Origin of the sequence: Rahnella bonaserana, assembly GCF_019049675.1 — a bacterium.
Taxonomy (GTDB): Bacteria; Pseudomonadota; Gammaproteobacteria; order Enterobacterales; family Enterobacteriaceae; genus Rahnella; species Rahnella bonaserana.
In genome coordinates this window covers 287,698-340,023 of the sequence record NZ_JAFMOW010000063.1, presented here as the reverse complement: position 1 = coordinate 340,023, position 52,326 = coordinate 287,698, and the positions used below count along the sequence as shown (strand labels likewise).

The following is a 52,326-nucleotide window of genomic DNA, read 5'->3' as shown; positions in this document are numbered from 1 at the left end:
GTACGAAAGTACGGGGCTTTTGTCTTTTCTGCATTCAAAGATTCTGCAGATAAGACTGAATATCTAAACAAAAGGCCATCCTTCAGGATGGCCTTTTGCGTTTCTGAAACCAGAACAATCAGTGATTAGAACTTTGGGAGATCCCGATCCCCGTTTGTGAGCGTACAAACTGAGGATAGAAACGTTCTCTTTCTTTCTGGCCTTCCAGCGAGTTATCTGTAATTGAGAAGAACCAGGTCCCCACGAAGGCAACAATCATTGAGAATAACGCCGGGTATTCATACGGATAAATAGGTTTGGCATGCCCTAAAATCTGCACCCAGATAGTTGGCCCGAGGATCATCAATATGACTGCCGTAAGCAATCCCAGCCAACCCCCAATCATTGCTCCGCGCGTAGTCAGCTTCGACCAGTACATTGAGAGCAAAATAATAGGGAAATTGCAGCTCGCAGCGATGGAGAAAGCCAGACCGACCATGAACGCAATATTCTGTTTTTCAAACAAAATACCCAGGGCAATCGCCACGATCCCTAGCAAGATGACTGTTATCTTCGAAACGCGTAGCTCATCCCGTTCAGTGGCATTCCCATCCTTGATAACACTGGCGTAAAGGTCATGCGATACCGCTGAAGCGCCCGCCAGAGTCAGACCTGCAACAACGGCAAGAATAGTGGCGAAGGCGACGGCAGAGATAAAGCCAAGGAAGAAGCTTCCTCCTACCGCGTCAGCCAGATGGACTGCTGCCATATTATTTCCGCCAAGCAATACACCGCTGGCATCTTTAAAGGCAGGATTTGCACTGACCAGAACGATGGCACCGAAACCGATAATGAAAGTCAGAATATAGAAGTAACCAATAAAACCGGTGGCATAAAACACGCTTTTGCGCGCTTCTTTAGCATCGTTCACCGTGAAGAATCGCATCAGGATATGCGGTAAACCGGCGGTACCGAACATCAGCGCAAGCCCCAGAGACAGAGCCGATATCGGGTCTGAAACCAGTCCGCCCGGACTCATGATTGCAATCCCCTTAGAATGCGCGGCAACGGCCTGGGTAAAGAGCGTGTTAAAGTTAAAGCCGACAGATCTCATGACCATCACGGCCATGAATGTCGCACCGGCCAGTAGCAGAATTGCTTTGATGATTTGCACCCACGTTGTCGCCAGCATCCCGCCAAACAACACATAAAGCACCATCAGGATCCCGACCAGGATCACCGCAACATGGTAGTTAAGACCAAACAGCAGCTGAATTAACTTACCGGCACCGACCATCTGTGCAATCAGATACAATGCGACGACTACCAGCGATCCACAGGCTGAAAGCAGCCGGATGGGTTTCTGCTTCAGACGGTAAGACGCCACGTCGGCAAAGGTATATTTACCCAGGTTTCGCAGACGTTCGGCAATGAGAAACAGGATAATCGGCCAGCCAATCAGGAAACCGATGGAGTAAATCAGTCCATCGTACCCGGACGTGTAAACCAGCGCAGAGATGCCCAGAAAAGACGCAGCTGACATAAAGTCACCGGCAATCGCCATCCCGTTTTGCAGGCCTGTAATGCGTCCGCCCGCAGTGTAGTAATCCTGACGGGATCGCGTGCGTTTTGCTGCCCAATAGGTGATATATAACGTCGCACCAACAAACAGTACGAACATCACAATGGCTTCTATATTAAGAGGCTGACGTTTCACTTCACCTGCAATCCCTTCGGCGGCAAACAAGCTGAAGGGGAAGGCTGAAGCCAACGCCAGTAAAAGGAGAGAGCCGCGACGCGCCTTCATGGCTGTACCTCGCGGATAATATCTGCAGTTAACCGATCAAATTCACCATTCGCACGGATGACATAAATTCCTGTCAGAACGAAAGAGATAACGATCAGTCCCACGCCGACAGGAATACCCCGGGTAATCGTCGCTCCTTCATAAAGTGGGGTTCCCAGCCACTGCGGATCAAAGGCAATGAGCAGGATAAAGGCAACGTACAGGACCAGCGTAATCCCTGAAAGTAACCAGGCAAAACGACTGCGTTTTTGCACCAGTTCCCTGAAGCGCGGATTATTTACAACTCTCTGATAAATGAGATCATTCATCTCAGTGACTCCTGTGAGGCATTGATAGAGTTCACCGCGCCAGGGCGGTGAAAATTACGACGGCACTTTCATTGATTGTTTTTCTTCCAACAATTTGTCGACTACGCCCGGATCCGCCAGCGTAGAGGTATCTCCCAGATTACTGGTGTCGCCGGCAGCAATTTTGCGCAGGATACGGCGCATGATTTTGCCGGAACGGGTTTTAGGTAATGAATCCGTCCAGTGGAGAATGTCTGGTGTAGCGATGGACCCTATCTCTTTACGCACCCAGTTGCGCACTTCGGTATAGAGTTCCGGAGACGGTTCTTCGCCGTGATTGAGAGTGATATAGGCGTAAATAGCCTGCCCTTTGATGTTATGCGGAATACCGACAACAGCGGCTTCGGCAATTTTAGGGTGTGAAACCAGCGCGGATTCAATTTCAGCTGTTCCCAGACGATGGCCGGAAATATTCAGCACGTCATCTACGCGGCCGGTGATCCAGTAATAACCGTCTTCGTCACGACGGGCACCGTCTCCGCTGAAATACATGTTTTTGAACGTTGAGAAATAGGTTTGCTCGAACCGTTCATGATCACCAAACAGAGTACGCGCCTGACCGGGCCATGAATCGGTGATCACCAGATTGCCTTCACACGCACCTTCCTGTGGAACACCTTCGTTATCCAACAGCGCAGGCTGAACGCCAAAGAACGGTCGTGTTGCCGAACCGGCTTTCAACTCAGTGGCCCCCGGCAATGGGGTTATCATGAAGCCGCCGGTTTCGGTTTGCCACCAGGTATCGACAATCGGGCAATGGCTGTTGCCTATTGTTTTGTAGTACCACTCCCAGGCTTCCGGATTAATGGGTTCACCCACCGAGCCCATGATCCGCAGCGATTCACGGCTGGTGCCTTCAATCGCTTTATCGCCTTCAGCCATCAGTGCGCGGATAGCTGTAGGAGCCGTATAGAGGATATTCACTTTATGCTTATCAATGACCTGAGCCATACGAGCAGGCGTCGGATAATTTGGCACACCTTCAAACATCAGGCTGATCGCGCCGCATGCCAGCGGGCCGTAGAGCAGATAACTGTGACCCGTTACCCAGCCGACATCGGCAGTACACCAGTAGATGTCTCCGTCGTGATAATCAAAGGTGTATTTGAATGTCAGAGCGGCATAAACCAGATAGCCGCCGGTGGTGTGCAGCACACCTTTTGGCTTACCCGTCGAGCCGGAGGTATAGAGGATAAACAGCGGATCTTCCGCTTTCATTTCTTCGGCCGGACAATCGGCTGAAACGCCGTCAATGGCATCATGCCACCAGATATCACGGCCTTCTTTCCATTCGCCCTGTTTGCCGGTGCGTTTGAAAATAATGGAATGTGTCACGCTGGTGACGGAAGGATTTTTTAGCGCATCGTCCACATTCTGCTTCAGCGGAATAGTTCGTCCCGCGCGCAGCCCTTCATCCGCGGTGATAACGACTTTGGCGCTGGAGTCGACAATACGGCCAGCGACGGCCTCAGGTGAGAAACCGGCAAAAATAACGGAATGCACGGCACCAATACGCGCGCAGGCCAGCATGGCAACTGCAGCTTCCGGTACCATCGGCATATAAATAGCAACCACGTCGCCTTTTTTAACGCCTAATCCTTTCAGTACATTCGCAAACTGACAGACATCATGGTGAAGCTGCTTATAAGTGACGTGTTTGTTTTCAGCTTTAGGGTCATCGCCTTCCCATATCAACGCTGTCTGGTCGCCTTTTTCCGCTAAATGACGATCCAGACAGTTCGCAGCCAGATTGAGTGTGCCATCTTCAAACCAGCGGATATCGATATTTCCCGGTGCGAATGACGTGTTCTTCACTTTTGTGAAAGGTTTGATCCAGTCCAACACTTTCGCCTGCTCTGCCCAAAATGAATCCGGATCTTCGACAGACTGTTGATAAAACTGCTGATATTTCTCAGGTGTGATCAGGGTACGTTCTGCCACAGAGGCAGGAATAGGATGCTTGTAAACATGGCTCATAGTTTTTCTCCTTTGATTTGTTAATGATATGTCAATCAAAGGTTAAGTGTAGTTTGCGGTTTGGCTTTGTTTGGTTTTTGGGGGTCAGATCACGCAAGCAGCGTAAAAACAGCAGGATATGCGCATGTTCATTGCGGAGCACGCCACACAAATAAAATGTCATGCGGAAGGAAGAAAAAGGGGCAGTTGGTAAAAATTCATGACTGAAAATGTAATAAATTGGTTAAATAAAGCTTAACTCACCTTATCTAATGCGAAAGTTATTATTCATTGCAGAACATTTAATATCATTTATTTTAACCTATAAGTTAATTTTCTTTCATAATGGCAAAGTTTATAGATTAATCCGAGCGTAAAACTCTTAATATTTGCATTGTGCGAATTATTATAACGTTAAATTAAAAATATCAGTATATTGATCTGGCAAGAGAGGGGTGCTCTCTTCGGTACAGCGAATAATATCGCTTAATAGCTGCTTTATGCTTAATAGCTACCGTTACAATCTCAAGGACTTACTATGTTTAACGCCAAGAACAAGACACTGGTTATTGCTTTATCTGCCCTTATTTCTGCTTCAGCTTTCGCAGACGATGTTACAACACCGCCAACAGGAACCGATCAGGGCTCTGGTCGCATTCATTTCACCGGAACCGTTATTAATGCACCTTGCTCCATTGCTCCAGGAGATGAGGACATTAATGTGAACATGGGTCAGGTAGCGAATAAAGTGCTGGAGAGCGGTAATAAATATTCCCAGAACGTTAACTACACCATTCACTTGCAAGGCTGCGACCTGACTGCACAAACTGCGGGTACCGTCGAATATCCGGCGATGTCTAAAGTGGCCGTTTCTTTCGCTGGCACACCTGACAGCAGCGCGACTGAATTGCTGGCAAACACCGGCAGTGCAAAGGGCGCAGGCATTCGTCTGATTGATGCGAACGGCGACCTGCTGAAAGTCGGTGATACCTCAAAAGATATTAACCTTGTCACTGGTAATAATGAGCTGGTGTTTGCTGCGCGCGTTGAAGCCAACTCACAGCCAGTTTCGACCGGTACTATCGTTTCTCAGGCAACGTACGCCCTGAATTATAAATAAGCATTGTTATTATTTAGGGGAGTTATCTCCCCTTTATTTTCCAGGTGCACCTGCGCCAGGGGTTTATGTTTGATCTATAAAAGCAAAAAGTGATTTTATTATGTTGTTTGCGATGGATGGAACATCGACAAGGAAGGGGACTGGCTTTTGGCTTATTTTTCTTTTGTCGGGATGCTTAATTTCAATCAGAAGCCTGGCGGTGGAATTTAATGTTAATTTTATTGATTCTGCCGATCGCAATAACGTCGATCTGTCGCGTTTTCAGGTCGCCAATTACATCGCACCTGGCGAGTACCTGCTGGATGTGATGCTTAATGGTCGTACCTTAGGTGACCAGAGTGTCATTCAATATATTCCGGTAGATGACAATAAAAATAGCCGGTTATGTCTGCCGCCTTCACTGGTGGATAAATTCGATCTGACCAAAGCAGCACGGGAAAAAATAACCCTGTGGCATCACGGCAAATGTACGTCTCTGGATAAATTGCCGGAAGTGACCGCACGTTACGATCAGGAAAGGCAAACGCTTAATATCAGCATTCCGCAAGCCTGGCTGACGTTCCACGACCAGAACTGGGTACCACCTTCTCAATGGGATGAAGGTGTAAACGGCGTTTTGCTCGACTATAACCTGCTGGGTAGCCGTTACATGCCTCAACAAGGGGATACGTCGACCAGTTTCAGCAGCTACGGCACCACCGGGTTTAACCTCGGAGCATGGCGCGCCCGTGCGGATTATCAGTATTCCTCTTCGCGTACCTCAGGTTCACCAGCCAGTGATAATTTCACCTGGACGCAGAAATACTTGTATCGCGCTATACCCTCTATCGGCGCACGCCTGACCGGGGGACAAACGTATCTGAGTTCTGACATTTTCGATTCATTCCGCTTTCTCGGTGCGTCGCTGAACAGCGACCAGCGCATGTTGCCGCCGTCATTGCGCGGCTATGCGCCGCAGGTGACCGGGATTGCCAAAACCAACGCCAAAGTGAGCATCAGCCAGAACGGACGGGTCATCTATCAGACCAACGTCTCGCCGGGGCCGTTCGTCGTTCAGGATCTGACCGAAGCGGTACAGGGCGCGCTGGACGTCAAAATCGAAGAAGAAAATGGCAGCGTCACCACCTATCAGGTGACGACGGCCACCATTCCCTTCCTGACCCGAAAAGGCCAGGTGCGGTTTAAAACGGCCATGGGGAAGCCGACCACCGGCAGCAGCAACCACGTTTTACAGCCGGGTTTTTACAGCGGGGAAATGTCCTGGGGGGCGCTGAATGATTTCTCGCTTTATGGCGGGCTGATTTCGACGACCGGCAATTATCAGGCGCAGGCGCTGGGTATCGGGCAAAACCTGCAAAAACTCGGCGCGGTGTCTTTTGACGTAACGCGCTCTTCAGCGACCGTGCCATATGCGGGTAAACAAACCGGTTTCAGCTATCGCGCCAACTATTCCAAACGGTTCGATTCGACCGGCAGTCAGATCACGTTCGCCGGTTATCGCTTCTCACAAAAGACGTTTATGTCTTTTAACCAGTATCTCGACAAGGTGAACGGCGACGGCTATTCCCGTGATGACAAACAGACCTACACCGTGACGGCTAACCAGTATCTGCCGTGGCCGGCGATCACCTTATATCTGTCGGCGACACATAAGGTCTACTGGAACGAAGATCCGAGTAACAACTACAGCGTCTCAGTGAGCAAGATTTTCGATATCGGCCGCTTTACCGGTGTGTCTGCCACCTTTTCTGCCAGCAAGCTGAATTACCGCAGCACCGATGAAAACCAGATGTTCCTGTCGCTCAGCCTTCCGCTGTCTTCAGGACAACAAATCAGCTACGACGCACAGCAGGATTCACAAAGCGGCTTCTCGCAAACTGCGTCGTATTACAACAGTCAGGATCCAAACAATACCTGGCGCGTTGGCGCGGGGGGAAGTAGTCCTGATGTGCAAAAAGGTAACGGCGTGTTCCGCGCCAACTATCAGCATATGTCGCCGTACGGTCAGTTTGGCGCCAACGGCAGTGTGAAAAATAACGACTACCGTTCGGTGAATGCGAACTGGTACGGCTCATTTACCGCCACCGCAGCGGGTGCGGCCTTGCATCAGAGCAGCGCGGGCAGCGAGCCCCGCATGATGGTGTCCACCGGCGTGAAAGGCATTCCGATAAGCGACGGGGCATCCGTGACTAATGATTACGGCATTGCGGTGGTGAATGGCGTATCCAGCTATCAGACCTCTGATATTCGCGTGGATGTGAACCATTTACCGGATGACGTCGAAGTCTACAGCTCGGTGGTCAGTAAAACGCTGACAGAAGGCGCCATAGGTTTTCGCAAAATCCGTGCAATCAAAGGTGAGCGTCTGATGGCGGTGATCCGCCTGAAAGATGGCAGTCATCCACCGCTGGGAGCGTCAGTCACCGACAACAGCTCTGGTTTTGAAGCCGGATTAATCGGTGACGGCGGTCTGGCCTATCTTGCCGGGGTGTCAGGGGAGAAATCCCTGACTGTCCGCTGGGGAGACGACCAGCAATGCCAGGTTCAGGTGCCGCCGCAGCCTGAAACCCGTTCAGGGCAGGTATTGCTGCCATGCAGATAACGATGAAAAGCGGTCTGAAAGGACCGCACAAGCAAGGGAATAACCTGATGAAAAAAATGATTTTACGCTGTGTAGCCGTACTGATGTTAGCCGGAGCATGTTATCCGGCAATCGCCGCGGTGAACCTTGACCGGACGCGCATCATCTATAACGCCAGCGATAAATCCGTCAGCGTCATGCTCGAGAACCAGAGCAAGGAACTGCCTTATCTGGCGCAGGTTTGGCTGGAGAATGCACAAGGCGAAAAAATTACCTCGCCGCTGGTGGCGTTGCCGCCGATGCAGCGAATTGATGCCGGGCAGAAAAGCCAGATCCGTATCCTGCAACTGCCGGAAACCGCCGGTTTACCGAAAGACCGTGAGTCGCTGTTCTACTTCAACGTGCGCGAGGTGCCGCCAAAAAGTGACATGTCGAACGTGATGCAGGTGGCGATCCAAAGTCGCGTTAAATTGTTCTTCCGCCCCGCAGAACTGAGAAAACAGTTAAAAGCAAACTGGCAGGAACAGCTCCAGGTTTCACGGCTCAGTAACGGGCTGAAACTGACGAATCCGACACCTTTTTACATCACTGTCGGGTATCTGGGTAAAGACAACAAAGGTAATGCATCGGGTTTTGACAGCGTCATGCTGGCGCCGTTTGCAACGGAATCTCTGACCGGCAATCAGTACGTCAGCGACCGTTACAGTCTCGGGTATATGGATGATTACGGCGGTCTTCAGGTCAATCAATACCATTGCCCGTCCGTGCAATGTCAGCTTATCAGTAGGGATGATAAGCGATAACCACCACGTGAGAAGCCGTGACTGACGGATTTACCTTAAAGAAAAAGGATTGTTATGCCTGATATTTGCAGATTATCCATTGGCCGGATGGCAATCATCATCCTGCTATTCTTATTTTCCCGCAGCGCCCTGGCGCTCGATTGTGTGGAGAAAGGCACCGGCATCGTGGATAAGCCGGCGATACCGGTAGGGCAACTGGCTATTCCGGCGAATGTTCCTGTCGGCACCAAGGTCTGGGAATCGAATGACATCAACGTCACGGCTTATTGCGACAATGTATTAGGCTCGATTATCGACGTTGTGCATTTCTACTTTAACCCTAAATCCCAGTCGATTGGTGAAGGGTTATTGCTGGGCGTCAGCTACAACGGGCAGGATCTGGAACAGAACGAGCAGAGACTGAGTACCAACAGCACGCCTATTAGAAAAGGCCAGAACGTGACGGTCAACGTGACGTTTCGTCTTTATATCAAAGTCAGTGGAAATGCGCCTTCCAGCGGGCATTATCAGGGCGCGGACCAGTTCACCGTCTTTCAGCTTGATGGCAGCAGAGGCATTAACAAAACACCCGGCGCTAAAAACCTTAAATACAATCTTTCTGGCTTGCAGGGGATCCGTTTTTTGGCCTGCGGTTCAGACCTGAAAGTGTATCCGGAATCTCAGATTGTCGATTTTGGCGCCATTCAAAGCACGACCCTTTCACGCTCTTCGGGTATTTCACTGCCGTTTGCCATCAAGGCTGTAAAACAAGGATGTCTGGATAATTTCTCACTACAGGCAGAATTTTCAACGGCCAGTCCGCTGCTGGATAACACCGCAATTGACCTTTCAAACGGTGCCAAGCTAATGCTCTATAACGACCAGCAGCAGGCCATTACTTTCAACCGGTACGATAACTTTGCAGAGCTGAACAATGTGAATGAGGTCACCAAAAACTTCACTGCAAAGCTGAGTGCCATCCCGGGAAAAACACTTTCTCTCGGGCAGTTTGATGCGTCGGTGATCGTCAAGATTAACTATTACTGACCGCTAAGATAAGGGAGAACGATATGCTAAGAACGGCAAAACTGCGGGCTCAGGCGCTGGAGGAACCGATCTACTCCGCCCAGGCACCGGAACTCATCGCTGAAAGTCACATTCACGCTCTGCTGCAAACCCTGCGCGAAGATGCCGGATTGAGTAAAACTGAACTGGCCAGACGCCTTGGGATCACGCCACCGGCAATCACCCGTCTTGAGAAGCGGCCAGCTCAGGCAAGCTTTAGCACTTTGTCTCGTTATGCCCAGGCTTGCGGTTATCATTTATATCTCTACTATAAATAAGCAGGCTTCATCCATTTTGCTGTTTTTAAAAAGAATTTTTGAAAACACATAACGCAAACGCAGACTGATTACTTTCTATCAGCATGGTGTTGTCGTCATATTTCTTCAACACCATCGTATCGGTATGCCCGGTGAGAAAAAAACTGTTTATCAGCAGAAGCGAAGAAATACCCCAGTCCATATTATCTATGCTATCTATGTTTATCTGTCTGCTGGTCATTGAATAAGTATCGGTCACTTTGCTCTCCTGAACGTAGTCATAATAAATATTTCTCAGCAAAGTTTTCCTGTTAACCAGTTTTCCTTCCTGATTGTATAAATATGCAGTTCCACTGAGTGAAACTAAAATTTTATGCTTATCAAGAAAGCTAAAGTACAGGGAGGTCACCATTTTCGCTCTCTGATGGTCATATTGTGCTTCCACCATCATACTTCCTCTGCAAGGAATATTAACCGGGAACACATGCTTATCCTTTCTCAGAGACATTCCATATAACACTAACAGTAATGCAGCGACAGGAAGTAATGTAAAAATAATGGCTTTCTTACCCGGAGGAATAAAATTTCTATCACTGATCATGCGTGGTCCTGTCATTTGTATAATAGCTTATGCAAATGCTAGCTTTATGATTTTCATCGGTGCTGCATTGCGCGAGAAACTCCCGCACTGAACCGGTATTTATTGGCGAAGAGAAAATCTCACTTTGAAATATAAGAATATGTCCTGGTTTGCACGAGATATTGTTCTTATGAAGAAAATTTTCTGCCAGTTGGATAAAATCACTCTTACGTGACTGGGAAACCGGGGCCGTCGCGTACAGGCTACAGGATCCGATTTTGGCAATCTCCAGTTCAGCTTTAGGATCGCGCATCTCATTGTAAAAAATGAAAAATGCCCAGACTGTCAGTGCAGTGGTCACTAAAATGCTCATCATAAAATAATGATGATGTTTTCCCTTAGGCGAATCAGGTTCACTGGCATTTTGCCGGAGAACCACAGAATGATTTATAATTTCGTCATCCGGTCGCGCTTCGTTCAGAACAATATCTGGTTCATTATCCACTTCATCGCTATTTTCTACTAATACCTCAGTCTCAATCTTATTGGCACAGGTCTCAATAATGATTTCCTTCGTGATGATAAAGCCTACTTTAGGCACAGTGACGATAAATTGATTCTGGTATCCCAGCGTCGAGACAACCTTACGTAATTTGCTGATACAGTGGTTGAGGTTATTATTGCTAGCGTTCAGACCGTAGTCATCCCATACTTTTTTAAAGAATGTTTCACGCTGGACGACAACGCCTTGTTGCTCGATTAACAATAATAATATTCTCCGTGCAGGATTTGAGACGGCGATCTTACTTTCATCATCATTCAGTAATGAAAGCGAGTTTTCCTCCGGATTGAACACTATTTGATTTTCAATCAGATAAACCATGGGCATTCCACTCCTCCCTGTTTAGAATATTCGGTCATTTCCGCTGCATCAGTTAATTAGTACAGTACTGCTTTACGGAGGTTTTTTCTTTATATACTGCTTCACAGAGGGCAGTTAGTATAAACCCTTCTATTTTAAAAACAGATTTCTGTAGTAAATGTTTACAGAGCAGTTGATTGAAATGTAAATGGCCGGGATATGAAGCAGGAAAAGTATAATAAATCACGTACGGAATTTTAGTAGTACGTGATTTACGGAGTATCAGCGCAGGTACTGGCCGGAGATGTCGATATGCTGGCGATCAAAGTCGACAATAATGTCAGTGCCCAGAGGGAGCGTTAACATCGGATGCGTATGGCAACAGTCGAAACCATCGACAAGGGGAATGTTCTGGCCATTCAGAACTTCCAGCAGAACATCCGCCGGCTGTCTGCCCGTGCCGGCATTATCGAACAGCTCATGTTTTCCGAGCAGAATGGCGCTCACCCGGTCGAAAACCCCGCTTAATTTCAGCATCGAGAAAGAGCGTTCAACGGTGGCAATATCTTTCAGGCTGTCTTCAATAAACAAAATGTCGCCCCGACGAATTTCCGGCATATAAAGGCTACCCCAGATGCCTGACAGGGTATTCAGATTCCCGCCAATTACCCGTCCTTCGATACGTCCATTCCCCAGAAAGCGGCAGTTATTCGCATACAATTTTTTGGCTCTGACTGGCGTGACGTCATTCCAGTTGAGCTTTTCGTCAGTCCAGCGATCTGGAAGAGGATAACGGTAAGGCACGTTGTGTCGGGTCATCAGGATGTCGGCAAAAGAAGCCCAGGTTTCCTCAACCAGCGGAGGGAACTCGCCGAAAGAGGCCACCAGCGCCGGGCCGTAAAATGTGATGAGGCCAGTCTGGGCATAAATTCCGGCCAGAAGTGCTGTGGTATCGGAATACCCGATAATGATTTTCGGGTCGGCGCGCAGCGCATCGTAGTCCAGATAAGGCAGCAGGGAATTGCTGTTATTGCCTCCAATCGTCGACATCACACAACGCACCTGCGGGTCGCGGATCAGTTGATTGAATTCTGCGGCTCTGGCGGCAACTGAACCTGAACGGTAATAGTCAGAATGCCCCGTCAGTGAGCCTTCTTTTAGCACAAACCCTTTTTCCTCGAGGAATTTCTTTCCACGAGAAAAACGCTCAGGTGCCGTTGCAGTAACAGGTGACGATGCAGAAAAAAAACCAATGGTGTCACCGGTTTTCAACGCAGAAGCGATTAGCGGAGTTGTGGACGAAGGCATTTTATATCCTATAAATTTGCTCAATGTTCAATCTGCAATGTATCAGCTCAAGTGCAGGTTTAATATGAGTTTATAGGAGGTACTAATGGAGGATTTCACAGAAGAACAGGAGAGTATGGAGGATGGCGTATCTCCAAAAGCAAAAAACCCGCCATAGGCGGGTTTCTTTAAATAGGGTGCCCGGACTCGGACTAACGCCGCAGGCGTTTGAACAACGGCTGTGCCGTTGGCCCGCAGGGCGAGCCTGTTAAGGCGAGTCATCGAACGAAGTTCGATGGAGAGTCCGTATCTCCAAAAGCAAAAAACCCGCCATAGGCGGGTTTCTTTAAATATGGTGCCCGGACTCGGAATCGAACCAAGGACACAGGGATTTTCAATCCCTTGCTCTACCGACTGAGCTATCCGGGCAACGGGGCGCATTAAACCGTATTGGGCCTGCGCCGTCAACGGCTTTGTCATCTAAAACACATAAAACGCGTTCGTTTGCTGTCTTTTCATTCAAAAAAGCGAATTCCCGTGGCTGAAGACCGGAGAAGTCAGGAAAGCGCGCCATGTTCGCGGCAACGGGCCACGTTCAGCACATCTTCTGCCAGACGGCGGGCGACTTCTACGTCGTTCAGCTGGCGTTTCACCAGCAATTTACTCAGACACCCTTCCAGGATGAGTTCCATCTGCTGAGCGACCATTTCGGCATCATCCGACCCCATTTCCTGTAAAAGCGCCAGCGTGTAGTCGTAGGATGCCCGTTTCTGTTGCTGAGCGAGCTGATGGATCGGTGTGTCGCTGTCAGGGAAAAACGTACAGGCGGCAATAAACAGGCAACCCGGATACCGTTGCTGGCGCACCTGCTCATCCAGCACTTTGTAACGAGCCAGTAATTTCTGCGGGGCAGAAAGGGATTCATCAAGCATCAGCTGACGGCGCCAGATATCAATCTGTTCACCGTGATAACGCAGGCTGTCATAAAGCAGAGCGTCGGCATCCGGCCAGAAATGGCGTAATTCATTGAGCGGAACATCCACCAGTTCGGCGACAGTTTCCAGTGACAATGTTGCAAGGCCACGTTGTTCCAAAAGATTAAGGGTTTTATCGAGAACTTGTTCACGTAGCACGTTTGCCTCCTCACAATTCGCGTACTTCAAAAGGTAGTGTCGTTTAAGGGCGGGTTTTCTGCAAATGCGCCCTGAACTCTGCGGCATTCATAAACCCTGTTACCCTCGACTGTGGCAACTCATGTCCATCAGGCCCGAAAAACAAAATCGTCGGCAGACCCAGAACCTTCAAACGCTCTAATAACGCTTTCTGCTCCACGGAGTTTTGAGTGACATCAGCCTGCAGCAATAAGGTATTCGTCAGTTCATTCTGCACTTCTGGCGCTGAGAAGGTATATTTTTCGAACTCTTTACACGCCACGCACCAGTCGGCGTACAAATCCAGCATGACGCGTTTGCCCTGCGCGCCCTGAAGGGCGGCGTTTAGCTCACCGACATTATGAATTTTCTGGAAATTCAGCGCGTGCTGCGGCGCAGCCGTGTCACCGGCTGGCGTAAATGCCCAGTCCTGTAACGGACGGCTGACAATCAGTGCTGCCGCAAGAAAGACTAACTGCAGCACCCGAACCACGCCTCGCTGGCTTTTCAGGCTCAAGGCCAGCGCCCAGCCGAAGAAGGCCACGCCGAGCAGACTCCACAAACGCAGTCCCCAGGTATCGCCAATCACACGTTCAAGCAGGAAAACCGGTAGCGCCAGTATCACAAAGCCAAAACCTTCTTTGACGTATTGCATCCAGGGTCCGCTGCGTGGCAGTAGTTTGTTGCCAAACATCGTGACGATGATCAGCGGAATGCCCATCCCCAGCGCATACAAATACAGCGTGCCAGCGCCCGCCAGCAGATTCCCGCTCTGCGCGATATACAACAAAATCGCGCTAAGCGGTGCGGTAGTGCAGGGCGAGCAAATCAGTCCCGCCAGAGCACCCATAACAAAGACGCCGGGCAGCGAACCGCCTTTTTGTTCATTACTCCACAAGGCGAGCCGGGTTTGAACAGAAGAAGGAAGTTGCAGGCTGAATGTGCCGAACATCGACAGTGCCAGTGCAATGAACATCACCGAAAGCACAATCAGTACCCACGGACTTTGCAGCGCCGCCTGAAACTGCAAACCGGCTGCGGCCACTACCATGCCGAGCAGCGTATATGTCAGCGCCATGCCCTGTACGTAAACCAGTGCCAGCAGGAAAATACGCTTCATGCTGTGAGGGCGCTGGCGCCCGAGAATGATGCCTGAAATCAACGGATACATCGGCAGTACGCAAGGCGTAAAGGCAATGCCGATGCCGATCAGCAAGGCCCATAGCGGGGAGAACGGCAGTGGTGTTGATTGTGTTTCAGGCGTCGCGATAACCGCAGCTTTATCCGTTGCTGGCATGCTGGCGCGTTCCGGTTGTGTCACGGCACTCAGCGGAACCTCACGGGTTTCCGGCGGGTAACAGAATCCTGCAGCGGCACAGCCCTGATAAGTGACACGAACGGTCGCATCGGCGCTTGCCTGACGTATCGGCACGACAATATTTAGCGCGTTTTCATAAACTTCGCTGTCACCGAAAAATTCGTCGTGATGATCACGTCCCTTCGGCAAAAGGAAGGCGGCGAGCTGCGCATTCTTCGGTTCAAGCTCAATTTTACTGCGGTACAGATAATAGCCGTCGCGGATTTGCCAGCTAAGTCTGAGGTCATGCCCCTGCTGCTGAAAATCAAAACTGAAAGCCTGATCAACCGGCACAAACTGAGGTGCCGCAGGTTTTCCAAACAGAGAAGCATTGGCGTGCAGCGGCAGTAAACACAGGCTGCAAAGCAGGAAGAAAATTCGAAGAATGCGGTGATCCATGCGGAGTAAAGCTCTCTTTGTCGCGGCAGGAGTTCAGCCACTGAGTGATTCGACAGAAGAAGCGGACGGCTTCATGCCGCAGCGCGTTAATGAAAGGCGAGTATACCCCGCGCAATCGGTGAGCAGAAAGCCCTGCCGGTGCTGAAGGTGGTCTGACGCGGGAAGAATGCCGAAAAAACGGGGGCCGCAACCCCCGGAAAAACTGTCAGAGAATAATACTGCCGAAGCCAAATCCGAAAAGTACCGACAGGAACACGCCGATGGTGCCCGGGATAAAGAACGGATGGTTGAAGACGAAACGTCCGATGCGCGTGGTGCCGGTGTCATCCATCTGCACGGCAGCAACCAGCGTCGGGTAGGTCGGCAGAATGAATAAACCGGAAACGGCAGCAAAAGAACCCACGGCGGTCAGCGGCGATACGCTCAGCGCCAGCGCCATCGGCAACAGGGCTTTGGTGGTGGCAGCTTGTGAATACAACAGCGCAGAGCTGAAGAAGAAAATCACCGCCAGCAGCCACGGATGCGCCTGAATCAGGGTGCCTGCCGTTTCTTTGATCCAGCCGAGATTGGCCTGCACAAAAGTGTCACCCAGCCAGGCGACACCGAGAATACAAATACAGGCGCTCATGCCGGATTTAAAGGTGCTGGAGGACAGAATCGAGTCTGTATCAATACTGCACAGCAGAGTAATCAACGTCGCGACGCTGAGCATGATAATCAGAATGGCGCTATTAGTGGTCATCACCGGTTGCGCGACCCAGCCCAGACTCGGACTGTTGATCACCGCGTATCCGACCACGCCAAAAACGCCGAGCAGGAACAACAGCACGGAGAGTTTTGCGCCCGGTTTGATTTCCATGACCTTATCGCCACGCAGCTCAATCAGCCCTTCTTCATAACGTTTCAGGTAAACCGGATCGTTGGAAAGTTTGGAGTCAAAACACCAGCTGACTATCAGCGACATGAGGATCACAGCGGCAAGCGTTGCCGGGATCATCACCATCAGCAGATGCAGATAACTGACACCGTGGCCTTCCATCGTTGACGCCATATAAACAACGGCAGCAGAAATGGGGGATGCGGTAATCGCTATCTGAGCGGAAACGACGGCCGTCGAAAGCGGACGGCAGGGTCTGATTCCCTGTTCTTTCGCCACTTCTGAAATAACGGGCAGTGCTGAAAGAGAGATGTTGCCGGTGCCTGCCATAATCGTCAGGAAATAGGTCACGACAGGCGCGAGGAGAGTAATGTGCTTTGGATTACGGCGCAGCAGCTTTTCGGTTTGCTGCACCAGATAATCCATCCCGCCCGCTACCTGCATGGTCGAAATAGCCGCGATCACCGCCATGATGATGGAGATAACATCAAAAGGGATGGTACCCGGTTTAACGCCAATCAGCGTTAGCACCAGCACGCCCAGTCCTCCGGCGAAGCCGATGCCGATACCGCCCAGGCGAGCACCGAGGAAAATCGCTGCCAGTACAATAATAAGTTCGATGATTAGCATGGTTGTCCGTCCATAATCCTGCCACTCCTTAAGGGGTTGATAATTAATAAGGAATTGATAATTAATTGTTATGTAAATGTTGTGTCTTAAAAAGTAAAAAGGCCCGTTATTCCGCAGAATAACGAGCCTCTAAAAGGTCAGTAATTTAATCTGTTACTGTTCATTTTCATCGGTATAGCGTTTCGCTTTGTAGGCCGGATGCTTCAGGTTCTCGATAGAGAAAATGTCGTCCAGTTCGGCTTCTGTCAGCAGGCCGCGCTCAAGCACCACTTCTCTTACACTCTTGCCGGTTTCCGCGCAGATCTTCCCGACAATATCGCCATTGTGATGGCCGATGAACGGGTTGAGATAGGTGACGATACCGATAGAGTTGAAGACGTAGAACTCACACACTTCTTTGTTGGCCGTAATGCCGTTGATGCATTTTTCCAGCAAGTTGTAGCAGGCGTTGGTCAGGATATGCACTGACTCAAACATCGCCTGACCAATCACCGGTTCCATCACGTTCAGCTGTAACTGACCTGCTTCGGCAGCCATGGTGACGCACACGTCGTTACCGATGACTTTGAAGCACACCTGGTTCACCACTTCCGGGATAACCGGGTTAACTTTGGCTGGCATGATTGAAGAACCGGCCTGCAATTCTGGCAGATTGATTTCGTTCAGGCCAGCGCGCGGGCCGGAAGAGAGAAGGCGCAGGTCGTTACAGATTTTAGAAAGTTTAACCGCCAGACGTTTCAGCGAACTGTGAACCATCACATAGGCGCCGCAGTCCGAGGTTGCTTCGATCAGGTCTTCGGCTGGCACGCAGGCCAGGTTACTGACTTCAGCCAGCTTCTCTACTGCCAGTTGCTGATACCCTTCCGGCGTGTTCAGACGTGTACCGATTGCCGTCGCGCCGAGATTCACTTCCAGCAGTAATTCGCCGGTGCGCATCAGGTTGCGGGTCTCTTCTTTGAGCAGCACGTTGAAGGCGTGGAATTCCTGGCCGAGGGTCATCGGAACCGCATCCTGCAACTGCGTGCGTCCCATTTTGATGATGTTTTCGAACTCTACCGCTTTACGCTCGAAACCGTCGCCCAGCTGAGAAATAGCATCAACCAGTTTCAGCAAAGAGGTGTACACGGCAATACGAAAACCCGTCGGGTAGGCATCATTGGTGGACTGGCATTTGTTCAGATGATCGTTTGGATTCAGGAACTGGTAATCGCCTTTCTGGTGTCCCATCAGTTCCAGACCAATGTTCGCCAGCACTTCATTCGTGTTCATATTTACCGAGGTTCCCGCGCCGCCCTGATAGACGTCGATAGGGAACTGGTCCATGCATTTGCCTTTATCAAGCACTTCGTCGCACGCCTGAATAATGATGTCCGCAATATGACGTGGGATGGTACGCAACTCTTTATTGGCCAGAGCCGCCGCCTTTTTCACCATCACCATGCCACGAACAAACTCAGGGACATCGCTGATCTTGGTGTTGCTGATATAGAAGTTTTCAATCGCCCGCAGGGTGTGAATGCCGTAATAAGCTTCTGCCGGTACTTCGCGCGTGCCCAGCAGGTCTTCCTCGATACGAATGGTGTTTGACATGAGAACCTTCTCTTCGGTACTGAATGCGTTATGCGATGTTTAAAATTATGTTACTTGCCGTGGTAAATATAAAACGATCAACCGTTGTTTTGGCAACGAAGGCGATCATATGCTGCTTCAGGCGAATTGCACGTACTAAGATCACTATCCTGCCCTATTACTGTGCATGTTTTTGGTATCTGTGAGAATTCTCACAATTCATTCAGCGGCTCAATTAAATCAGGTCTGACGCTTGAAATCACGGTGATGTAGCACCATGTCAGTGTAGTCAGCCTGCATTTCTTTGAAAGCAAAGATCCTGAGCAGGCACTTATTCCTGGTTTCGATGACCTCTGTGACGGCATTTTACAACAGAATTTTCGGAGCCTAATTACAAGGAGAACGCGGTGCGCTGGTTACCGTTATTACTGTTATTTCTGCTGGCCTACATTGAAATCACCTTATTTATCAAGGTGGCTGCGTTTGTCGGTGTTGCCACAACATTATTGCTGGTGGTGTTTACCTCCTGCGTAGGCGTTTCTCTGGTGAAGAATCAGGGCATGAAAACCTTTATGCAGTTGCAGGAAAAGCTGGCACTCGGTGAAAGCCCGGCGGCTGAGATGGTAAAGAGTGTCTCACTGGTGATTGCCGGTTTCCTGTTGCTGGTTCCGGGTTTCTTTACCGATTTCCTTGGGTTGCTGCTGCTGTTGCCGCCTATCCAGAAACGCCTGACCTTAAAACTGATGCCGCACCTGAACATTGTCCGCTCTGGCGGCAACTGGGGGAGCAGTGCGCCGACAGGAAATACCTTTGACGGCGAGTTTCAGCGCACGGATGAAACGCAGGAACGTCTGGTTTCACCAAAAAAAGATGACGACACAGAGCACCGCGATCGCTAATCTCTGTGGCCTTGATTGTTAAAAGATTGTTGGGAAGTGCTGCGAAAGCCGATTTTTGGCGGTCAGAGCAGCGAAAGAAAAAGCGAAAATTTTTCTGTTCTTCCCCCTTGAAGGGCAGGGTATCGCCCCCATTAAACAAACCACGAGGCCAGGCAGGTTTTGCCAGGCATTCAACCCTAAAAATAGATATGGACCCGCTCACAGGAGAGTTATCAATGAAAATTCGTCCATTGCATGACCGCGTTATCGTCAAGCGTAAAGAAGTAGAATCTAAATCCGCTGGCGGCATCGTTCTGACTGGCTCAGCTGCTGGTAAATCTACCCGTGGCGAAATCCTTGCTGTCGGCCATGGTCGCATTCTGGAAAACGGTGAAGTTAAAGCGCTGGACGTGAAAGTTGGCGACATCGTCATTTTCAACGACGGTTACGGCGTGAAAGCTGAGAAGATCGACAATGAAGAAGTGTTGATCATGTCTGAGAGCGACATTCTGGCAATCGTAGAAGCCTGATCGTCCCCCCGATCCACTTTTTTCTGAACAGAACGAATTTAAGGGAAATTAACAATGGCAGCTAAAGAAGTAAAATTCGGTAACGACGCCCGTGTGAAAATGCTGCGTGGCGTAAACATCCTTGCTGATGCAGTAAAAGTGACCCTGGGCCCTAAAGGCCGCAACGTGGTTTTGGACAAATCTTTCGGCGCACCAACCATCACTAAAGACGGCGTGTCCGTTGCACGTGAAATCGAACTGGAAGACAAGTTCGAAAACATGGGTGCACAGATGGTGAAAGAAGTCGCGTCCAAAGCGAACGATGCAGCGGGTGACGGTACCACTACCGCAACCGTTCTGGCTCAAGCCATCATCACCGAAGGCCTGAAAGCTGTTGCCGCCGGTATGAACCCGATGGATCTGAAACGTGGTATCGACAAAGCTGTCGTTCACGCGGTTGAAGAACTGAAAAAACTGTCTGTTCCTTGCGCTGACTCTAAAGCTATCGCACAGGTAGGCACCATCTCCGCTAACTCCGACGAAACCGTAGGTAAACTCATCGCTGAAGCGATGGAGAAAGTCGGTAAAGAAGGCGTGATCACCGTTGAAGAAGGTACCGGCCTGCAAGACGAGCTGGACGTTGTTGAAGGTATGCAATTCGACCGCGGTTACCTGTCTCCATACTTCATCAACAAACCAGAAACCGGTTCTGTTGAACTTGAAAGCCCGTTCATCCTGCTGGCTGACAAGAAAATTTCTAACATTCGCGAAATGCTGCCAGTACTGGAAGCCGTTGCTAAAGCCGGTAAACCACTGCTGATCATCGCTGAAGACGTTGAAGGCGAAGCCCTGGCGACTCTGGTGGTGAACACCATGCGTGGCATCGTGAAAGTGGCTGCGGTTAAAGCACCAGGCTTCGGCGACCGCCGTAAAGCTATGCTGCAAGACATCGCAACTCTGACCGGTGGTACCGTTATCTCTGAAGAGATCGGTCTGGAGCTGGAAAAAGCGACTCTGGAAGATATGGGGCAGGCTAAACGCGTTGTTATCAACAAAGACACCACCATCATCATTGATGGCGTTGGCGAAGAAGCAACTATCCAGGGCCGTGTTTCTCAGATCCGTCAGCAGATCGAAGAAGCGACTTCTGATTACGACCGTGAAAAACTGCAAGAGCGTGTGGCTAAACTGGCAGGCGGCGTAGCTGTTCTGAAAGTTGGCGCAGCGACTGAAGTTGAAATGAAAGAGAAGAAAGCTCGCGTTGAAGATGCCCTGCACGCAACCCGTGCTGCGGTAGAAGAAGGCGTGGTTGCTGGTGGTGGTGTTGCGCTGATCCGCGTTGCTCACACTCTGGCGAACCTGACCGGCGACAACGACGACCAGAACGTGGGTATCCGCGTTGCTCTGCGCGCAATGGAAGCTCCACTGCGTCAGATCGTTGTGAACGCAGGCGAAGAAGCTTCTGTTATCGCTAACAAAGTGAAAGCGGGCGAAGGCAGCTTCGGCTACAACGCTTACACCGAAGAATACGGCGACATGATCGCAATGGGTATTCTGGATCCAACTAAAGTGACCCGTTCTGCTCTGCAGTACGCGTCTTCTGTAGCTGGCCTGATGATCACCACTGAGTGCATGATCACCGACCTGCCTAAAGACGATAAAGTCGATATGGGCGGCGCTGGCGGTATGGGTGGCATGGGCGGTATGGGCGGCATGATGTAATCATTCCCCTGCGTTCATCCGCAGGTACGCAAAATCAGCGGGCATTTTTGCTCATTGAGATTACGTACTGAAGAAACCCGGTCTGAAAAGGCCGGGTTTTTTTATTTGACCATTTTTTATCAGGTTCAGTAAGATAACTCTCATTGTCACCGGTCATTAACGTGTAGACTCATTTTTGCGTGACTTTCGGATTGTTTCCGATAGCGCAAACCTTGGGCAGACGTGGCAACGGATGCCTAAGAGAGCCAGGTGTTTTCTGATAGGCTTTATGTGATTACAAAAACAAATGGGGAAAGTGATGCGGATTAAAATGTTACTGGGCCTGTCAGCTATCGCGCTGCTTGCCGGGTGCAGTACCACTCATCAACTGGATGCAGCGGGCCAGCAGGTGAAATTCACGGATGACAAACCAGGCGCTAATTGTCAGCTGCTTGGCGAAGTCACCGGTGCCCAAAGCAACTGGTTCTCCGGTACCGGCGGTGACGGTAGCTCCATGCGTGGTGCAGCCAATGACCTGCGTAACAAAGCGGCAGCGATGGGCGGCAACACCATTTACGGTGCAAACAGCCCGTCACAGAACTTCCTGTCCAGCTTTGCACCGGTTGACAGCAAAATGGTCGGCCAGGTTTATAAGTGCTCATAATCGGGCTGCACGCCGTTTAATGGCGTGAATGCCAGATAGAATAAAGGGATGCCTGTGGCATCCCTTTTTGCATTCCCCCTTCATTCTTCAAGCTGCAGGCGCGTTGGCTACGTTTAGTCACCCGAATCACTTACCTGAGTAAGCTCATCGGGATTTCCTCGCTTGCCGCCTTCCTGCAACTTGAATTATTTGGGGGGAGATTAGGTTGTTAAGACTGCTTCAGCCGCAGATCCAAAATGGTTTTGCTTGGCTCGCCGCCAATCTCGCGGGTCAGTTTCGGCACCATATAACCTGACACCTTGCTCATCAGCTCTTTCATGATGACGCGCGCTTCGTCGTCGTTGACCATGAAATGCGCCGCGCCCTGGACTTTATCCAGTACGTGGATGTAGTAAGGCAGAATACCGGCATCAAACAGCGCATTGCTCAATGTTGCCAGGACATCAGCGGAATCATTCACGCCACGCAGCAGTACACTTTGGTTAAGGAGCGTCACGCCGTGGCGTTTCAGCTTCGCCATGCTGGCGCGCAGCGCATCGTCAATCTCATTGGCGTGATTGATATGCGTCACCATCAGCACCTGAAGGCGTGATTTTTCAAGGCGCTGACAGAAGGTATCCGTGATACGTGCAGGAATAACCACCGGCAGACGGGTATGAATACGCAGACGTTTAATGTGTGCGATGCCTTCCAGTTCACCGATTAACCAGTCGAGTTCGTGATCCTTGGCCATCAGCGGATCACCGCCGGAGAAAATAATTTCATCGAGTTCGGGGCGTGTGCGGATATAATCCAGCGCCTGAACCCAGTTGGCCTTATTTCCCTGGTTGTCCTGATACGGGAAATGACGGCGGAAACAGTAGCGGCAATTCACCGCACATCCGCCTTTCACCAGTAACAGGGCGCGATTGCTATACTTGTGCAACAGACCCGGAACAACGCTGCGTTGTTCATCAAGCGGGTCGGTGGTAAAGCCCGGCACGGCGATAAATTCCTCGCGCACGGTCAATACCTGAAGCAATAAAGGATCCTGTGGATCGCCCGGCTGCATACGTGCCACAAAGGCGCGGGGCACGCGAAGCGGGAACAAACGACGGGCTTCTCGCCCACTTTGCAGTTCTGCATTGTCGTTAAGTGCCAGAAGAGTAAGCAGTTCATCCGGGTCAGTGATAACATCGCCGAGTTGATACAACCAATCTTCTCTAAATGGCGTGTTTAGGGTTACAATGTTTGCCATTTTTTTGGCTAATACCAGTTTAAAATTAGAGGGCCATCATGGCGACTTATTCTAGCAACGATTTCCGTCCGGGTCTTAAAATCATGTTCGAGGGCGAGCCTTACGCTATCGAATCCAGTGAATTCGTAAAACCAGGCAAAGGCCAGGCTTTCGCACGCGTTAAAATGCGTCGTCTGCTGACCGGTTCCCGCGTAGAAAAAACCTTCAAATCTACTGACTCATGCGAAGGCGCTGACGTTGTAGATACCAACATGAACTACCTGTACAACGATGGTGAGTTCTACCACTTCATGCACCCTGAGACTTTCGAACAGCATCAGGTTGAAGAGAAAACGGTTTCTGACGCCTCTAAATGGCTGCAGGACAACGCAGAATGTATCGTGACTCTGTGGGATGGTCGTCCTATCGCTGTTCAGCCACCGAACTTCATCGAAGCTGAAGTTGTTGATACTGATCCAGGCCTGAAAGGTGATACTGCAGGTACCGGCGGTAAACCAGCTACCCTGAGCACCGGCGCTGTCGTTAAAGTGCCATTATTCGTGCAGATTGGCGAAATCGTCCGTTGTGACACCCGCTCTGGCGAATACGTTTCCCGCGTTAAATAAGTTCTCAATACTTATTACGTCGGATGAAAGCTGCCGCAGGTGAGAGCCTGTCGCAGCTTTCCAGCCCCAACTTGTTGAATTGGATTGTGTTTACCATGTTGAAGAAGATGATGTTTATCGTAGTTTCAGTGATGTTGCTGGCTTCGTTATCCGGCTGCAACACGGTTCATGGTTTCGGTGAAGACATCCAGCACCTGGGTGGCGCTATTTCCAAAGCAGGCTGAACCCTTCAGCCTCGTTTTTACCAACTTTCCTAAAAATCCTCCCTGTTTCCTTCTATATCCAGAAAGTTAGCTACAATAAAGATGTCGTACTTTACATTCTCCTATAGGAAGGAAATTTATATGCTGAAGAAAAGTATCCTCGCTATCTTGTCTGTTGTTGTTCTGTCTTCTGCGTTAACTGCCTGCAACACCACGCGTGGCGTGGGTGAAGATGTATCTGCCGGTGGGCAAGCGATCCAGAAAAGCGCGCAATAACGGCGAATGGTGTGAAGTAAGCTGAAGTCTGCCTGCACTTTGATGCAGGCAGTGTTGTTTCTGGCGTCCGGAAATGAGGTAAATTAAGGCTGTTTGACCCATACCAGTTTGCTGGTATCAAATCCGTAACGTTGTGCGGTTTGCAGAAGTTTTTGTTTCACGCCCTCATCGAGCGTCGGTGTGCGCGACAGGATCCATAAATAGCTTTTATCCGGCCCGCAGACCAGTGCGTAACGGTAATCCTTATCCAGCTCAATCACGTTATAGCCGCCATAGAACGGGCCAAAGAATGACACTTTAAGCGCTGCCCGGTCCGCAGAACCCGTAAAGTATCCTTTACCCTCGCTTTCCTGCCATTTGTTCTTCTGCGGATTAAACCCGCGGTTAATCACTTTCACACCGCCGTCGTCGCGCAGGCTGTAATTGGCCGTGACGCGTTCCAGCCCGCTTTCAAAACTATGATCCAGCCTGGCGACTTCATACCAGGTACCAAGATAGCGGCTGAGTTCGAAGTTATTTACGACGTTGACGTCTTTTGGGGGTGTGACGCTGCAGGCCACAGACATGAGAGCTGTGACGATGACGCCGAGTTTTGACCAGATACGCATAGAGTCTCCTTCCTTAGGTTGTTCTCTAAGTGTAGGTAACAAAAAGAAAAAGGAAAAACAAGTGGGGGAAGAAACGAAAACAGCGACCAGGAGCTGGCCGCTGGAAAGTCAGATCTTTAAGATCAGAGGCGGATCAGTACGATTAAAGTGACGATGCTTAAGATCGCCGCCAGGCCGTAGAATACCCATTTTCCGGCAGGAACGTGGATCTTCAGGTCATGCATGGAGTGATGGATCCTGTGAAGTCCGCACCAGATGGGTAAGACGATCATCAGCAGCAGGAACAGGCGTCCGATCCCGCTTTGCGCGAATGCCAGCACGCGCGGATAGCTCAGGGCGTCGCCGGGGAAGAAGCCCAGCGGCAGCAGGAAGCACACCAGCAGAATCATCACCGGTGCGAAAATCGCGCTCCACATACCGCCCGCACCAAACAATCCCCAGAACACCGGCTCGTCAGAACGTTTAGGAAGAGTATTTTTCATGTCGCCTCCTTAAAGAAACAGTGCGATGACGAGAACAGCCAGCGTCACGACAATGGTCACGCCCCAGAAACCGGCAATCACCGGCTCCGGCCCCATTTTTTTACCTTTCACCACGACGATCGAGGCTTTCGGCGCCAGCTCAAACCAGGTTTTGGTATGCAGTAAAGCCGCAAGCAGGGCGATCAGGTTAATCAGCATGACCACCGGGTTTTGCAGAAAATGCACAAAAATTGCCCAGCTTTCAGGTCCGTTACGTAATGAGAAAATCCCGGCCAGCAGCAAAAGGCTAAACCACACAGCCGGAACCGCTGTGCCTTCGCGCAGCATATAAAAACGGTAGAACGGTAAGCTTTTCCACCAGCTGGCTTTCATCTCACGCACGTAGGGTTTACGTTTGCTGCCCGTACTTTGAGTCGTCATATTTTCCTCCCTCATTGCGGTCTCAGCCTCGCGATCATGAAGTCTTTGGAGCTTTCGACTTTGCCTTGCTGAATGGCTGCGGCAGGGTCGACGTGCTTCGGACAGACTTCAGAGCAATAACCGACGAACGTACAACTCCAGACCCCGTTCTGACCGTTCAACTGCGGCATACGTTGTGCCTTGCCGTGGTCACGGTTATCGAGGTTGTAGCGGTGCGCCAGGGTGATAGCAGCCGGTCCAATGAACTCCGGATTCAGACCAAACTGCGGGCAGGCGGCGTAACATAAACCGCAGTTGATGCAGCCGGAGAACTGATGATATTTCTCCATTTGCGCCGGGGTTTGTTTACCGGGGCCTTCGCCGACCGTGCGGGTGTTGCCGATAATGTAAGGTTTGATGGCTTCCAGGCTTTCGATAAAGTGGGTCATATCGACCACCAGATCGCGTTCGACCGGGAAATTACCCAGCGCCTCGACCTGCATACCGTCCGGATATTCCCGCAGGAACGTTTTGCACGCCAGCTTCGGCACACGGTTGACCATCATGCCGCACGAGCCGCAAATCGCCATCCTGCAGGACCAGCGGTAGGAAAGGTCAGCGGCCAGATGGTCTTTGATGTAGCCCAAAGCATCGAGCAGGGACGTTGTTTCATCGAAAGGCACGTCATACACCACCGGATGCGGCGCGCTGTCCGTCTCCGGGTTATAGCGCATGATTTCAACCTTCAGGCTGCGCATTTTAGCCACGTGATTGCTCCTTATCTTTTTTATCGTGAGTCTCAGATTCCCCGCCGTACACACGTTTTGCCGGCGGCAGCGTGGTAATTTTTACGTCGCCATATTCCAGGCGCGGAGCGGAATCTGGCTGATAAAAGGCCAGGGTATGCTTGAGGAAATTCACGTCATCGCGCTCGGTACAACCTTCATCAAGACGCTGATGGGCGCCCCGGGATTCACGACGATTGATCGCGGAATGAGCCATACATTCAGCCACTTCCAGGCCATGCCCCAGCTCGATGGTGTATAGCAGATCGGTATTAAAGACGCTGGAAGTATCCTGAATTTTCACCCGTTTGAAGCGCTCTTTCAGTTCAGCCAGCTTATCGATGGTTTTTTGCATCAGCTCAGTGGTGCGGTAAATCCCGCAGCCTTCTTCCATCGCCAGACCCATTTCGTCACGGATAGCTGCCCAGCTTTCGTCACCTTCCTGCGCCATCAGTGCGGCAAGACGGTTTTCGATATCACGCACCTGTGCGTCGAGCGCGGCGCTGTTACCGGTGTCTTTGGCTTCGACGGCACGCTCTGCCGCTTTTTCACCGGCCATACGTCCGAACACCACCAGCTCTGCCAGGGAGTTGGAACCGAGACGGTTAGCGCCGTGCAGACCGACGGAAGAACATTCGCCGACTGCAAACAGACCTTTGATACGGGTTTCACACTGCGCATCCGTTTCGATGCCGCCCATGGTGTAGTGCGCGGTAGGGCGAACCGGGATCGGATCGGTAATCGGATCGACGCCGACGTACGCTTTCGCCAGCTCGCAGATAAATGGCAGACGTTCGCGCAGTTTTTTCTCGCCGAGATGACGTAAATCCAGATACACCACGTCGCCACGTGGCGTTTCGATAGTGCGTCCGGCGCGCCATTCATGCCAGAACGCCTGCGATACTTTGTCGCGCGGACCGAGTTCCATGTATTTGTTTTTTGGCTCGCCGAGCGGCGTTTCCGGTCCCATGCCGTAATCCTGCAGATAACGGTAACCGTCTTTATTCACCAGAATACCGCCTTCGCCACGGCAGCCTTCAGTCATCAGAATGCCGGAACCCGGCAGGCCGGTCGGGTGATATTGCACGAATTCCATGTCGCGCAGCGGAATGCCGTGGCGGAACGCCATGCCCATACCGTCGCCGGTGACGATACCGCCGTTGGTGTTGTAGCGGTAAACGCGGCCTGCGCCGCCAGTGGCCATGACCACCGCGTTAGCACGGATTTGTACGCGTGTGCCTTCCATCATATTGATGGCAACGACGCCGCGTACCTGGCCTTCATCGACCAGAATATCGAGGACAAAATGCTCGTCGAAGCGTTTGATTTGCGGGTATTTCAGCGAGGTCTGGAACAGAGTGTGCAGCATGTGGAAGCCGGTTTTATCGGCCGCAAACCACGTACGTTCGATCTTCATTCCGCCAAAGCGGCGAACGTTGACTGAACCATCATCCTTACGGCTCCACGGGCATCCCCACAGTTCGAGCTGAGCCATTTCAGTCGGGCATTGATGAACGAAGTGATCCACCACGTCCTGCTCACACAGCCAGTCGCCTCCGGAAACGGTATCCTGGAAGTGAAAATCGAAGCTGTCATGATCTTGCGTCACAGCGGCAGAACCGCCTTCGGCCGCCACGGTGTGGCTGCGCATAGGGTACACTTTCGAAATCAACGCGATATTCAGGTTGGGATTGGCTTCCGCTGCGGCTATTGCTGCGCGTAAACCCGCCCCACCTGCACCTATAATTGCAATGTCGGCGTTAAAGGTTTGCACTGCATTCCTCCACTATCATCAATGAGATCGGGTTTGAAACACCCGCGAAAAGCTCTTCATAATCGAAGAGTTAGTGAACCCCGATGACACACAGGCGCTGTCCCGGTGGCTGGTATTCTTATTGTTTGTAAGGGAATTATTATACCAAAGGGGTAGAAGTGGTAATTTGATGTGAACGCGCATTTAGGCTTTCTGTGCTTTACGCATCGCAAAATGAGATATTTGTTTGCCTGCGGGGATGCAGGTAGACTGCATGACTTTTCTGAATTCGGAGTAAATCACCATGAGCGAAACAGCAAGCTGGCAACCCAGTGCTCCTGTCGCCAATTTGTTGAAGCGTGCGGCTATCCTCGCTGAGATTCGACGTTTCTTTGCCGATCGCGGCGTACTGGAAGTTGAAACGCCGGCGATGAGTCAGGCTACGGTGACCGACATTCATCTGGTGCCGTTTGAGACACGTTTTGTCGGGCCGGGTGCGGCTGATGGCATGACCCTGTATCTGATGACCAGCCCGGAATACCACATGAAACGCTTGCTGGCAGCGGGCAGCGGGCCGATTTATCAGATGGGGCGCAGTTTCCGTAACGAAGAAGCCGGACGTCACCACAATCCTGAATTCACCATGCTCGAATGGTACCGTCCGCGTTATGACATGTACCGCCTGATGAATGAAGTGGATGATTTGCTCCAGCAGGTTCTCGATTGCGATACCGCTGAAACCCTCTCTTATCAGCAGGCGTTTACCCGCCACCTGAATGTTGATCCGTTATCTGCTGATAAAGCCGAACTGCGTGAAGCCGCGGCGAAGCTCGATTTATCCAATATTGCCGCTACCGAAGAAGATCGCGATACGCTGTTGCAGTTACTGTTTACGATTGGGGTGGAACCGCACATTGGCCGCGATAAACCAACATTCGTTTATCATTTCCCGGCGACTCAGGCTTCTCTGGCGGAAATCAGTACGGAAGATCATCGCGTCGCAGAGCGGTTCGAGGTGTATTACAAAGGCATTGAGCTGGCGAACGGTTTTCGTGAACTGACGGACAGCCGTGAGCAGCGTCAGCGTTTCGAGCAGGATAACCGCAAGCGTGCGGCGCGTGGCCTGCCGCAGCATCCTGTCGATAACAATCTGCTGGATGCGTTAGAGCACGGTATGCCGGAATGTTCCGGTGTGGCGCTGGGTGTTGACCGCCTGATTATGATTGCGCTGGGCGCTGCCAGCCTGAGCGACGTGCTGGCCTTCCCGGTGAGCCGCGCCTGATAAGCATTTAAGCCCTGATTTCAGCTCAGGGCTTTCTTTCCAAACTCTTCCTGTTTCGCCCCATCATTGTGCAATTAATCCAAAATCGCGCATTTCATGAAACAAAAGTACCCAAATGGCACAACACTGATTTTAAAGTTTCAGTGTCAGGCTTCGCACGCTAAACCGCGCGAACCGGGCATTTCTTATGCTTTAACTGAAATTTTCTTCCTGCTGGCCTGATTTATGCATTATCGGATCATCACTCATTATCCGGAAAACCCGATATGTCAGAATCCAACGACAAAGAACTTCTTTATGGACTGGAAGAGCGCATTGCACCGGCACCGGCATTTTTCACCGCCATCCAGCATGTGCTGGCAAGCGTGGTGGGGATTATTACGCCGCCGCTGATTATCGGTTCAGTGCTGGGGCTGAACACGTATTTGCCCTATCTCATCAGCATGTCTTTGCTGGCTTCCGGCATCGGGACCTTTATTCAGGCGCGCCGCTTTCTGTCAGTCGGCGCGGGAATGATTTGTCTGCAGGGCACCAGCTTTGCCTTTCTCGGCGTGATCCTCTCCGGCGGTATGCTGGTGAAAAGCCGCGGCGGTTCGCCGGAAGACATCATGGCGATGATTTTTGGGGTGAACTTTGTGGCGGCATTTATCCCGCTGCTGGTCAGCCGGTTTATCGGCCAGATGCGCCGTGTGTTTACGCCACTGGTGAGCGGCACAGTCATTGCGCTTATCGGCATCAGCCTGATTAAAGTCAGTATTACTGACTGGGCGGGTGGACATGGTGCGGTGAATTTTGGCGCACCGGCTAATCTCGGGCTGGGCGCACTGACGCTTCTGGTGATCGTCGCCTGTAACCGTATCGACGTGCGCTGGCTGCGCCTGTCATCAATCGTTTTGGGCATTGTCGTCGGCTGTCTTGCCGCTGCGCTGACCGGCCATCTGACAGTGAAGCCGCTACAGGGCGACTGGTTTGCTGTGCCGCAACTGTTTCGCTTCGGGTTTAAATTCGACTGGATTATCTTCGTGCCGATCGCGCTGGTGTCGTTTATCAGCATTCTCGAAGCAGTGGGTGACCTGACAGCTAACTGTATGCTGTCACAGCAGCCGATTGAAGGTGAAAGCTTCCGTAAACGTCTCAAAGGCGGCATTCTGGCCGATGGCATCAGTTGCCTTATCGCGGCGGCCTTCTCGTCATTTCCTAACACGACGTTTGCACAGAATAACGGCGTGATTCAGATGACCGGCGTCGCCAGTCGTTATGTGGGTATGTATATCGGCGCGGTATTATTAGTGCTCGGGTTGTTCCCGTTTATCGGTGAAATCCTTCAGCAGATCCCTGCGCCAGTGCTGGGCGGTGCGACACTGGTGATGTTTGGCAGTGTGGTCGCGGCGGGGATCCGAATCATGACGCAGTCGCCGGTCGGGCGCCGCGAAATGCTGATTATCGCTATCGCCTTTGGCATCGGTCTGGGCATTGAAGCCGTGCCGGATGTCCTCGGTCAGTTCCCGCCAATTGTCGGCAATATTTTCGGCCATGCAGTGACCAGCGGCGGCGTTATCGCTATCCTGCTCAACTTACTGATGCCCGCAGAACGCAGCACAAGTGTTGCGACACAGGAAGTTAAGGTTCACTGAAATCCCGCGCGTTGCGCCCCTGGATCAGCAGACAGGGCATAACTGAGCTGACTCACTTTTTGAATTTATTATGACCTTAAAAAGGAAGTCAGACATGTCAGAACAACGCACGTGGATCAAAAATCCGCTGGCGGTTTTTACCGCCAATGAACTCGATGCCCGTGGCGGCATCGTCACAGAAGGGCAGAAAATTGCCGAGTTGCTGGCCTCTGGTCAGCATCCCTCACAACCGGTCGATCACATCTTTGATGCCTCAGAATCTGTGCTGCTGCCGGGGCTGATTAACACCCACCACCATTTCTATCAGACGCTAACCCGTGCCTGGGCGCCGGTGGTCAGCGTGCCGTTATTCCCGTGGCTGAAAAAGCTTTATCCCGTGTGGGCGCGTTTAGGGCCGGAAGCGCTGGGGCTTGCCAGCCGTGTCGCGATGGCTGAACTGCTGCTCTCCGGTTGTACCACCACCACCGACCACCATTATCTTTTTCCGCAGGGCATGGAAGAAGCCATTGATGTGCAGGTCGATGTCGTCCGCGAGTTGGGCATGCGTGCTTTGCTGACCCGTGGCTCGATGAGCCTGGGAGAAGAACAGGGCGGGCTGCCACCGGAACAAACGGTGCAGTCTGGCGAGGTAATTTTGCAGGACAGTCAGCGTCTGATTGACCGTTATCATCAGCGCGGCGAAGGCGCATGGATGCAGATTGCGCTGGCACCGTGTTCGCCGTTTTCGGTCACTACCGACATCATGCGCGAGAGTGCAAAGCTGGCGCTGCGCGAAGATGTCCGGCTGCATACGCATCTGGCAGAAACGCTGGACGAAGAACAGTTTTGCCTGAAAATGTTTGGTCTGCGCACGGTCGATTATCTGGAAAGCGTCGGCTGGCTGAGCGACCGCACCTGGCTGGCGCACGGTATTCATTTTAACAACGATGAAATCCGGCGTCTGGGCGCGGCAGGTACCGGTATCTGCCATTGTCCGGTGTCAAATATGCGGCTGGCGTCCGGCATGTGCCCGACGCGTGATCTGGAGGCCGCAGGCGTACCCATTGGATTAGGCGTGGATGGTTCTGCCTCTAATGATGCCTCAAATCTGATGTACGAAGCGCGGCAGGCATTGTATCTGCAACGTCTTAAATACGGGGCGGAATACGCCACGCCGGAAAGGGTACTCGGCTGGGCAACTCGCGGATCGGCTAAACTGATTGGCCGCAATGATATCGGGCAGATTGCCGTGGGCAAACAGGCCGATCTGGCACTATTTAAACTTGATGAGTTACGTTTCAGCGGCAGCCATGATCCGATTGCCGCGCTGTTATTGTGTGGCGCAGAAAAAGCGGATCGGGTGATGGTTGGCGGAAAATGGCGGGTGATCGACGGTGAAATCGTCGGCATGGATATCAGATCGCTGATATCACACCATCGCAAAGCAGCAGCGGCGCTGATAGCGGATCTGTAAATCCTGCACGTAAAATCGTGGCGTAAAAAAGGGCAGAGAAATCTGCCCTTTTTGCTGTGCCTGTTACTGCGCTAAGTCGGCTGTTACAAATCGCCCGGTGAGCGCGAACTGTTTCCGCTGCGGCCAGTGCCGCTGCTGCTGGTAAAGGTCGCGTTATTACCATTTTGCGCGCGGTGCAGCGTTTCCATCCGCACCTGGAAGGGTGGGAACGGCAGGGTAATGCCGTGCTCGCGGAATCCGGCCAGGATCAACTGATGGATTTCATGGCGCAGCGGCATACGGTGCGCCATTTCAGCGGCGTGCATACGCAATTCGAAAATCTGAATGCCCTGTTGTAAATCAACCAGATAGGCTTCCGGCGCAGGCATATCCAGCACCAGCGAACAGCGATGCGCTGCATTGAGCAGGATTTCCGTGACTTCTTCCGTATTCGCTTCCGACGGCGCCGGAACGGTCAGCACCACACGGGTCACGGAATCTGACAGCGACCAGTTGATGAACTGCTCGGTGATGAAGGCCTTGTTCGGCACAATAATCTCTTTGCGGTCCCAGTCGGCAATCGTGGTGGCGCGGGTGTTGATCTTGGTGATGCTGCCGGTCAGATTGCGGATCGTCACGGTATCGCCGATACGGATCGGTTTTTCAAATAAGATGATCAGACCGGAAATAAAGTTGGCGAAAATCTCCTGCAAACCGAATCCGAGACCGACACCCAGTGCGGCAACCAGCCATTGCAGTTTTGCCCATTCGATGCCGATCAGCGAGAAGCCGGTCAGCCCGCCAATCAGCAACAACACGTATTTGGTGACCGTCAGCACGGCGTAACCGGTGCCTGGCGTCAGATCCAGATGTTGCAGCAAGGCCAGTTCCAGCAGCGCGGGCAGATTACGCACCAGTTGCGTAGTGATAATCAGCACCAGAATGGCGATCAACACCGATCCCAGGGTGATCGGCTGCATACTTTCCACGCCCTGCACGGTGGAGGAAACCTGCCACAAATGGATATTTTCCAGGAATGAGAAGGCTGAATGGATCTCAGACCACAGGAAGATCACTGAGATCAGCGCGATCAACGTCAGCAGTGAACGAACGAGGCGTAATGATTGCGCGGAGATCGCATCCAGATCGACCACCGGTTCTTCTATTTCTACCGTGCCTTCGTTACTGGTGTTGACGTGATTCGCATCTTCTTCACCGCGGGCACGCTGATTCAGCATTTCCGCCCGGCGTTGTTTGGCGCGTTCGAAGGCGATACGACGTCGCTGAATCAGCATCCAGCGGCGGATAATGTGATAAATCACCAGCAACACGAACCAGATAGCCACCGAGGTTTCAAGACGGGCCAGCAGCGCCTGCGAGGTGGCGAGATAGCCCATCAGTGAGGCCAGCGCGGCCACAATCGGTGCGCCCAGCAGCATCCACCACAGCGTTTTGTTAATGACGTTTTCGCTGTTGCCTTTTTTATCGTGATACAGCGGGATACCGGCACGTTTCAGGCTGTGAGTGACCAGCGCCACTACCAGACACAACATGACGAAGCACAACCGCCCGAGCGTATTGGAGAACTCCCGGTCATTGAGATTATCGAATGTAATCAGCGCCATAATCAGCGGCACCATGACCCAGATCGACAGCGCGTAATAGCGCAGTGCACGTGAAACGGCACGCTGCGGCCAGCCGAAGTGCGCGACAAACAGCCCCTGAGGATGCGCCAGTGCAGCGCTGACCATAAACGCCCACAGAATCGGCAGCGTAGCGGTCACGCCATCACCAATCGCCACCGCAATCGGATACGGCCAGGCACTTTGCAGCCCGAAGCCCAGCGCAGCCCATAAGACCGGCAGCGGCATAGCCACCAGAATTGACCAGAATACGGTACGCATCGTCAGCGAGAACTGATCCTGCGTGACTTTACCGACCCGGCTGCTGGCACGTTCCAGGAATGCATAGTAATGCTTGCGGGAACTGATGCTGATAATCACCAGAATCAGTGCGCCAAACAGCGGCAGCAGCGTTTCTTTGCTGGTGACCATCATCATGAAAGCGCCGCCGAGCTGGGTCAGTGAATCCAGCGACACCAGGCGTTTCAGGTCATGTGCTACCTGCACCGGATAAGAAATCCCGATGGCGCTGACGTCGGCAACCCAGAACAGATAGCGGTGGGCGGCCTCATGGACGTCATTCAGCGCTTCGACCAGCTGACTGTTGGCCACTTTGAGTTTGGTCAGTTCAAGAATCTGGGTATCACAGCCTGAAAGCAGGGAATTAAGCAAATCACGCTGAGTCCGCAACTGGGCATCAAGAATTTTCTGCTGAGCGGCGGTCAGCGGTTTGCCGTCGTCCTGCCGCGCCTGACGGTAAATCGGCTGCTTATCGAGTAAATCTTCATAGTGCAGACGCTGAACGCGCAGCTGACCCATATCGCGGTCAAGCTGCTGGGGTTTAGGCATATCCGGCAGACGAGCTACCTGCGCCCGCAGCGTTTCACCGAGTAAATTGGACGCGCCCAGCCACTGTGCCTGTTCGCGAATGGTATTGATCGCCTGACGAACCTGCTGGGTTTGCGCGGCAGCCTGACGCTGCTGGGAGGAAATCAAATCCATCCGCTGCGCCTGCTGATTCAATGCCAGCGACAACTCACGGTTGGACTGCAACTGCTGACTGATAGAATGCGGCAGTTCGCCGCTTTGCTCGGCCAGCAACTCGGTTTTTTCCAGCGCCTGTTCGGCTTCACGCTGACGCTGATTATTCAGAGTATTGCGTAAGGCCTGTAATTGCTGATCCAGATAATCGGCACGCTTTTTGTAGAGATCGGTGCGCATCCGCGACAGTTCCTGCCGGTTATTGGCAGAAAGCTGAGCCAGCTCGAGTTCATCGACCTTGGCTTTGCGCGCCGCAGATTCAGCCTGCAAAGCACTCAGCTGAGCCTGCGCCAGCGGAGATGATGTGGCTGCCGCCGTTGCCGCCGTTGCCGCCTGCATCCGCTGCTCAATGTCACTGAGCGCATTACGGGCCTCAGATTGTTGTTGCGGGATCAGACCCAGGGAATCGCTGATATCGCGCGAGCGGTCCTGCTCCTGACGTAACTGGCGGGTTTCTTCCAGCTGCTGGCTGCTGACTTGCAGAATTTGCTGCTCGAGCTGAGCTGTGGGAATGCTGTCATCAACCGCGGGTGGTTTATCCGGCTGATTTTGTAATTCCTGACGCAGGGCCTGCGTCAGTTTTGGGAAGTCATCAATGACTTTCTGGTATTGCTCGGTGCGACCGGCTGAAACACTGGCTTCATGCAGCCAGTTGAGCGCGCTTTGCAACGCCTCAACCACCTGTGTCTGATTGGCCATTTCTTTGTTGGCTTCCGCCTGTTTCAGTTCCTGTTTGAGCTGATCTTCAGTCGGCGCTGCCCCGGCCATCACTGGCAGGGACAGCAGTAAACTCATCAGCAAGGCGGGGATCAGGCGCACTCGGTCACATCCTTTTCTTCAGTTCTGTATGTCAGTTCAGTCTGAACTCAGTAGTCTTTAGGCGCTTGTGGTTCAGCCGTTGCCACACCTGCCGGTGTTTCTGTTTTGGCAGGCACTTCTGCAACCGCAGGTTCCGCGACTACAGGTTCTGCAACGACTGGCTCCGTTACGATGGGCTCTGCGACAACCGGTTCCGCGGTTGCCGTTGCTGATGTGCGCAGAGCTTCGGCGAACGGTTCGCCCATGCGGGTCACGGTGCCGTTTTTCAGATTTGGCATGAAACGAGTCTGATTAGCGGCAAACAGGTTGATCACGGTGGAACCCAGTTTGAAGCGGCCCATTTCCTGGCCTTTTTCCAGTGCGACAGCACCTTCTTCGCCCGCAGCCGGATACGTCCAGCGTTTGATAATGCCTTCGCGCGGCGGCGTGACACAGCCTGCCCAGACGGTTTCGATACTGCCGACAATCGTCGCGCCGACCAGAATCTGTACCATCGGACCGAATTCAGTATCAAAGACGCAGATGACGCGCTCGTTACGGGCGAACAAATTCGGCACGTTGGCCGCAGTCAGCGGATTCACAGAGAACAAATCGCCCGGCACATAAATCATTTCACGCAGGATGCCATTGCACGGCATATGCACGCGGTGATAATCGCGCGGTGCCAGATAGATAGTCGCGAACTGACCGTCTTTGAACTGCTCTGCGAGCAGATAGTTACCCGCCAGCAGCGCTTCTAAACTATAGAAATGGCCTTTGGCCTGGAACAGTTTGCCCTCGGTAATTGCCCCTAACTGGCTGACTGCACCGTCGGCTGGCAGGCAAAGCATATCTAAACCACTGACCACCGGACGTGCCCCATCGCGCAGCGGACGGACGAAGAATTCGTTGAACGTTGCGTAAGATTTCAGATCCGGATTTTGTGCTTCTTTCATGTCGACGTTGTAAAAACGTGCAAAAGCTTTAATCACCCAATGGGTCAGCGTGGCGGCACGTTTATCTGCGCCCCAGCCTGCAAGACGGGTCAGTCCTTGTTTAGGAAGTAAGTATTGAAGTTTGATTTTGATACTGTCCAGCACGGGGAAAACCTCTTGGATGGTATGAATGACCGGCGTAACCGGCCATTTTGCAGGAAACCCTGAAATCAGTTCAGAGTCACGCAGTGTTGTATGGCGGAGGATTGTAACGGGGTGAAATCAACGGTTCAACTTCCGTTAACTTCACCCGTTTGCCATTAACATGTTAATTCAATTAATTAGCATTAAAGCGCATCAAAGTTTTTACGCGTTTTTACGTCTTCCATGCTTTCCAGAATACGGTGGTAGTTGTCGAAACGTTCTTCGGCAATTTCGCCCCGGTCTACGGCGTCACGGATGGCACAGCCCGGATCGCTGCCGTGTTTGCAGTCGCGGAATTTGCAGTAGCCGAGGAAAGGACGGAATTCGACAAAGCCCTGGGTGATCTGCTCTGGCGCAAGGTGCCACAAACCAAATTCACGCACGCCCGGCGAGTCGATAACATCGCCGCCATGCTGGAAGTGATACAGACGCGCAGCGGTGGTGGTATGCTGGCCCAGGCCTGAGTTATCAGACACTTCGTTCACCAGAATTTGTTTTTCATCCGGTGGCAGAAGGGCGTTCAGCAGGCTCGATTTACCCACACCCGACTGACCCGCGAAAATACTGATGCGGTCGGTCAGCGCCTTTTCAAACTCCGGCATGCCTTCACCGGTCTGGCTCGATACTTCGAGTACGCGATAATTGATATTGCGGTAGATATCCATCATGCCCTGAACGAATTTACGACCTTTGTCGTCGAGCAGATCGATTTTGTTGAGCACAATCAGCGGCTCAACTTCAACGGTTTCACACGCCACCAGATAACGGTCAATAATATTGAGCGACAGTTCCGGCAGAATGGCGGAAACAATGACAATCTGGTCAATGTTCGCGGCGATGGGTTTTACGCCATCATAAAAATCAGGGCGTGTCAGAACGGACGTACGTTCGTGTACCGCCTCGACGATGCCTTTCACGCTGGTGTTTTCCCCGGCGCGCCATACAACGCGGTCACCGGTGACCAGAGAACGGATGGTACGGCGGATATTGCAACGGTGCTGGCTGCCGTCGGCCGCTTCAACGTCCGCATGCATCCCGAACCGGCTGATGACAACGCCGTCCTGCGGTTCGCCATGCAGAGAATCGTCCAGCTCTTTCCGTTTGTCGGTCTGTGTCAGACGACGCTGATGGTTAGTCTGAACGCGACGTTGTTGCCCTTTAGACAGTTTTGACTTAGTCACTGCGCCTCACTTAACTGGCTTTAATCGCTCGGTGCGACCAAAACGACTATGATACCAGCTATTTTATATTAAATGCCCGAATGACGGAGATCTCCGTCAACTCTCTACTTTGTAACAGGACACATCATGGCTGCAAATGACTCGAACTTAATTTGGATCGACCTGGAAATGACCGGTCTGGATCCTGAACGTGACCGTATTATTGAGATTGCCACGCTGGTGACCGACGCGCATCTGAATATTCTGGCAGAAGGCCCGGTCATGGCGGTGCATCAGTCTGACGCTCAGCTGGCGCTGATGGACGACTGGAATGTACGCACGCACACCGGCAGCGGTCTGGTTGAACGCGTAAAAGCCAGCCCGTTTGATGACAATGCGGCGCAGCAGAAAACCATCGAGTTCCTGCGTGAGTGGGTTCCGGCAGGTAAATCGCCGATTTGTGGCAACAGCGTCGGGCAGGACAGACGTTTCCTGTTTAAGTACATGCCGGAGCTGGAAGCGTATTTCCATTACCGCTATCTGGACGTCAGCACGCTTAAAGAACTGGCGCGTCGCTGGAAACCGGAAGTGCTGAGTGGCTTTAAGAAGCAGAATACCCATCAGGCGCTGGACGATATCCGTGAATCGGTCGCGGAACTGGCGTACTACCGCGAGCACTTTATTAGTCTTTAATCTCCGTCATCCTTCAGGCTGCAGATGCGTTGGCTGCACTCTCTCTCACCCGATTCACTGACCGATGTCAGCTCATCGGGATGAACGAGTTTGCCGCCTTCCTGCAACCCGAATGATTCAGGAGAATTTTTTAAAAATGTGTAAAAAGGCCTGTGGAACAGGAATTCACCGCGTTTCGCTGATTAATTCACCGGTTTGATGGTTTAATCGGCACTTGAACGAAAAATCCATTTTTTTGCTTTCAGGGGCTTGCGGCTAAAAGGATTTCTCGTATAATGCGCACCCCGTACCGATGAAGAATTTCGTTGAGTGCGCAGAGCGGGAATAGCTCAGTTGGTAGAGCACGACCTTGCCAAGGTCGGGGTCGCGAGTTCGAGTCTCGTTTCCCGCTCCAAATTTTTAAGTGGTTAGATTTAAAGATTTAAGACGTAAAAAATGCAGTGCCATGCGACGCGGGAATAGCTCAGTTGGTAGAGCACGACCTTGCCAAGGTCGGGGTCGCGAGTTCGAGTCTCGTTTCCCGCTCCAAAATTTCAAAGTCTGTACATCTTTTTTATGATGGCACAGCAAATGCCAGACCTCTCAATGCGGGAATAGCTCAGTTGGTAGAGCACGACCTTGCCAAGGTCGGGGTCGCGAGTTCGAGTCTCGTTTCCCGCTCCAATTTTCTTCTTCAGTACAAAATCATTTCTTTATGCCTTTCTGGTGCATATTTCATGCGCAAATGAAACAATCATTACATGCTTTGTATTATTTTCTTAAACAGACTTATCCACAGGTTTAGTCGATTTTTTGCACTGTCTGTTTTTTGCGCTTGCTATATTGCCAAAACATAACTTTCTGATTTATATCGAAATATATTTATAGCGAAACGTTATGAAGATCTCTTGCTCTTTTTTTTGCACTTGATTGGCAAAGCATTTTTATTTTTATGCACAGAAAATTATGCAATGCAGATTAGCGTCTTCAGGGAAATGTTATGCATCCCTTGGCAGGCCTTTTTCCACCGCGCGGATCAGCCGTTTCTGCTGCAGTGTTTGCACTTCGACACGATGTTCATTTCTTCTTTCTACCTGTTGCGCGATGGCCCAGCTGATATGTTCATCCAGAAGCGCATTTTCCCCTTCGCGAGAATGCAGTGAATCCATCACTTGCTGCGAGTAGGGCGCATTACCCAACGCCACCGCAATATTGCGCAGCCAGCGCAGATGTCCGATACGCCGTATCGGCGAACCTTCCGTAATGCGTAGAAACTTCTCTTCCGTCCAGCCAAACAAAGCAATCAGTTCCGGTGCATGGAGTGCGGCGCGCGGGCTAAAATCTTCTTCATCAGTCAGTTGCGAATAACGATTCCAGGGGCAGATCAGCTGACAGTCATCGCAGCCGTAGATGCGGTTGCCCATCAGCGGGCGGAATTCTTCCGGTATTGCCCCTTCCAGTTCGATAGTCAGATAGGAAATACAGCGGCGCGCGTCAACGGTATAAGGCGCGACGATGGCACCGGTCGGACAGGTAGTGATACAGGCCACGCATTTACCGCATTTTTCTTCCTGCGGCTGATCGACGGGCAGCGGCAAATCAATCAGCAGTTCGCCGAGAAAGAACCATGAACCGGATTCACGGTTAAGAATAAGTGAGTGTTTACCAATCCAGCCAAGACCGGCTTTTGCTGCCAGCGGGCGTTCCATCACCGGCGCAGAATCGACAAAAGGGCGGAAGGTGACAGTCTGACCGGCGTGTTCCGTGCAGTGTGCCTGGATCATATCGCCAAGTTTCTTCAGGCGCTGCCGCAAGACTTTGTGATAGTCGCGTCCCAGGGCATAACGGCTGACATAACCGAGCTGCGGGTCATTCAGGGTTTTAGCAAAGGCGGCTTTGGCGGGCAGATAGTTCATGCGCACGCTGATCACCCGCAGCGTGCCGGGCAGTAATTCATGCGGACGGGCACGTAACATGCCATGGCGCGCCATCCAGTCCATCTCGCCATGATATTGTTTATCAAGCCAGTCTTGCAGTTTGGGCTCTTCAACAGATAAGTCTGTATCGCAGATGCCAACCTGCTGGAAGCCTAGCGATTGGCCCCATTGCTTGATATGTTGAGCCAGTTGAACGAGATCGAGAGGGAGTGTCATGACGAACCAACGTGAAAAACGAAACGAGGCGAGTTTACCACATTCCGTGTTTTCTGCTGACTGGCTGCGAAAAGCTGAGCGTCAGGCGGCGCAGGAAACGGGGATTTCTCTGTTTACACTGATGCAACGTGCGGCGAAGGCCGCTTTTTTACTGGCGCAGAGTGAGTTTCCGCATACGCGCCACTGGCTGATTTTATGCGGTCACGGCAATAACGGCGGTGACGGTTTTGAAGTGGCACGTCTGGCGAAAAGCGCAGGCATACGCGTGACGCTGCTGGCGGTGAAAGGGTGCAAACCGCTGCCTGAAGAAGCAGAAACGGCGCGACAGGGCTGGCTGAAAAGTGGCGGAGTGATCAATTTTGCTGATTCTGCATGGCCGCAGGACGTGGATCTGATTATCGACGGTTTGCTCGGCACCGGTTTATCTTCTGCGCCGCGCGCACCTTACGACGGGCTGATTGACGCCATTAATTCGGCATCTTTGCCTGTGATCTCTCTGGATATTCCTTCGGGGCTTGATGCGCAAACCGGCCAGACAGCGGGAAAGGCAGTACACGCCACGCACACTGTCAGTTTCATCGCCCTGAAACCCGGTTTACTGACCGGACAGGCCCGCGATTACACCGGTAAATTACATTGTGATGCGCTTGGGCTGCAAAGCTGGCTGGGTGGACATCTGGCAACGTTACAACGGCTGGATGCGACGCAGTTAAGCACATGGTTGCCTCCGCGCCGGCCGTGCTCTCATAAAGGTGAGCATGGGCGTTTGCTGGTGGTGGGCGGCGATACCGGTTTTGCCGGTGCTATCCGTATGGCGTCGGAAGCCGCGCTGCGCACGGGTGCCGGGCTGGTGCGAGTACTCACTCACAAAGAGCACTCCGGTCCTTTACTGACGGCCAGACCTGAGCTGATGGTGCAGGAACTGACCGCAGAATCCCTCGATGAAGGGCTAAAATGGGCGGATGTATTAGTTATCGGCCCCGGTTTAGGCCAGAGGGAATGGGGTAAAAAGGCGGTAGAACGCGCAGCAGAGTGGGATAAACCAGCTTTATGGGACGCTGATGCGCTTAACCTGCTGGCAATCAATCCACGGAAACGGCAAAATCGCGTACTGACGCCTCATCCTGGCGAAGCGGCCCGTTTACTCGGCTGCAGCGTGAAGGAAATTGAAAGTGACCGCTTACTTTCGGCGCAGAAAATCACGGCACGTTATGGCGGTGTGGTGGTGCTTAAAGGTGCGGGTACGCTGATTGCCAGTGAGCATGGCGAGATGGCGGTGGCAGATGTCGGCAATGCCGGTATGGCATCCGGCGGCATGGGCGACGTGCTTTCTGGTATCATTGGCGGATTGCTGGCTCAGAAACTGAATAGTTATGATGCGGCCTGCGCGGGCTCCGTTGTTCATGGCGCTGCCGCAGATGAAATTGCCCACCGGCAGGGAACGCGCGGTATGCTGGCAACTGATCTTTTAGCGGTGATTGCCCCGTTAGTTAATCCAGACCTGAAGAAATAGATATCACTGAATGAATCAACTTAATATCTCTCTACCCGACGAAGCGGCAACGCTGCAACTAGGTGCTTCACTGGCGAAAGCCTGCGAAGGCTCAACGGTTATCCATCTTTATGGCGATCTGGGAGCCGGTAAAACAACCTTTAGCCGGGGATTTCTTCAGGCATTAGGGCATCAGGGCAATGTGAAAAGCCCGACCTATACGCTGGTTGAGCCGTACCAGCTGGAAAAAATCGCCGTCTATCACTTTGACTTATATCGCCTGGCTGATCCGGAAGAACTGGAATTTATGGGGATCCGCGATTATTTCGCCCAGGATGCCATTTGTCTGGTGGAATGGCCGCAGCAGGGCGCTGGCGTGTTACCCGAACCGGATATTGAACTGACGCTGGATTATTCCCAGACGGGGCGCACCGCGAAGCTGGTGGCGGTTTCTGAATCTGGCATAAATTTGCTGCATCGTGTTCAACAGCAAGGATGATCACGCGATGAACTCACGTTTTACCTCTCTGTTTACTTCGGCGGCGATGTCGTTATCGGCGCTGATGCTGTTTGCTGTGCTGGCGTCGCCGGTTTTTGCGGCGGGCATGAAAAACATCAATGTCTCCAACGGCCAGACGCAGTCGACAGTCACGATTACCTTTGACGGCTCACCGGATTACTCCTTTTTCCCGCTGCATAACCCTGAGCGCGTGGTCATGGATATCCGTCAGGACGGCGTGATGAAAGGCCTGCCGCTGAATTTCAACGGTCAGAATCTGGTGACGCGTGTGCGTGCCAGTACCCCGCCGAATGCGCAAAGCCAGCGTCTGGTGTTTGAGCTGAATCAGAAAGTCCGAACTAACGCGACGAAACAAAAAGACGGCAGCCAGTACACGGTGGTACTGACCATGAATGCCGCCGCGCCCGCACCACGCCGTGCTGCGCCGGTGGTGACCGCCACCAATACGCCTTCGCCAAATGCAGGCAGAATGGTCACGCCGTCGTCGAAATCTAATCCGTTTACCAACGATCAGACCAAAGTGGTTTCCACTTCCGTCGCCCCTGATAACTCGCGTTCCTCAACTGTCAGCACCAGCGACAGCAGAATCATTGTTGCGATTGATGCCGGTCACGGCGGGCAGGATCCCGGTGCCATCGGTGCGGGCGGTCTTAAAGAAAAGAACGTCACTATTGCCATCGCACGTAAATTGCAGGCAATTCTGAATGCTGATCCGATGTTCCAGCCGGTCTTAACCCGCGACGGTGATTACTTTATTTCCGTTATGGGTCGTTCCGACGTGGCGCGTAAGAAAAACGCCAATGTGCTGGTTTCCATTCACGCCGATGCTGCTCCAAGCCGCAGCGCACGTGGCGCCTCAGTCTGGGTGTTGTCGAACCGCCGCGCGAACAGCGAAATGGGTAACTGGCTTGAGCAGCACGAGAAGCAATCCGAGCTTCTCGGTGGTGCGGGTGATGTACTGGCGAATACCGCATCCGATCCGTATCTGAGTCAGGCCGTACTCGATTTGCAGTTCGGTCATTCTCAGCGTGTCGGTTATGACGTCGCGACCCGCGTTCTGCGTGAACTGCGTTCGGTCGGTTCATTGCATAAAGCGAAGCCGGAGCATGCCAGTTTAGGCGTATTACGTTCTCCGGATATTCCTTCCCTGCTGGTGGAAACCGGCTTTATCAGTAACTCAACTGAGGAGCGGCTGCTGGGCAGCAGTGCGTACCAGGATAAAATTGCGAGGGCCATTCACATCGGTCTGCGTAATTATTTCCAGTCGCATCCGATACAAAACGGCCCAAAGGTCGAAAACCGTCCGCTGCTGGCCTCATCAGCAGCGGCGGCAGACAGTAGCCCCAAAGCCAGTAATCAGCCGGGACCAATTGAAGTGACGGCCGGTGCAGCCGGTGCCACGCAGATCCATAAAGTGACCCGCGGCGAAACGCTGACCGGCATCGCGAACAGCTACGGCACGACGAATGCGGCGCTGCGTGATCTGAATAAACTGAAAAAAGACGGTGTCTGGGTCGGCCAGCGATTGAAAGTGCCTGCGGGCACCCGCACATCTTCAGGTACAACGGCAAAATCGTCAAAGAAACCGTCGAAACATACGGTGAAACGCGGTGATACGTTGTCAGCAATTGCGAGTAAATATGGTGTCAGTATGAATGACATCAAAACCGCAAATCATATGAAGTCTGGCGAGGTACAGCTCGGCCAAACCTTAACTATTCCACAGTCATAGGCGGTTCATCACCGTCAGCCACAGGAGCCGCTATGCCGATCAAGGTACTGCCGCCGCAACTTGCTAACCAGATAGCAGCGGGCGAAGTTGTCGAAAGGCCGGCTTCCGTGGTGAAAGAGCTGGTGGAAAACAGCCTTGATGCCGGCGCAACGCGAATCGATATTGATATCGATCGCGGCGGTGCCAAGCTTATCCGCATTCGCGACAATGGCTGCGGGATTGGCAAAGACGATCTCGCACTGGCGCTGGCGCGTCATGCGACCAGTAAAATCACCTGTCTTGACGATCTTGAAGCTATCCTGAGTCTGGGATTCCGCGGCGAAGCGCTGGCGAGTATCAGCTCGGTCTCGCGTCTTATCCTGACGTCGCGCACGGCTGAACAAAATGAAGCCTGGCAGGCTTACGCCGAAGGGCGCGACATGGCGGTGACGGTCAAACCGGCGGCGCATCCGCAGGGCTCGACCGTAGAAGTGCTGGATTTGTTCTACAACACGCCCGCCCGCCGTAAGTTCATGCGCACCGAGAAAACCGAATTTACCCATATTGATGAAGTTGTCCGCCGGATTGCACTGGCGCGCTTTGATGTTTCCGTCAATCTCAGCCACAACGGCAAGCTTATGCGCCAGTATCGCGCTGTTAAAGATCCTTCACAGTTCTCCCGCCGTCTTGCAAGTATTTGCAGCCCGACCTTTGTCGAACATGCGCTGGAAGTGGAATGGAGTCACGGTGATTTGGCGATCCGTGGCTGGGTGGCGGATCCTGCGGGTTCGCGCAACCTGACCGACATGCAATATTGTTATGTGAATAATCGTATGATGAAGGATCGTCTGATTAATCACGCGATCCGTCAGGCCTATCAGGATCAGCTGAAAGACGATCAGCAACCCGCGTATGTACTTTATCTGGATGTCGATCCGCATCAGGTGGATGTGAATGTGCATCCGGCAAAACATGAAGTGCGTTTCCACCAGTCGCGGCTGGTACATGATTTTATTTATCAGGCGGTGATGTCCGTATTGCAGCAGGCGGGGGCACCGGTTCTGGATGATCCACAGCTACAGGAAGACACGCCGCGCTGGCAGCAGGAAAACCGTCAGGCCGCAGGCGGAAATCATTTCTCGCAACCGGCGGAAAGAAAAACATCGCCAGCACGTGAAAACACTTTGTCTCGTGAAAACACTATGCCTCGTGAAAACACTTTGCCTCGTGAAAACAGTGCGTCGCGTGAAAATGTGTTTCCTGAAACAGCACGTGCCAGCCAGCCACGGGAACCGGCTTTTCGCAGCAATGAACCGGCTTACAATCCTTCGGAAAGCAAGGCTTACGGCCGTTTATTGCAGCTTGCGCCGGAGTCATTTTCTTTACAGGAATCCCCGCCGGTCGTGGCACAGCCCGCTAAGTCTGCCGCTTCTGCGGCTCGTACACTGGCTGAACCGGCGCTGGAATCGCACAGCCAGAGTTTCGGACGTGTGCTGACGGTTTGTTCGGCGGAATACGCGTTGCTTGAGCGCGGCAAACAACTGGTGCTGCTGTCGTTGCCGGTGGCCGATCGCTGGCTGAAATGGGCGCAGCTGACACCGCCGGAAGAAGGATTACGTCCGCAGCCGCTTTTGATTCCGCTAAAACTGAATGTGAGTAAGGATGAGGCCGCTGTCATGGCGCGGCATCAGGCGATATTACAACATTTTGGTTTAGAAATGCTCAATGAGTCGCATCGTGTGACGGTTCGCGCGGTACCTTTACCATTACGCCAACAAAATTTACAAAAGTTGATACCTGATCTGTTAGGTTACCTTGCTGTTCAGCAGGAGGTGACTTCTGATGCGGTAGCCATGTGGTTTGCCCGCCACTGTGGCTGCGAGCACGAGGTATGGACGATTTCACAAGCCATACAACTACTCACGGATGTTGAACGTCTTTGCCCGCACCTGGTGAAATCGCCTCCGTCCGGACTTCTGCAACCTCTTGATTTACAGCCCGCGCTGGCGGCTTTTAAGCATGACTGACTCTGAAAACAACGCACTTCCCCCGGCAATTTTTATTATGGGGCCGACCGCATCCGGTAAAACGGCACTGGCGATGTCACTGATGAACCATCTCCCCGTTGAGTTAGTCAGCGTGGACTCTGCTTTAATTTATCGCGGAATGGACATCGGCACAGCCAAACCAACGGCGGAAGAGCTGGCGCAGGCGCCGCACCGGCTGATCGACATTCTGGATCCGGCCGAGGCTTATTCCGCGGCAGACTTTCGTCGCGATGCATTACGCGAAATGGCTGAAATAACCTCACGCAATAAGATCCCGTTATTGGTAGGTGGGACTATGCTTTATTTCAAGGCATTGCTTGAAGGACTTTCCCCGCTGCCACCGGCTGATCCTGAGGTTCGCGAACGTATCGAAAAGCAGGCGGCAGAGCAGGGTTGGGAAGCACTTCATGACCAATTGCGCGAGATAGATCCGGTGGCGGCAATGCGAATTCATCCGAATGATCCGCAGAGACTGTCCAGAGCACTGGAAGTTTTTTTTATTTCGGGTAAAACTTTAACGGAACTGACTAAAATTTCGGGTGAAACATTGCCCTATCGTGTTCATCAGTTTGCGATTGCCCCGACCCGTCGTGAATTATTACATACGCGGATCGAGGAACGTTTTAGTCAGATGTTGTCCAATGGTTTTGAAGATGAAGTCAGAACGCTGATAGCTCGGGGCGATTTGCATACCGATTTGCCTTCTATTCGCTGTGTAGGCTATCGCCAGATGTGGTCATATTTGTCTGGTGAATTCGATTACGATGAAATGGTTTATCGTGGTGTTTGCGCGACACGACAGCTGGCCAAACGTCAGATGACCTGGTTGCGAGGTTGGGAGGGTGTCGAATGGCTCGATTCTGAGAAGCCAGAAGAGGCCTTAAACCGTGTAATTCAGGTTGTTAGTGCATAGGTTGGGTGATTGTGTACAATTGATGAGTACTCAGCGCGCAAATTTTTTATGTGATTTATTTTCGAGCCGATAGGCTCAAAGTTACAAACAACAAACTAATAAGGAAAAGATAGAATGGCTAAGGGGCAATCTTTGCAAGATCCGTTCCTGAACGCATTGCGTCGTGAACGTGTTCCGGTTTCTATTTACTTGGTGAATGGTATTAAGCTGCAAGGCCAGATTGAGTCTTTTGACCAGTTTGTCATTCTGTTAAAAAATACGGTAAGCCAGATGGTGTATAAACACGCTATCTCCACCGTAGTGCCTTCCCGCCCGGTGTCACACCATAGCAATAATCCAGGTTCGGGCAGCACCAACAATTATCACCAAGGTAGTACTCCATCTGCGCAACAGCCGCAGCAGGAAAACGATGACGCTGAATAAAGCGCAACGTTGGTCAACCACGAAGGGGTTCATAAGTATTCCGATTATGCTTATGTACCCCCGGCTGGCGAATTTTTCCCAAATGAGAGGTCGCAAGCTTGTTTGACCGTTATGAAGCCGGTGAGCAGGCCGTACTGGTTCATATCTATTTCTCGCAAGACAAAGACACGGAAGACCTGAGCGAATTTGAATCGCTGGTTTCTTCTGCAGGTGTAGAGGCGTTGCAAGTCGTCACCGGGAGCCGCAAGGCACCGCACCCAAAATACTTTGTCGGTGAAGGAAAGGCCCAAGAAATCGCAGATGCCGTCAAAGCAACGGGCGCCTCTGTCATCCTGTTTGATCACGCCTTGTCTCCCGGCCAGGAAAGAAACCTGGAAGCCTTATGCGAATGTCGCGTTGTCGACCGCACCGGATTGATATTAGATATTTTTGCCCAGCGGGCCCGAACACACGAAGGTAAGTTACAAGTAGAACTGGCGCAATTACGCCACATTGCTACCCGACTGGTTCGTGGCTGGACGCACCTTGAACGACAGGGCGGCGGTATTGGCGCACGTGGTCCGGGTGAAACCCAGCTCGAAACTGACCGCCGTTTACTGCGGGACAGAATCACCTTAATTCTTAGCCGTCTTGAAAAAGTGGCTAAACAGCGTGAACAAGGTCGCCGTTCACGCGTTCGTGCGGATATTCCGACGGTGTCTTTGGTTGGATATACCAACGCCGGGAAATCCACACTCTTTAACCGTATTACTCAGGCCGATGTTTATGTGGCCAATCAGTTGTTTGCTACGCTCGATCCTACGCTGCGCCGCATTATGGTGGCAGATGTCGGGGAAACAGTTTTGGCGGACACCGTAGGGTTTATTCGTCACCTGCCCCATGATTTGGTTGCGGCCTTTAAAGCAACGTTGCAGGAAACCCGACAGGCATCTCTGTTATTACATGTTATTGATGCAGCGGACATCCGTGTTCAGGAAAATATTGACGCGGTGAATACGGTGCTGGCAGAGATCGAAGCAGATGAAATTCCTGCGCTGTTAGTGATGAACAAAATAGATATGTTGGATGATTTTGTCCCGCGTATCGACCGCAACGAGGAGAATTTGCCTGTCAGAGTCTGGCTTTCAGCCGTGACAGGTGAAGGCATTCCGTTGCTTTTTCAGGCATTAACGGAGCGACTCTCTGGCGAAATCGCGCAGCATGAATTGTGCTTGCCGCCGGAAGCAGGCCGCCTTCGTAGCCGTTTTTACCAGCTTCAGGCAATTGAAAAAGAATGGATTGAAGAGGATGGCAGTATTGGTCTGATGGTGCGAATGCCCATCGTTGACTGGCGCCGCCTCTGCAAACAAGAGCAGGAACTGGAAAGCTATGTCCGCAACCAGAGTCTGTCTGATTTGTCCTGAAGAACACCAATCATAGAATAATGGAGCTATAACATGGCGTGGAATCAGCCCGGTAATAACGGACAGGACCGCGACCCCTGGGGCAGCAGCAATAATAATAGCGGCAACTCTGGTGGAAATTCTGGTGGAAATAATGACAACAAAGGCGGCCGCAATCAGGGGCCACCTGATCTGGATGATATCTTCCGTAAGCTCAGCAAAAAGCTGGGTGGTTTCGGTGGAAAAGGTTCAGGCAACAACGGCAGCAACAATAACGGTACACCAACCGGTTCCGGTCATGGAATGAGTGGCACCCGGATTGCCGGCATCGCGGTCGCAGCGGTGGTGGTTATCTGGGCTGCAACAGGTTTCTATACCATTAAAGAAGCCGAACGTGGCGTTGTGACCCGTTTTGGTAAGTTCAGCCATCTGGTTGAGCCGGGCCTGAACTGGAAACCGACCTTCATCGACCAGGTACGCGCAGTGAACGTAGAATCGGTACGTGAACTTGCTGCGTCTGGCGTGATGCTGACCTCCGATGAAAACGTGGTGCGCGTTGAAATGAACGTACAGTACCGCGTGACGGATCCTGAAGCTTACCTGTTCAGCGTCGCCAATCCTGACGACAGCCTGAGCCAGGCAACGGACAGCGCATTACGTGGCGTAATCGGCAAATATACGATGGATAAAATCCTGACTGAAGGCCGTACGACCGTGCGTAGCGATACCCAACGTGTACTGGAAGAAACCATTCGTCCGTACAAAATGGGGATCACTATTCAGGACGTCAACTTCCAGACCGCGCGTCCGCCGGAAGAAGTGAAAGCTTCTTTCGATAACGCGATCGCTGCCCGTGAAAGAGAGCAACAGTCTATTCGTGAAGCAGAAGCTTATGCGAACCAGATCCAGCCTCTGGCAAACGGTGAAGCACAACGCTTACTGGAAGACGCGAAAGCGTATAAAGACCGTACTGTTCTGGAAGCACAGGGTGAAGTTGCCCGTTTCTCCAAACTGTTACCTGAATATAAAGCCGCGCCGGAAATTACCCGCGAGCGTCTTTATATCGAAACCATGGAAAAAGTCCTCAGTCACACCCGTAAAGTTCTGGTGAGTGACAAAGGGAATAACCTGATGGTATTACCGCTGGATCAGATGCTGCGTGGCGGCAATGCAGCAGGCAATGACACCAGCAAAAATGATGAATCAGGTTTGTTGCCTTCCGTTCCGGGTTTAACCAGCAGTAATGGCAAAAGCAGTGCCGGTACCAGCAGTTCCCGTTCGTCTGGCAGTGTCATGGACCAGCGCCGTGCAAACGCACAGCGTGACGATACACTTCGCGTAGGGAGAGAATAACAATGCGTAAGTCATTTTTACTTATCGTCGTTGTGGTGCTGGTGGCGCTTTATGCCTCACTGTTTGTTGTTCAGGAAGGTCAGCGCGGGATCGTGCTGCGTTTCGGTAAAGTCCTGCGTGACAGCGATAATAAACCGCTGGTTTATGCACCGGGCCTGCATTTTAAAGTTCCTTTTGTGGAATCCATTAAAATGCTCGATGCGCGTATTCAGACCATGGACAACCAGGCTGACCGTTTCGTGACCAGCGAGAAGAAAGACTTAATCGTCGATTCTTACCTGAAATGGCGTATCAGTGATTTCAGCCGCTACTACCTGGCAACGGGCGGTGGTGATGTGTCTCAGGCAGAAATTCTGCTGAAACGTAAATTCAGTGACCGTCTGCGTTCTGAAATTGGTCGTCTTGATGTGAAAGACATTGTGACCGATTCCCGTGGACGTCTGACACTGGACGTACGTGATGCGCTGAACACTGGTAGCGTAGGTGATGAGCCTGAAGCGACCACAGAAGCTGATGATGCAATTGCCTCTGCGGCCAAACGTGTTGAGCAGGAAACCAAAGGCAAACAGCCTGCGGTGAACCCGAACAGCATGGCGGCACTGGGTATCGAAGTGGTGGACGTACGTCTGAAACAAATCAACTTGCCGGAAGAAGTGTCCAGCGCGATTTACGATCGTATGCGCGCTGAGCGTAATGCGGTGGCATTGCGTCACATTTCTCAGGGTAAAGAAGAGGCGACCAAGATTCAGGCAGCGGCGGATTACGAAAGAACCCGTACTGTGGCTGAAGCAGAACGTACAGCCCGTATCACCCGCGGTGAAGGTGATGCCGAAGCGGCGAAACTG

Annotated in this window: 45 protein-coding genes and 4 tRNA genes (1 of these 49 only partly in view); 28 read left to right on the top strand and 21 right to left on the bottom strand. The window is 52.0% G+C overall.

What is annotated here, in order from left to right; genetic code table 11:
• Nucleotides 1-118: 118 nt before the first annotated feature.
• From actP to acs, 3 genes are read right to left on the bottom strand one after another with little or no spacing between them, the layout of a single operon-like run.
• Nucleotides 119-1,786, bottom strand: coding sequence for a cation/acetate symporter ActP (gene actP, locus J1778_RS14135; RefSeq protein WP_217173689.1), 1,668 nt, complete (start codon nt 1,784-1,786; stop codon nt 119-121).
• Nucleotides 1,783-2,094, bottom strand: coding sequence for a DUF485 domain-containing protein (locus tag J1778_RS14130; RefSeq protein ID WP_120509848.1), 312 nt, complete (start codon nt 2,092-2,094; stop codon nt 1,783-1,785). The genes actP and J1778_RS14130 overlap by 4 nt, the downstream gene beginning before the upstream one ends.
• Before the next feature lie 54 nt (nt 2,095-2,148).
• Entirely contained in the window at nt 2,149-4,110 is a 1,962-nt protein-coding gene (acs, locus tag J1778_RS14125; protein WP_217173688.1) for an acetate--CoA ligase, read from the bottom strand.
• Nucleotides 4,111-4,627: 517 nt separating this feature from the next.
• Between acs and J1778_RS14120 the strand changes: the two genes are divergently transcribed.
• The 5 genes from J1778_RS14120 (at nt 4,628) to J1778_RS14100 (ending at nt 9,915) form a co-directional block, all read left to right on the top strand.
• Nucleotides 4,628-5,209: a fimbrial protein gene (locus tag J1778_RS14120; RefSeq protein WP_217173687.1), complete on the top strand. Its 582-nt coding sequence runs from the start codon at nt 4,628-4,630 to the stop codon at nt 5,207-5,209.
• A gap of 199 nt (nt 5,210-5,408) precedes the next feature.
• A complete protein-coding gene (locus tag J1778_RS14115; protein ID WP_284004926.1) occupies nt 5,409-7,811 on the top strand; it encodes a fimbria/pilus outer membrane usher protein in 2,403 nt (800 codons plus the stop codon).
• A gap of 56 nt (nt 7,812-7,867) precedes the next feature.
• On the top strand, nt 7,868-8,593 hold the full coding sequence (locus J1778_RS14110; RefSeq protein WP_420804081.1) for a fimbrial biogenesis chaperone: 726 nt from the start codon (nt 7,868-7,870) through the stop codon (nt 8,591-8,593).
• A gap of 87 nt (nt 8,594-8,680) precedes the next feature.
• Nucleotides 8,681-9,619 carry a fimbrial protein gene (locus tag J1778_RS14105; protein ID WP_420804080.1) on the top strand — a complete coding sequence of 313 codons (939 nt, stop codon included), beginning with the start codon at nt 8,681-8,683 and terminating at the stop codon, nt 9,617-9,619.
• A 23-nt stretch (nt 9,620-9,642) separates the two neighbouring features.
• The gene (locus J1778_RS14100) at nt 9,643-9,915 is read left to right on the top strand and encodes a helix-turn-helix domain-containing protein (protein ID WP_217173684.1); all 273 of its coding nucleotides are present in this window, start codon (nt 9,643-9,645) and stop codon (nt 9,913-9,915) included.
• Between the two features lie 25 nt (nt 9,916-9,940).
• Here the strand turns inward: J1778_RS14100 and J1778_RS14095 are convergent, their stop codons facing one another.
• From J1778_RS14095 to aspA, 8 genes are all read right to left on the bottom strand, one after another.
• Nucleotides 9,941-10,495, bottom strand: a complete 555-nt coding sequence (locus J1778_RS14095) for a FidL-like protein (RefSeq protein ID WP_217173683.1) — start codon at nt 10,493-10,495, stop codon at nt 9,941-9,943.
• Entirely contained in the window at nt 10,485-11,357 is an 873-nt protein-coding gene (locus J1778_RS14090) for a winged helix-turn-helix domain-containing protein (protein WP_238484709.1), read from the bottom strand. Before J1778_RS14090 ends, J1778_RS14095 begins: the two co-directional genes overlap by 11 nt.
• 261 nt (nt 11,358-11,618) lie before the next feature.
• Nucleotides 11,619-12,644, bottom strand: coding sequence for a S66 family peptidase (locus tag J1778_RS14085; protein ID WP_217173681.1), 1,026 nt, complete (start codon nt 12,642-12,644; stop codon nt 11,619-11,621).
• A gap of 332 nt (nt 12,645-12,976) precedes the next feature.
• A tRNA-Phe gene (locus J1778_RS14080) sits at nt 12,977-13,052 on the bottom strand.
• Between the two features lie 128 nt (nt 13,053-13,180).
• A complete protein-coding gene (dicD, locus tag J1778_RS14075) occupies nt 13,181-13,756 on the bottom strand; it encodes a division control transcriptional repressor DicD (RefSeq protein WP_217173680.1) in 576 nt (191 codons plus the stop codon).
• A gap of 43 nt (nt 13,757-13,799) precedes the next feature.
• The gene (locus J1778_RS14070; protein WP_217173679.1) at nt 13,800-15,530 is read right to left on the bottom strand and encodes a protein-disulfide reductase DsbD; all 1,731 of its coding nucleotides are present in this window, start codon (nt 15,528-15,530) and stop codon (nt 13,800-13,802) included.
• A 205-nt stretch (nt 15,531-15,735) separates the two neighbouring features.
• Nucleotides 15,736-17,037: an anaerobic C4-dicarboxylate transporter gene (locus J1778_RS14065; RefSeq protein ID WP_217173678.1), complete on the bottom strand. Its 1,302-nt coding sequence runs from the start codon at nt 17,035-17,037 to the stop codon at nt 15,736-15,738.
• A gap of 153 nt (nt 17,038-17,190) precedes the next feature.
• Nucleotides 17,191-18,627, bottom strand: coding sequence for an aspartate ammonia-lyase (aspA, locus tag J1778_RS14060; RefSeq protein ID WP_112289751.1), 1,437 nt, complete (start codon nt 18,625-18,627; stop codon nt 17,191-17,193).
• 386 nt (nt 18,628-19,013) lie between these two features.
• On the opposite strand from aspA, the gene J1778_RS14055 reads away from it, so the two are divergent.
• From J1778_RS14055 to J1778_RS14040, 4 genes are all read left to right on the top strand, one after another.
• Nucleotides 19,014-19,505, top strand: coding sequence for an FxsA family protein (locus tag J1778_RS14055; protein ID WP_217173677.1), 492 nt, complete (start codon nt 19,014-19,016; stop codon nt 19,503-19,505).
• Between the two features lie 215 nt (nt 19,506-19,720).
• Nucleotides 19,721-20,014, top strand: coding sequence for a co-chaperone GroES (locus J1778_RS14050; protein WP_009636718.1), 294 nt, complete (start codon nt 19,721-19,723; stop codon nt 20,012-20,014).
• Nucleotides 20,015-20,068: 54 nt separating this feature from the next.
• Nucleotides 20,069-21,715, top strand: a complete 1,647-nt coding sequence (gene groL / locus J1778_RS14045; RefSeq protein ID WP_217173676.1) for a chaperonin GroEL — start codon at nt 20,069-20,071, stop codon at nt 21,713-21,715.
• A gap of 298 nt (nt 21,716-22,013) precedes the next feature.
• Nucleotides 22,014-22,358 carry a DUF4156 domain-containing protein gene (locus tag J1778_RS14040; protein WP_112289755.1) on the top strand — a complete coding sequence of 115 codons (345 nt, stop codon included), beginning with the start codon at nt 22,014-22,016 and terminating at the stop codon, nt 22,356-22,358.
• 208 nt (nt 22,359-22,566) lie between these two features.
• Here the strand turns inward: J1778_RS14040 and epmB are convergent, their stop codons facing one another.
• Complete coding sequence (gene epmB, locus J1778_RS14035) at nt 22,567-23,595, bottom strand: EF-P beta-lysylation protein EpmB (RefSeq protein WP_217173675.1); 1,029 nt, start codon at nt 23,593-23,595, stop codon at nt 22,567-22,569.
• Nucleotides 23,596-23,633: 38 nt separating this feature from the next.
• Here epmB and efp point away from each other — a divergent pair, with 38 nt between their 5' ends.
• From efp to J1778_RS14020, 3 genes are all read left to right on the top strand, one after another.
• Nucleotides 23,634-24,200 (top strand): elongation factor P, encoded by a 567-nt coding sequence (gene efp, locus J1778_RS14030; RefSeq protein WP_013573742.1) that lies wholly within the window; start codon nt 23,634-23,636, stop codon nt 24,198-24,200.
• Between the two features lie 95 nt (nt 24,201-24,295).
• Nucleotides 24,296-24,424, top strand: a complete 129-nt coding sequence (locus J1778_RS14025; RefSeq protein ID WP_013573743.1) for an entericidin A/B family lipoprotein — start codon at nt 24,296-24,298, stop codon at nt 24,422-24,424.
• Between the two features lie 120 nt (nt 24,425-24,544).
• A complete protein-coding gene (locus J1778_RS14020; RefSeq protein ID WP_129954222.1) occupies nt 24,545-24,679 on the top strand; it encodes an entericidin A/B family lipoprotein in 135 nt (44 codons plus the stop codon).
• An 83-nt stretch (nt 24,680-24,762) separates the two neighbouring features.
• On the opposite strand, the gene blc is transcribed toward J1778_RS14020, so the two are convergent.
• The 5 genes from blc to frdA all read right to left on the bottom strand — a co-directional run bounded on the left by blc (nt 24,763) and on the right by frdA (nt 28,727).
• Nucleotides 24,763-25,287 carry an outer membrane lipoprotein Blc gene (blc, locus tag J1778_RS14015; protein WP_217173674.1) on the bottom strand — a complete coding sequence of 175 codons (525 nt, stop codon included), beginning with the start codon at nt 25,285-25,287 and terminating at the stop codon, nt 24,763-24,765.
• 122 nt (nt 25,288-25,409) lie between these two features.
• Entirely contained in the window at nt 25,410-25,769 is a 360-nt protein-coding gene (frdD, locus tag J1778_RS14010; protein ID WP_217173673.1) for a fumarate reductase subunit FrdD, read from the bottom strand.
• A 9-nt stretch (nt 25,770-25,778) separates the two neighbouring features.
• Nucleotides 25,779-26,189, bottom strand: a complete 411-nt coding sequence (gene frdC, locus J1778_RS14005; RefSeq protein ID WP_217173672.1) for a fumarate reductase subunit FrdC — start codon at nt 26,187-26,189, stop codon at nt 25,779-25,781.
• An 11-nt stretch (nt 26,190-26,200) separates the two neighbouring features.
• Nucleotides 26,201-26,926, bottom strand: a complete 726-nt coding sequence (locus tag J1778_RS14000; RefSeq protein WP_238484726.1) for a succinate dehydrogenase/fumarate reductase iron-sulfur subunit — start codon at nt 26,924-26,926, stop codon at nt 26,201-26,203.
• A 1-nt stretch (nt 26,927) separates the two neighbouring features.
• Nucleotides 26,928-28,727: a fumarate reductase (quinol) flavoprotein subunit gene (gene frdA, locus J1778_RS13995; RefSeq protein WP_217173671.1), complete on the bottom strand. Its 1,800-nt coding sequence runs from the start codon at nt 28,725-28,727 to the stop codon at nt 26,928-26,930.
• 283 nt (nt 28,728-29,010) lie between these two features.
• Here frdA and epmA point away from each other — a divergent pair, with 283 nt between their 5' ends.
• The 3 genes from epmA to J1778_RS13980 all read left to right on the top strand — a co-directional run bounded on the left by epmA (nt 29,011) and on the right by J1778_RS13980 (nt 33,075).
• Nucleotides 29,011-29,988: an elongation factor P--(R)-beta-lysine ligase gene (gene epmA / locus J1778_RS13990; RefSeq protein WP_217173670.1), complete on the top strand. Its 978-nt coding sequence runs from the start codon at nt 29,011-29,013 to the stop codon at nt 29,986-29,988.
• Nucleotides 29,989-30,254: 266 nt separating this feature from the next.
• A complete protein-coding gene (locus J1778_RS13985) occupies nt 30,255-31,622 on the top strand; it encodes a uracil-xanthine permease family protein (protein ID WP_217173669.1) in 1,368 nt (455 codons plus the stop codon).
• 94 nt (nt 31,623-31,716) lie between these two features.
• On the top strand, nt 31,717-33,075 hold the full coding sequence (locus tag J1778_RS13980) for an 8-oxoguanine deaminase (protein WP_217173668.1): 1,359 nt from the start codon (nt 31,717-31,719) through the stop codon (nt 33,073-33,075).
• A gap of 83 nt (nt 33,076-33,158) precedes the next feature.
• Here the strand turns inward: J1778_RS13980 and mscM are convergent, their stop codons facing one another.
• The 3 genes from mscM to rsgA form a co-directional block, all read right to left on the bottom strand.
• Nucleotides 33,159-36,536: a miniconductance mechanosensitive channel MscM gene (gene mscM / locus J1778_RS13975; RefSeq protein ID WP_217173667.1), complete on the bottom strand. Its 3,378-nt coding sequence runs from the start codon at nt 36,534-36,536 to the stop codon at nt 33,159-33,161.
• Nucleotides 36,537-36,583: 47 nt separating this feature from the next.
• Nucleotides 36,584-37,615, bottom strand: a complete 1,032-nt coding sequence (gene asd / locus J1778_RS13970) for an archaetidylserine decarboxylase (RefSeq protein ID WP_217173666.1) — start codon at nt 37,613-37,615, stop codon at nt 36,584-36,586.
• A 182-nt stretch (nt 37,616-37,797) separates the two neighbouring features.
• Complete coding sequence (gene rsgA / locus J1778_RS13965) at nt 37,798-38,835, bottom strand: small ribosomal subunit biogenesis GTPase RsgA (RefSeq protein WP_217173665.1); 1,038 nt, start codon at nt 38,833-38,835, stop codon at nt 37,798-37,800.
• 126 nt (nt 38,836-38,961) lie between these two features.
• Here rsgA and orn point away from each other — a divergent pair, with 126 nt between their 5' ends.
• The 4 genes from orn (at nt 38,962) to J1778_RS13945 (ending at nt 40,170) form a co-directional block, all read left to right on the top strand.
• Nucleotides 38,962-39,507, top strand: coding sequence for an oligoribonuclease (gene orn / locus J1778_RS13960; protein WP_217173664.1), 546 nt, complete (start codon nt 38,962-38,964; stop codon nt 39,505-39,507).
• A 318-nt stretch (nt 39,508-39,825) separates the two neighbouring features.
• Nucleotides 39,826-39,901, top strand: a tRNA-Gly gene (locus tag J1778_RS13955).
• 58 nt (nt 39,902-39,959) lie between these two features.
• Nucleotides 39,960-40,035 (top strand) — tRNA-Gly (locus tag J1778_RS13950).
• A gap of 59 nt (nt 40,036-40,094) precedes the next feature.
• A tRNA-Gly gene (locus J1778_RS13945) sits at nt 40,095-40,170 on the top strand.
• A 314-nt stretch (nt 40,171-40,484) separates the two neighbouring features.
• On the opposite strand, the gene queG is transcribed toward J1778_RS13945, so the two are convergent.
• Complete coding sequence (gene queG, locus J1778_RS13940) at nt 40,485-41,639, bottom strand: tRNA epoxyqueuosine(34) reductase QueG (RefSeq protein ID WP_217173663.1); 1,155 nt, start codon at nt 41,637-41,639, stop codon at nt 40,485-40,487.
• Between queG and nnr the strand changes: the two genes are divergently transcribed.
• The 9 genes from nnr to hflC all read left to right on the top strand — a co-directional run.
• Complete coding sequence (gene nnr, locus J1778_RS13935; RefSeq protein ID WP_217173662.1) at nt 41,638-43,152, top strand: bifunctional ADP-dependent NAD(P)H-hydrate dehydratase/NAD(P)H-hydrate epimerase; 1,515 nt, start codon at nt 41,638-41,640, stop codon at nt 43,150-43,152. The two genes, queG and nnr, sit on opposite strands and share 2 nt — an antisense overlap.
• 10 nt (nt 43,153-43,162) lie before the next feature.
• A complete protein-coding gene (gene tsaE / locus J1778_RS13930) occupies nt 43,163-43,630 on the top strand; it encodes a tRNA (adenosine(37)-N6)-threonylcarbamoyltransferase complex ATPase subunit type 1 TsaE (RefSeq protein WP_112286833.1) in 468 nt (155 codons plus the stop codon).
• A 7-nt stretch (nt 43,631-43,637) separates the two neighbouring features.
• Nucleotides 43,638-45,383, top strand: a complete 1,746-nt coding sequence (gene amiB, locus J1778_RS13925) for an N-acetylmuramoyl-L-alanine amidase AmiB (protein ID WP_217173661.1) — start codon at nt 43,638-43,640, stop codon at nt 45,381-45,383.
• A gap of 32 nt (nt 45,384-45,415) precedes the next feature.
• Complete coding sequence (gene mutL / locus J1778_RS13920) at nt 45,416-47,389, top strand: DNA mismatch repair endonuclease MutL (RefSeq protein WP_217173660.1); 1,974 nt, start codon at nt 45,416-45,418, stop codon at nt 47,387-47,389.
• On the top strand, nt 47,382-48,323 hold the full coding sequence (gene miaA / locus J1778_RS13915) for a tRNA (adenosine(37)-N6)-dimethylallyltransferase MiaA (RefSeq protein ID WP_217173659.1): 942 nt from the start codon (nt 47,382-47,384) through the stop codon (nt 48,321-48,323). Before mutL ends, miaA begins: the two co-directional genes overlap by 8 nt.
• Nucleotides 48,324-48,437: 114 nt before the next feature.
• Complete coding sequence (gene hfq, locus J1778_RS13910; protein ID WP_013573763.1) at nt 48,438-48,746, top strand: RNA chaperone Hfq; 309 nt, start codon at nt 48,438-48,440, stop codon at nt 48,744-48,746.
• A gap of 98 nt (nt 48,747-48,844) precedes the next feature.
• The gene (gene hflX, locus J1778_RS13905; RefSeq protein WP_217173658.1) at nt 48,845-50,149 is read left to right on the top strand and encodes a ribosome rescue GTPase HflX; all 1,305 of its coding nucleotides are present in this window, start codon (nt 48,845-48,847) and stop codon (nt 50,147-50,149) included.
• A gap of 33 nt (nt 50,150-50,182) precedes the next feature.
• Nucleotides 50,183-51,481, top strand: a complete 1,299-nt coding sequence (gene hflK, locus J1778_RS13900) for an FtsH protease activity modulator HflK (RefSeq protein WP_217173657.1) — start codon at nt 50,183-50,185, stop codon at nt 51,479-51,481.
• A 2-nt stretch (nt 51,482-51,483) separates the two neighbouring features.
• Nucleotides 51,484-52,326: the 5' portion of a protease modulator HflC gene (gene hflC / locus J1778_RS13895; RefSeq protein ID WP_217173656.1), read on the top strand. The gene runs 159 nt beyond the window's last position; the window shows 843 of its 1,002 coding nt (coding positions 1-843); its start codon is at nt 51,484-51,486; its stop codon lies beyond the right edge, outside the window.

Bases quoted from the DNA above. Each gene is read 5' to 3' on its own strand.
- actP (WP_217173689.1), bottom strand. From the start codon at position 1,786: ATGAAGGCGCGTCGCGGCTCTCTCCTTTTACTGGCGTTGGCTTCAGCC.
- J1778_RS14130 (WP_120509848.1), bottom strand. From the start codon at position 2,094: ATGAATGATCTCATTTATCAGAGAGTTGTAAATAATCCGCGCTTCAGG.
- acs (WP_217173688.1), bottom strand. From the start codon at position 4,110: ATGAGCCATGTTTACAAGCATCCTATTCCTGCCTCTGTGGCAGAACGT.
- J1778_RS14120 (WP_217173687.1), top strand. From the start codon at position 4,628: ATGTTTAACGCCAAGAACAAGACACTGGTTATTGCTTTATCTGCCCTT.
- J1778_RS14110 (WP_420804081.1), top strand. From the start codon at position 7,868: ATGATTTTACGCTGTGTAGCCGTACTGATGTTAGCCGGAGCATGTTAT.
- J1778_RS14105 (WP_420804080.1), top strand. From the start codon at position 8,681: ATGGCAATCATCATCCTGCTATTCTTATTTTCCCGCAGCGCCCTGGCG.
- J1778_RS14100 (WP_217173684.1), top strand. From the start codon at position 9,643: ATGCTAAGAACGGCAAAACTGCGGGCTCAGGCGCTGGAGGAACCGATC.
- J1778_RS14095 (WP_217173683.1), bottom strand. From the start codon at position 10,495: ATGATCAGTGATAGAAATTTTATTCCTCCGGGTAAGAAAGCCATTATT.
- J1778_RS14090 (WP_238484709.1), bottom strand. From the start codon at position 11,357: ATGGTTTATCTGATTGAAAATCAAATAGTGTTCAATCCGGAGGAAAAC.
- J1778_RS14085 (WP_217173681.1), bottom strand. From the start codon at position 12,644: ATGCCTTCGTCCACAACTCCGCTAATCGCTTCTGCGTTGAAAACCGGT.
- J1778_RS14070 (WP_217173679.1), bottom strand. From the start codon at position 15,530: ATGGATCACCGCATTCTTCGAATTTTCTTCCTGCTTTGCAGCCTGTGT.
- J1778_RS14065 (WP_217173678.1), bottom strand. From the start codon at position 17,037: ATGCTAATCATCGAACTTATTATTGTACTGGCAGCGATTTTCCTCGGT.
- aspA (WP_112289751.1), bottom strand. From the start codon at position 18,627: ATGTCAAACACCATTCGTATCGAGGAAGACCTGCTGGGCACGCGCGAA.
- J1778_RS14050 (WP_009636718.1), top strand. From the start codon at position 19,721: ATGAAAATTCGTCCATTGCATGACCGCGTTATCGTCAAGCGTAAAGAA.
- groL (WP_217173676.1), top strand. From the start codon at position 20,069: ATGGCAGCTAAAGAAGTAAAATTCGGTAACGACGCCCGTGTGAAAATG.
- J1778_RS14040 (WP_112289755.1), top strand. From the start codon at position 22,014: ATGCGGATTAAAATGTTACTGGGCCTGTCAGCTATCGCGCTGCTTGCC.
- epmB (WP_217173675.1), bottom strand. From the start codon at position 23,595: ATGGCAAACATTGTAACCCTAAACACGCCATTTAGAGAAGATTGGTTG.
- efp (WP_013573742.1), top strand. From the start codon at position 23,634: ATGGCGACTTATTCTAGCAACGATTTCCGTCCGGGTCTTAAAATCATG.
- J1778_RS14025 (WP_013573743.1), top strand. From the start codon at position 24,296: ATGTTGAAGAAGATGATGTTTATCGTAGTTTCAGTGATGTTGCTGGCT.
- J1778_RS14020 (WP_129954222.1), top strand. From the start codon at position 24,545: ATGCTGAAGAAAAGTATCCTCGCTATCTTGTCTGTTGTTGTTCTGTCT.
- blc (WP_217173674.1), bottom strand. From the start codon at position 25,287: ATGCGTATCTGGTCAAAACTCGGCGTCATCGTCACAGCTCTCATGTCT.
- frdD (WP_217173673.1), bottom strand. From the start codon at position 25,769: ATGAAAAATACTCTTCCTAAACGTTCTGACGAGCCGGTGTTCTGGGGA.
- frdC (WP_217173672.1), bottom strand. From the start codon at position 26,189: ATGACGACTCAAAGTACGGGCAGCAAACGTAAACCCTACGTGCGTGAG.
- J1778_RS14000 (WP_238484726.1), bottom strand. From the start codon at position 26,926: ATGCGCAGCCTGAAGGTTGAAATCATGCGCTATAACCCGGAGACGGAC.
- epmA (WP_217173670.1), top strand. From the start codon at position 29,011: ATGAGCGAAACAGCAAGCTGGCAACCCAGTGCTCCTGTCGCCAATTTG.
- J1778_RS13985 (WP_217173669.1), top strand. From the start codon at position 30,255: ATGTCAGAATCCAACGACAAAGAACTTCTTTATGGACTGGAAGAGCGC.
- J1778_RS13980 (WP_217173668.1), top strand. From the start codon at position 31,717: ATGTCAGAACAACGCACGTGGATCAAAAATCCGCTGGCGGTTTTTACC.
- orn (WP_217173664.1), top strand. From the start codon at position 38,962: ATGGCTGCAAATGACTCGAACTTAATTTGGATCGACCTGGAAATGACC.
- nnr (WP_217173662.1), top strand. From the start codon at position 41,638: ATGACGAACCAACGTGAAAAACGAAACGAGGCGAGTTTACCACATTCC.
- queG (WP_217173663.1), bottom strand. From the start codon at position 41,639: ATGACACTCCCTCTCGATCTCGTTCAACTGGCTCAACATATCAAGCAA.
- tsaE (WP_112286833.1), top strand. From the start codon at position 43,163: ATGAATCAACTTAATATCTCTCTACCCGACGAAGCGGCAACGCTGCAA.
- amiB (WP_217173661.1), top strand. From the start codon at position 43,638: ATGAACTCACGTTTTACCTCTCTGTTTACTTCGGCGGCGATGTCGTTA.
- mutL (WP_217173660.1), top strand. From the start codon at position 45,416: ATGCCGATCAAGGTACTGCCGCCGCAACTTGCTAACCAGATAGCAGCG.
- miaA (WP_217173659.1), top strand. From the start codon at position 47,382: ATGACTGACTCTGAAAACAACGCACTTCCCCCGGCAATTTTTATTATG.
- hfq (WP_013573763.1), top strand. From the start codon at position 48,438: ATGGCTAAGGGGCAATCTTTGCAAGATCCGTTCCTGAACGCATTGCGT.
- hflK (WP_217173657.1), top strand. From the start codon at position 50,183: ATGGCGTGGAATCAGCCCGGTAATAACGGACAGGACCGCGACCCCTGG.